Origin of the sequence: Brevundimonas abyssalis TAR-001, from assembly GCF_000466985.1 — a bacterium.
Classification (GTDB): Bacteria; Pseudomonadota; Alphaproteobacteria; order Caulobacterales; family Caulobacteraceae; genus Brevundimonas; species Brevundimonas abyssalis.
Window position 1 is genome coordinate 57,672 of sequence record NZ_BATC01000001.1, and the last position, 56,649, is coordinate 114,320.

The following is a 56,649-nucleotide window of genomic DNA, read 5'->3' on the forward strand; positions in this document are numbered from 1 at the left end:
AGGTCCCGCCGTTGTCGTTGGCGAAGCCCCAGTACTGGGCCGACAGGATGCTCCAGTTCCAGTTGGACTGACGGGTGATGTAGGTCTTGTCTGTGGCGCGATAGCCGAAGGTGAAATTCCGCAGCCAGCCGCCGACGTCGTCGAAGTGATAGGTGGCGTCGCCGCGCCAGGCCAGGGAGTCCGCCTCGTTGGCCTCGATGTGGTCCATGGCGAAGCCCAGTAATAGTCCGAGGCTACGTTCAGGTCGGCGCCCGTCACATTGATGCTGGGCACGCCCCCGCCGATGTTGATCATGGCCTCCAGCGGCGTGGTGCCCAGCATTGACCGCTGGGTGCCCACGGTGAAGCTCAGGATGTCGGCGATGGATTCCACATACTGGATGTCACCGCTGAAATCCCAGTTTCCGGCCGTGTACTCCAGTCTCAGCGAATAGTCCGAGGTCTCCTTGTGGTCCTCGCCATAGCGGGTGTTGCCGTCATAGGTGATGCCCTCCATGGTCCCGCCCTGGGGCCCGCCCACGAAGTTGCCCGTGGGCCAGCAGCCCCAGCCGCCCTCGTGATAGCCGGTCAGGGCGCCGCCGGTCAGCACGCCGTTCTGGTAGGTCAGGCCCGCGCTGGGGCACAGGGTCGTGGCGTCCTGGATTCCGGCCACGCGCTCGATATTGGTGGGGTCGGCCTCGGAGTGGAAACCCTGGAAGGTCAGGGTGAGGTCCGCCGTCGGGCTCCACTGCAGCGCCAGCGCCACGGCGGTGCGCTCCTGCTCCCAGCGGCCGTCACGCCAGCCCAGATATTTCGGATGATACACCGTCGTGCCGTCCAGCCGCGTGACCGGGTCGAAGCGGTCCGTGGTGATGCTGTTGGTGCGGTTGCCGACACTGGAATAGCTGATGTTGGCCAGAAGGCCGATCTCGCCCGCCCCGGTCATCCAGCGGTCGCTGAAGATGCCCGACCCGGACCAGTAGCCCTCCTCCATCATGTCGCCGTAGTTGTAGTCGGTCGTGAAGGCCAGCAGGCGTCCGCCCTGGTCAAACGGCAGGCGCGTGCGCAGATTGACCGTGCCGCCGACGCCGCCCTCGATCTGGTTGGCGGCCGGGTTCTTGTAGACGTCCACGCCCGCCAGCAGGTCGGCCGAGATGTCCTCGAACGACAGGCCCCGTCCGTTGCGGGCCGAGAAGATGTCCCGGCCGTTGGTTTCGGACCGGACCCAGGACAGGCCCCGGATGAAGACCCCCCCGCCCTCTGCGGCCAGACGGGCCGGGTCACGGGCTTCGTTGGTGCGCTGCAGGGTGATGCCCGAGATGCGCTGCAGGGCCTCCGACACCGACCGGTCCGGCAGGGCGCCGATGTCCACGGCGGTGATCGAGTCCACGATCACATCGGAGTTGCGCTTGATGTCCTGGGCGCTCTGAAGACTGGCGCGAAGACCGGTGATGACCACTTCCTCGACTTCGGTGGCCTCATCCGGCTCCTGCGCCGTCTGGGCCAACGCCGGGGCGTTCATGGCGCCCAGAGCGATCAAGGACACGCCCAGAGACAGGGCGAATTTCGAGACGCTTTTACCTTGAGACATCTTGTGCCCCTCCCCGTTTCAAATGCCCCTCGACGCCTGTGGCCGGCGCTTGGAGGGTGCTCTCCCATGTGCACATCCGCGCCGGTGTCTCACCTCACCGGCATTTTCAAATATGCAATAAGTTTCTACTACAGGGTCTGTTTTGTTAGCGCAACCAATTGCTGCTGGTGAAATATTTGACGCCCGCACGCGCATCAGCCGCGCGGGCGAAACCCGCGCGGCTGGAAGCCTCGACTCGGATCGGATCAGGCGGGGGGCAGCGCCGCGGGCTTCAGCTGGGGCGTCAGCAGATGGATGACCCCAAGAGCGATCAGATAGGTCACGCTGGCGAAGGCCAGCAGTGGCACATAGCTGCCGGTCGCCTCCAGCGTCCAGCCGGCCACCTTGGCGATGAACATGCCGCCGATCGCGCCGGCGAAACCGCCCAGACCCACCACCGTCGCCACCGCGTGTTTGGGGAAGGTGTCGGACACCAGGGTGAACAGATTGGCGGACCACCCCTGATGCGCCGCCGCCGCCAGGCCGATCACCGCCACCGCCGCGATCAGGTTGTCCGCGAACACAGCGATCGAGATCGGGGTCACGCACAGGGCGCAGACCAGCATGGCGGTCTTGCGCCCCCGGTTCACCGACCAGCCCCGGTGGATCAGCCGCGACGACAGCCAGCCGCCGCCCACGCTGCCCACGTCGGCCAGCAGATAGACCGCCACCAGCGGCGGCCCGAACGTCAGCAGGTTCAGGTCATAGGTCTTGCCGAAGAAGTCGGGCAGCCAGAACAGGAACAGCCACCACACCGGATCGGTCAGGAATTTGCCGACGATGAAGGCCCAGGCCTCGCGTCGCTTCAGCGCCTGCCCCCAGCTGATCTTTCCCGGCGCGTCCGGCGGGTCGCTCTCGATGTGGGCCAGTTCGGCGTGCGTCACGCGCGGGTGTTCGCGCGGGCGTCGATAGACCAGGAACCACACGGCCATGAGCACCAGCCCCGACAGGCCCGTGACGATGAACGCGGCGCGCCAGCCGAAGGCCAGCACCAGGATCGGCACGAGGATCGGCGTCAGCAGGGCGCCCACATTGGACCCGGCGTTGAAGATGCCGGTGGCCAGCGCCCGCTCGCGCTTGGGGAACCACTCCGACACCGCCTTGACCGCGCCGGGAAAGCCGGCGGATTCCCCGACGCCCAGGGCGAAGCGGGCCATGGCGAACTGGATCACCGAGCTGGCCCCGGCATGGGCGGCCGCCGCCAGGCTCCAGACCCCGATGGCGATGCCCAGCCCCCAGCGCGCGCCGATGCGGTCGATCAGGCGGCCCACCAGCAGCAGGCCGATGGCGTAGGCGCCCTGGAAGGCCACCACGATGTTGGCGTAGTCGCTCTCGCTCCAGCCGAACTCCACCTCCAGCACCGGCTTCAGCACGCCGAAGATCAGCCGGTCCACGTAGTTGATGGTGATGGCGAGGAACAGCAGGGCGCAGATCACCCAGCGGTAGTTGCCCCGAAAGGCGCGCGGACCGCGTTCAACCTGAATCTCGCTCATCTCGTGGTCCTTCCTCGCGGGGCGCGGCGTCTCACCAGTCGGTCATGGACCCGTCGGGCAGGCGCGCGACCGGCAGACAGGCGGGGCTGTACGGATGCTGCGCCGCCAGATCCTCGTCGATGTCCACGCCCAGCCCCGGCGCCTCGCCCGGGTGCATCATCCCGTCCGCGAAGCTGTAGGCGTGGGGAAACACCGCGTCCGTTTCGGGGGTGTGGCGCATGTATTCCTGGATGCCGAAATTCGGGATCGACAGGTCGAAGTGGAGGGCCGCCGCCATGGCCACCGGCGACAGATCCGTCGCCCCGTGACACCCGGTGCGCACCTTGTAGAGATCGGCCAGGGCCGCGATCCGGCGCAGGTGCGTGATCCCGCCGGCGTGCACCACCGTGGCGCGGATGTAGTCGATCAGCTGCTCCTCGATCAGGGTCTTGCAGTCCCAGATGGAGTTGAACACCTCGCCCACCGCCAGCGGGGTGGTGGTGTGCTGGCGGATCAGGCGGAACCCGGCCTGGTTCTCGGCCGCCACCGCGTCCTCCATCCAGAACAGGCGGTAAGGCTCCAGGTCCTTGCCCAGCCGCCCCGCCTCGATGGGCGTCAGCCGGTGGTGCACGTCGTGCAGCAGATGCACGTCCCAGCCCAGCGCCTCGCGCGCCGCGTCGAACAGCTGCGGCGCTGTCCTCAGATAGGGCTCGGTCGCCCACTGCGTCTCCGTCGGCAGGGCCGCGTCGGCGGGCTCGTAGAACATCTTGTCCTTCGAGACGCCGTAGGTCCCCTTCACCCCGGGCACCGCGGTCTGCAGCCGCACCGCCTTGTAGCCCCTGGCCACATAGTCCGCCGCCTGGGCCACGGTCTCGTCCACCGTCTCGCCGTTGGCGTGGCCGTAGACCATCACCCCCTCGCGGCACGCCCCGCCCAGAAGCTGATACAGTGGCAGCCCCGCCACCTTGGCCTTGATGTCCCACAGCGCCATGTCCACCGCCGCGATGGCGGTCATGGTCACCGGCCCGCGCCGCCAGTAGGCGCCCCGGTAGAGGTACTGCCAGATGTCCTCGATGCGGTGCGCGTCCCTGCCGATCAGACAGGGAATGACGTGCTCGGCCAGATAGGCGTCCACCGCCAGTTCGCGCCCGTTCAGGGTGGCGTCGCCCACGCCGCTGATCCCCGCGTCGGTCTCGATCTTCAGGGTGACGAAATTACGCCCGGGACAGGTCACGATGGTGCGGGCGGCGGTGATGACGGGCATGGGAACAGAATGACCTAGCGCGCCGGGGCGGCGATGAAGGCGTCGGCGATGGCCTGGCGCAAGGGCTTGGGCTGGTACGCAGCGTCGTAGGGCGTCGGCCGCTTGGCGATCCCGTCGGGCCGCACCCAGTGGGTCTGCAGCCAAGAGTAGGAATCCACCATGCCCCAGGCCAGCACGTCCTTGGTCTGCGGATAGCTCAGCATCAGGTCCAGATACCGCCGCGCCAGCTCGGCCACCGCCTGGTCCCGCGAGGGAATGTCGGCGGGCAGGTTCTTGTCGTGCACGTCGAACTCGCTGATGACGATGTCCAGGCCCATGCCCGTGACCTCGTCCATGAACCGGCGCCAGTTGCCTTCGCGCGCCGTGTCGAAGCCGACGGAGTCATCGCTGTTGCCCGAGCCGATGTGGCTCTGGATTCCCAGGGCGTCGATGGGCACGCCGCGCGCCTTCATCCCTTCCAGCAGACGCAGGACGCCCGCCTGATGCTGCTCGTGGCCGGCCTCCCAGCTCATGTAGTCATTGTAGACCAGCTGGGCGTTCGGGGCCGCCGCCCGCGCCGTGTGGAAGGACAGGTCGATGATCTCCTGATGACCCAGATGGCGCGACAGGGCCGTCTCGCGCAGGGCTCCGGTGTTCTCGTCCACGGTCTCGTTGACCACGTCCCAGGAATCGATCCGGTCGCCGTATCTGTCGACGATGGCGTTGATGTGCTCCACCACCAGACGCTCGGCCTCGGCCGCCGGACGCGCGCCGTAATCGTGGGTCTCCAGCCATTCGGGAAACCAGCGCGGATGGTGCCAGACCAGGGTGTGGCCCCGCACGCCCATGCCGTGCTGCGCCGCGAAATCCATCACCCGGTCAGCCCGCACATAGTCATAGGTGTTCACGTCGGGCCGCAGCACGTACCACTTGAGTTCATTCTCATGCACCAGCATGCCGCACTCGCGGGCCAGGATTTCGCGATAGCGCGGATCATCCAGGGAGGCTGTCACGGTCCCCGGCTGCCCGGCGCCCACAGCGCTGCCGAAGCGCATGCCCTTTCTCTGGGCCAGCTCATGCAGGGAGGGGGTCGGGGTCCCCTGCCCTCGTGCATTTGCGGACTCGCAGGCGGCCAGCAGGCCGACGGCGGACAGGCTCAGGGCCTGGCGACGGTTCATCATGATGTGTCTCTCACGCTTGCGGCGCCGGGAGGCGCGCCGGGTTCAGGGTCGGCCAACTGGCCAAGTTCGCCCCGCGCCCGGGCCTTGCGGCCATAGACGCGCTCGAACAGGGGCGAGGCCATGAGGGTGGTGACGATGGCCATCAGCACCAGGATCGAGAACAGCGCGGGGCCGATCAGACCGCGCTGCAGGCCGATGTTGATGATGATCAGCTCCATCAGGCCCCGGGCGTTCATCAGGGCGCCGATGCCCAGGGCCGTGGCGTTGTCCTGGCCGGTCAGACGCGCCGCCGCCCAGCAGGCGCCGAACTTGGCCAGCACCGACCCCGCCAGCACCACAAGGGCGATGAGCAGCAGCGGCCAGCTGTCCACCGCCGTCAGCTGGGTGTTCAGGCCCGAATAGGTGAAGAACATCGGCAGCAGCACCACCACCGTGAACGGCTCCAGTTGCTTGCGCACCTGTTCGGCGAACAGCCCCCTGGGCATCACCGCGCCCAGCAGGAAGCCGCCGAACACCGCGTGAATGCCGATGGCGTCCATGGCGAAGGCCGACAGGGCGAACAGCATCAGGGTCACGGCCATCAGCCCGGGCCCGACGCCGCCTTCGCGCTCGGCCATGTCGCCCAGCCGCACCAGCAGCCTGCGACCGATGGTGGTCATGAACACCATGAACAGGGCCGCCCCGCCCACGGCGGTGACCGCCATGCCGGCGCCGGCGCCGAAGCTGGCCAGGACGATGGCAAGGATGATCCAGGCCCCCGCATCGCCGATGGCCCCGGCCGACAGGGACAGGGTTCCCAGCGGCGTGCCCGACAGCCCGCGCTCATGGATGATGCGCGCCAGCATGGGAAAGGCGGTGATGGAGATGGCCGCGCCCATGAACAGCATGGCCTGGGCCAGGGTCGCCCGGTCGCTGAACAGACCCGGCGTATTGAGCAGCCACGGCGTGATCAGCACCGCCAGCAGGAACGGCGCGGCCGTGCCGGCGAAGGACACCGCCGCGGCGCTTTTCGCCTGACTCAGGAAGTGATCCGTACGGAACCCCAGCCCCACCAGGAACATGTAGAGGCCCACGCCAAGCTGGGCGCCGACATAGAGGACGTCCCGGGATTCCGCGGGAAACAGCATGCCCTGGATCTCGGGGGCCAGCAGGCCGAACAGCGACGGCCCGAGGATCACCCCGGCGATCATCTCGCCCACCACCTGCGGCTGGCCCAGCCAGCGCTTCGCGGCCCAGCCGACGATCCGGCAGGCGGCCAGGATCACGGCCAGCTGCAGGAAGAATACGACGCTCAACTCCGCGGCCGTCATGCGGCGCTCCCGTGATCCCCCCGCTCACATCACGCGCGGGGCGGACGAAAAGAAAAAGGGGCGGCCTCCGGCGAACCGGCGATCCGCCCCCAAGTCGACCGACCAGCTCTAGAAGGTCGCGCGCAGCACCACGGTGAAGCGGCGATCGTTCATGAACCAGGACCGTCCGGCCGTCAGGAGATCGTTGTTCAGGACCTGACTGGTGCGGGTGATCTCATTGGTCAGATTGACCCCCTGCACCCCGATCCTGAAGTTGTCGTTGACCGTGTAGAAGAACGAGCCGTCCAGCTGGCCGCCGCCTTCCTGGATGATCGGGGCGAAGGGCACGATCACGTCGCGCACCGTCACCACGAAGTCCGAGCGGTAGGAGTAGGCCAGGCGCATGGACAACGGCCCCTTCTCGTAGAAGGCGGCGAAGTTCGCCGTGTGCTCCGACAGGCCCTGCAGCGGCAGCAGACCGGTGTCCACATTCGCCACCCGGCCCGATCCCACGTCCGGATCCGTGGCCGACAGGGTGCTCTGGCTGACGCCCTCGGAGTCCACATAGGTGTAGTTGGCGTTCACACCCAGGCCGTCCCACGGCGCCGGCAGGAAGTGGTAGACCTGCTGGTAGGCCAGCTCGAAGCCCTGGACCGAACCCGTCTCGTCCGAGTTCACCGGCTGGGTCACCACCGCGTCGAAGGTGGCGCCGTTGTTGGTGAACGAGTCCGGGTGACGCCGTTGGTGATCACATCCTTCAGGCGCTTGTAGAACACCGACAGGGTGATCGACCCCACATCATCGAAGTACCATTCGGCCGAGGCGTCGAAATTCACCGAGTCGATCGGGCGAAGGTAGGCGTTGCCGACGTTGAAGCGTCCGGTCGGCCGGCCGTTGATGATGTCATCCTCCAGAGCCGACAGCGCCACGTTGTAGTAGTTCCGCGTCAGGCCGATGTCCGGCAGCGTGATGGCCCGCGAGACGCCGAAACGGAACTGCAGCCCGTTGTCCAGCCGCGCCAACACATTGACGCTGGGCAGCCAGTAGTCGAACGAGGTTTCCGCATTGTCCTCGAACGTGGCGCCGTTGGCGAAGGCGCGGGCCTCGGCGCGCACCGCCGGGTCCAGACCGCAGAACGCCGACCGCTCCTCACCCGGAGGCAGGGGCGCCGTACATTCGGCTTCGGACGTGAAGTTCTGCTGCGTGAACGCGCGGACACCCTCCGCCGAACGCTCCATGTCCACATAACGGATGCCGACATTGCCGCTCAGCTGGACGCCGTTGTCCAGATCGCCCCGGAAGCGCAGCATGGCGTAGGCCGCGTTGGTGTCTTCCTGAACAGGGTTGATCTCCTGCGGAAGGAACGGCGTGCCGGGATTGACGCCGCAACGCATGGCCAGAGGCACCCAGTTCTGCGGGCAGCCGTCAGCGCCGTTTCGGGCGCGCCACTCGTCGCCCATCAGCAGGGCGTAATCCACATAGTCCTGATAGTTCTGGACGATGTTCGACCCATAGAACAGCCGCGGCTGGCCGCCCGTCGGATTGGGCACCTCGCCCCGCATGAAGTTGTCGAAGTTGAAGGTCCGGTGGAAATCGCTCGGGGTAGCGCCGCCTCCGGTGGCCGGGTCGCCGTTGGCCGCTTCATCCAGCCAGACGGGTCCGCCGCCGCCCCAGATTTCGCTGACCACGCCCCAGTTGTAGGTGCTGAATCGGGTGGTCTGGTCCCGCTCCGAACGCCGCACGCCGAAGCGGACGGATTCCAGGATCGGCATGTCGAAGAACTGATAGTCGACGTCGATGCGCACCGCGTCCAGGGTGCCCTCGCTCTCCTCGATGTGGTCCATCGCTGAGCGGGTGAAGGTGTTGTACGGGTTCGACAGACTGTCGTTCGGGCTGACGCCATACGTCGGACAGTTGTTCGTCGCCGGACCCGTACAGATGCTGCCGTCCGGCGCGCGGCGATCCGGCGTCAGGAAGGTGACGATCGGGATGTCGCTGCCCTGCATCTGAATGTCGGCGTACTGGAACGTGGAGTTCCACAGCCCCGCGTCGATGACATCGACCGTCGAATCCACGTGCTGATAATCGAAGTTGACGCGCAGGCGCTCGGTCGGCGTCCACTTGAAGTTCAGACCATAGTCCGTGGTCACATACTCCTGATGGACATCGCGGCGGATGTTGTTGCTCTGCAGGCCCCAGGCGGGCGTCCGCGGATCGGCCCCGTTCTGATCGTCCCGCCAGCCGGTCTGGCCGGTGATGACGCCGTTGGTGAACAGGCCGTCAGGGCCGAAGTCCAGGGTCGTCCCCTGAAGCGCCTGGGAGTCGCCGTTGTTCGACACATTGTCCGTGGCGATCTCCATGGCGTGCTCGGTCCACGCCTGGGTGGAGTCCGAACGCAGGAACTGCGCGGTCGCCTCCATGGTCCGGTCCGGGCTGCGCCACTGACCGGCGGCCGCATAGCCCGTCCGCTCGCGATCAAAGATCTGGCTGCGGAAGGCCGCGCCGCGCGGGAACCAGACCTGGCCCACCTCGGTGCCGGCCGGGCCCACCACGTCGCCGTTGCTGTACAGGGTGCGCGGCGCGTAGTTGGAGATCTGCTGGCCGTCGCTGCGGGCGGTCAGTTCAGAGCTCACCGCGTTCAGCAGCAGGCCGAATTCGCCCGCTTCGGTGTCCCAGCGGTCGCTGTAGAGCAGCGAGACCGTCGGGGTCCACTCCTCGGCGAAGTCGCCGTAGCTGGCCTCGACCGACCCCGCCAGGACGCGGCCCGGCGAGTCGAACGGCACGCGGGTGCGCAGATTGATGGTTCCGGAGATGCCGCCCTCGACCATGTCGGCGGACGGGTTCTTGAACACGTCCACGCCGCCCATCAGTTCGGCGGGCACGTCCGAGAAGCTCAGCACGCGGCCGTTGGTGGCGCTGAAGGTGTCGCGGCCGTTCAGCTCGCTTCGCACCCAGGTCAGGCCGCGGACGACCACGCCCGAGCCCTCGATGGAGAAGTGGTCCGGATCGACACCGGCGCGGAAGCGGTCGATGGACACGCCCGGCACCCGCTGCAGGGCCTCGGTCACGCTGCGGTCCGGCAGGGCCCCGATGTCCTCGGCGGTGATGGAATCGACGAAGACCTCCGAGTTCCGCTTGATCTCCTGCGAGCTGCGCAGGCTGGCGCGGATGCCGGTGATGACGACCTCCTCGACCTCGACGGCGTCGTCATCCGGCGGCGCGTCCTGCGCCATGGCCGGCGTCGCGGCCATGACCGCGGCGATGACCGCGACGGAGGCGCCGGCCTTCAGGCCGGCTCCGAAGCGGACGGAGTCCGCACGTGTTGTTCTTGAAGTATGCACCCGATTTCCTCCCCAGCATTTTCTTTTGTTAGCGCTACCAAATTGGGGCAGAGCCAAATGTCTGATTAATGAAGTCGTAGCCTAGCTTTTCCGGTTCCGCAAGTCCTCCTTTCCCTGACGTAATGGGTGACGCAATCCCGCCACATCCCGGGACCCGCACTGGGGTTTCAGCCGTTCCTCCCTTGAAAAACAGGGCTTTGGAACGCTTCCCCGACACGATAGACGGCATTGACCGCGCCATTTTTCTGCCTCTAGATGGAAAGAAAGCGCTGTGGGGAGAGCGCAACAGCATGTCGGACAAATGCATCACCAAGGTGCTGATCGTCGGCGGCGGCACCGCCGGCTGGATGACCGCCGCCGCCCTGTCCGAGACCCTGAAAGGGTTGGCGCTGGACATCCGTCTGGTGGAGTCCGAGGCCATCGGCACGGTGGGCGTGGGCGAATCCACCATTCCCCACATCCGCCACTTCAACACCCGGCTGGGGATCAACGAGGCGGATTTCCTGTCCCGCACCCAGGCCACCTTCAAGCTGGGCATCGAGTTCCGGGACTGGGGCCGGCTGGGCGACAGCTACATCCATCCGTTCGGGGCCTACGGCGCCGATCCCGCCGCCCATGAGGTCGAGTTGTTCCACCACCTGTGGACCCGCGCGGGCGCGCCAGAGTCCCTGGAGGCCTGGAGCCTGCCCGTCGCCATGGCGCGGCGCGAGCGTTTCACCCATCCCTCGACCGACCCGGCCTCGCCCCTGTCGGGCTTTTCGTATGCTTACCAGTTCGACGCCTCGCTCTACGCCGCCTATCTGCGTCGCTATTCCGAGGCGCGCGGCGTGGTGCGCACAGAGGGCCGCATCGCCGACGTCGCCCTGCATGGCGAGACCGGTTTCGTCACCCATGTGACGCTGGAAAGCGGCGAGCGCATCGACGCCGATCTGGTCATCGACTGCTCCGGCTTTCGGGGGCTGGTGATCGAGCAGGCCATGAAGACCGGCTATCATGACTGGACCCGCTGGCTGCCCTGCGACCGGGCCGTGGCCCTGCCCTGCGAGCACGGCGGTCTCTTCCCCCCCGCCACCCGCGCCACGGCGCTCAAGGCCGGCTGGGCCTGGCGCATCCCGCTGCAGCACCGCGTCGGCAACGGCCATGTCTATTGCAGCGCCTTCCTCGACGACGACGCGGCCGAGACCGCCCTGATGGACCAGCTGGAGGGCGCCGCCCTGGCCCCGCCCAACCGCCTGCGGTTCCTCACCGGCAAGCGCAAGCTCCAGTGGAACCGCAACTGCGTGGCCATCGGCCTGGCGTCCGGGTTCCTCGAGCCGCTGGAGTCCACCTCGATCCATCTGATCCAGGCCGCCATCGGCTATCTGCTGGACCTGTTCCCAACCGGCGACTGGGACCCGTCCGACGCCGCCGAGTTCAACCAGACCATGGACATGGAGTACGAGCGCATCCGCGATTTCCTGGTGCTGCACTATCACGCCACCACGCGCGACGATTCCGAGTTCTGGAACCACTGCCGCACCATGACCATCCCCGATTCCCTGGCCTGGAAGATGGAGCTGTTCCGCGAGCGTGGGGTCGTGGCCGCCTATGAGCACGGCGTCTTCCTGCATCCCAGCTGGGTCGCGGTCTATGTGGGCCAGCATGTCACCCCCCGCCGCTGGGACCCGCGCCTGGACGATCTCGACCCCGCCGCCGTGCGCGCCGATCTGGAAGGCCAGCGCCGCCGCATCGCCGGCCTGGCCGAGCGCCAGCCTCGCCACGCAGACGTCCTGGGCGCCGCCCGCGCCGCCGTCATGGCCGAGGCCCGGGCATGAGCGACGCCCGCTCCACCGGGACGGTCATCGTCGGCGACGGCCCCGCCGCCTGGATCATGGCCCTGGCGATCAGCCGAGGCGCCCCCGCCCGCGTCACCGTCATCACCCAGCCCTCGCCCGGCGATGTGGATCCCTACGGCCCGGCCCTGACCGCGCCCCCGGCGATCCGCGATCATCACGCCGACCTCGGCCTACACGACGCGGAGGTCATGGCCGCCGCCGTGCCCCTGTTCGGCCTGGCGCTGGAGGGGTGGGGCGACGCCCCCGCCTTCATCCCCTTCGGCCAGACCGGCGCTGACATGGCCTCGGTCACCTTCCACCAGCAGCTGGCCCGGCTGGACCGTCTCGACGCCCTGGCCGACCATTCCCTGTCCGCCCAGGCCGCGCGCCGGCGCCGCTACGCCCCGCCCTCGACGGACCCGGCCTCCTTCCTCTCCACCCTGGACCACGGGCTCAGCCTCGACGCAGGGCCCTACGCCGCCCTGCTGCGCCGCCACGCCCTGAAAGCCGGCGCGACCGTCATCGAGGGCGCGGTCAGGACGGTGGAGCGCGCCCCGTCCGGCGCCGTCGCCGCCGTCTCCCTCGCGGACGGCGCGACCGTGCCCGGCGACCTGTTCATCGACGCCTCAGGCCCGGCCGCGGTCCTGACCGACGCGCCGCTCCAGTCGTGGGCCAGCGACCTCCCCTTCGACCGTCTCCATGTGGAGACACGCCCGACAGCGAACCGCCGCTCCATCTCGTCTTCCGCACCCCCGGCGACGGCCTCGAGCGCGACGCCCCCCTGCCCGGCCGTCGGGTGCAGGCGCGGCTGACCCGGGGCGGCGACGGCGCGCCCTTCCAACCCGGCCGCCGGGACCGCTTCCGGGACCGCAACGTCATCGCCGTCGGCGCCGCCGCCCAGGTCCTGCCGCCGCTGGGCGCCGGGGCCCTGCATCTGATCCACCGCGCCGCCGGGCATCTGGTCCGGCTGTGGCCCGCCACCGCCGACGGGGCGGTCGAGGCGCGCGAGTTCGACCGGCTGATGACCGCCGAGGTGGAGGCCGACCGCGACTTCGCCCTGATGCTGCTGCGCCGTCAGGCGCGACGCTGACCGCGCCCGCCGCCCACCGCCTGGCCCTGTTCGAAGCCCGGGGCCGGGTCAGCCGCCGCGAACAGGAGCCCTTCACCCCCGGCTTCCTCGCCGCCGCCCTGCTGGCCTCAGGCGTCCGGCCGCGCCGCGTCGACCCGATGGCCGAGGCGCTGGACCCCGCCATGCTGGCCGCCCGCGCCGACCGCATCCGCGACCTGGCCTCCCGCACCGCCTCCACCTTGCCGCCCTGGAACCCCGCCCCATGATCCAGCCGGATCTGATCCGAAACGTGGTCATCGTCGGCGGCGGCACAGCCGGTTGGATGGCGGCCGCAGCCCTGTCCCGCCTCATCGCGAACGGCGTCACCAGCGTGACCCTGGTGGAGTCCGACACCATCGGAACCGTGGGCGTGGGCGAGGCGACGATCCCGCCCATCCGAACCTTCAACGAGATGCTGGGCCTGGACGAGCGCGCCTTTCTTCAAGCCACCCGCGGCTCCTACAAGCTGGCCATCGAGTTCGTGGACTGGACCCGCCCCGGCCACACCTATCAGCACCCGTTCGGCCCCTTCGGCGCCGACATCAATGCGGTCAAATTCCATCAGTTCTGGCTCAAGATGCACCGCGAGGGCCGCGCCGCGGAGTTCGGCGACTACAATCTGTGCGGCGTGGCCGCGCGCCTGAACCGCTTCGGCGCCCTGCCCCCGCAGCACCGCTCGCCCCTGACCCCCATGTCCTGGGCCTATCATTTCGACGCCGCCCGCTACGCCCGCTTCCTGCGCGACCATGCCGAGACGCGCGGGGTGGTGCGTCAGGAGGGCAAGGTCGTCTCGGTGGAGCAGCGCCCCGAAGACGGCTTCATCGACGCCATCGTGCTGGACGACGGCCGCCGGGTCGAAGGCGAGCTGTTCATCGACTGCACCGGCTTCCGGGGCCTGCTGATCGAACAGGCCCTCAAGGCCGGGTTCGAGGACTGGAGCCACTGGCTGCCCTGCGACCGGGCCGTGGCGGTCCAGTGCCTCAACGACAACGCCATCTCCCCCTTCACCCGCTCCACCGCCCGCGAGGCCGGCTGGCAATGGCGCATCCCGCTCCAGCACCGGGTCGGCACGGGCTATGTCTATTCCAGCGCCCACATCTCCGACGATCAGGCCGCCGACACCGTCATGGCCAATCTGGACGGCAAGCCCGTCACCGACCCCCGGATCCTCAGCTTCCGGGCCGGGCGCCGCAGGAAGGCCTGGGTCAAGAACTGCGTCGCCCTGGGCCTGGCCTCAGGCTTTCTGGAGCCGCTGGAGTCCACCAGCATTCACCTGATCCAGGCCGGCATCACCAAGCTGCTGGCCCTGTTCCCGCACCGGGGCTTCGACCCGGTGGCCATCGACGAGTACAACCGCCTGACCAATGTCCAGATCGAGCAGATCCGCGACTTCATCATCCTGCACTACCACGCCAACGAGCGCACCGGCCTGGACCTTTGGGACCACGTCCGCACCATGGCCATCCCCGACTCCCTGCAACACAAGCTCGACCTGTTCCGGGGCGCCGGCCGCTTCTTCCGCCACGAGGACGAGTTGTTCGCCGAGTCCAGCTGGATGGCCGTGCTGATCGGCCAGAACGTCATGCCCCAGCGGTACGACCCCCTCGTCGACTCCATCCCCGAGGCTGACGTGGCCCGCGCCATGGAGGAGCTGCGCACCACCATCCGCGCGGCGGCCGAAAGCCTGCCCGATCACGCCGACTTCCTGGCCCGCCACTGCGCCGCGCCCGAACCTGAATCCGTCCCCGCCTGAGGCCCCATGACCGACACCACCGACCACCGCATCCGGAAGATCGTCATCGTCGGCGGCGGCACGGCCGGCTGGATGACCGCCGCCGCCATGGCCAAATTGCTGGGCCGCGACTTCGCCGACATCACCCTGGTGGAATCCGACGACATCGGCATCGTCGGGGTCGGCGAGGCCACCATCCCCCAGATCGGCATCTACAACCGCATGCTGGGCCTGGATGAGGACGAGTTCGTCCGCAAGACCCAGGGCTCCTTCAAGCTGGGCATCCAGTTCGTGGACTGGGGCAGGAAGGGCCACACCTATTTCCACCCCTTCGGCCCGTTCGGCGTGGACATGGAGGGGGTGTCCTTCCACGCCTACTGGCAGCGGCTGCATCTGGCGGGCGACCCGCACCGGCTGGAGGACTATTCGCTGCAGGCCGTGGCGGCGGCCGAGAACCGCTTCATGCGCGCCATCGACGCGGGCCGCTCGCCTTTGTCCAGGATCGCCTACGCCTTCCACTTCGACGCCGGCCTCTACGCCCGCTTCCTGCGCGGCTTCGCCGAGGAGCGGGGCGTCGTGCGCCGCGAGGGCAAGATCGTCGATGTGGAGCAGCGCGCCGAGGACGGCTTCATCCAGGCCGTGAAGCTGGAAAGCGGCGAACGCATCGAGGGCGAGCTGTTCATCGACTGCTCCGGCTTCCGGGGCCTGCTGATCGAACAGACGCTCAAGACCGGCTACGAGGACTGGACCCGGTGGCTGCCCTGCGACCGCGCCGCCGCCGTGCCCTGCGAGAGCGTGCCGACCTTCACCCCCTACACCCGCTCCACCGCCCGCGACGCCGGCTGGCAGTGGCGTATCCCGCTGCAGCACCGCACCGGCAACGGCTACGTCTATTCCAGCGACCACATCAGCGACGATCAGGCCGCCGAGACCCTGCTGGCCAATCTGGACGGCAAGCCCCTGGCCGACCCGCGCTTTCTGCGTTTCGTCACCGGGCGGCGCAAACAGGCCTGGGTCAAGAACGTGGTGGCCATCGGCCTGTCGTCCGGCTTCATCGAGCCGCTGGAGTCCACCAGCATCCACCTGATCCAGAGCGGCGTCGCCAAGCTGATGCAGATGTTCCCGGACAAGCGCTTCGAGCCCGCTGACCGCGAGCGCTTCAACCGCATGACCCAGGTCGAGACCGAACAGGTCCGCGACTTCATCATCCTGCACTATCACCTGACCGAACGGGACGACACGCCGTTCTGGGACCGCTGCCGCACCATGGACGTGCCCGACAGCCTCAAGGAGAAATACCGCCTGTTCGAAGGCTACGGCCGGATCTTCCGCGAGAACGACGAGCTGTTCAACGACACCAGCTGGATGGCCGTCATGGTCGGCCAGGGCCTGAAGGCCCGCGGCTACGACCCCGTCGCCGACGTCCTGAGCCTGGACGAAACCCGCGCCCGCCTTGCCGAAATCCGCCGCGTCATGCGCACCTCCGCCGATTACATGCCCCTGCAGACCGAGTTCATCCGCAACAACTGCGCGGCGGGGTGAGGGTACGCAGACCCTCTGGACACACCGCCCCTCTCCACCCATGATAGCGCTAACAATGACGCCGCCCGGCGGCGCGGGAGGACATCATGAAATACGCCCTGACGGCCCTCGCGGCCGGCCTCGCCCTGACTGCGCCCGCCTTCGCGCAGGACGCCCCCACCGCCCGTTTCGACTGGTTCGCCTATGAGGGCGCCGATCCGGAGCACGCGGTGGTCCAGCCCGGCCCCGGCCAGTTCCGCAACCCGATCCTGTCCGGCTTCTATCCCGACCCGTCCAACACCCGCGCGGGCGAGGACTATTATCTGGTCACCTCGACCTTCGCCTACTTCCCCGGCCTGCCCGTGTTCCACAGCCGCGATCTGGTCAACTGGACCCAGATCGGCAACGCCATCGACAGGCCGGACCAGGTGGACTTCGGAACGCTGGGCCTGTCGCGCGGCCTGTTCGCCCCGACCATCGAGCACCACGAGGGGGTCTTCTACATCCTCAACACCTGCGTGGACTGCGGCGACAATTTCGTCATCACCGCCACCGACCCGGCGGGACCGTGGTCCGACCCGGTCTGGCTGCCGGATCTGGCGGGCGGCATCGACCCGGCCCTGTTCATCGACGAGGACGGCTCGGCCTGGATCCTCAACAACGGCCCGCCGGACCGCGAGCCGGAATACGAGGGCCACCGCGCCATCTGGATCCAGCGTTTCGATCTGGAGACCCTGTCCACCCAGGGCCCGCGCACCCTGCTGGTGGACGGCGGCGTGGACTTCTCGACCCAGCCCATCTGGATCGAGGGGCCGCACATCTACAAGGTCGACGGCCGCTATGTGCTGACCGCGGCCGAGGGCGGCACGGCCGAGGCGCACTCCCAGGTCGCCCTGGTCGCCGACCGGCCCGACGGGCCCTATACGCCCGATCCGGACAACCCCTTCCTGACCCAGCGCGACCTGCCGCGCGACCGGGACTTCCCCATCACCTCGGCGGGCCACGCCGATCTGGTCCAGACGCCGGACGGGGACTGGTGGGCCACCTTCCTGGCCGTGCGTCCCTATGGCGAGGACTTCTACAACACCGGGCGCGAGACCTTCCTGATGCCCGTGACATGGGAGAACGGCTGGCCGCGCATCACCGCGCCGGGCGAGGTCATCCCCCATGTGCTGGACCGCCCCGACCTGCCCGAGCAGCCCGCGCCTGACCTGCCCACCACCGGCCCGTTCAGCGTCACCGAGGACTTCGACGGCGAGGCCCTGCCCATCCACTGGCTGACCGTCCGCAACCCCCGCTCGGACTGGTTCAGCGTCTCAGGCGGCGCCCTGCACCTGACCGCCCGGCCGCAGGGCCTTGGCGACATGGCCAATCCGTCCTTCGCCGCCCGCCGCCAGCAGCACATGACCGCCGCCGCCTCCACCGAGGTGCGCTTCACCCCGGCCCACGACGGCGACCGCGCGGGCCTCGCCGCCTTCCAGAGCGACGACTTCTGGTGGTTCATCGGCGTCGGCCGTCATGAGGGTCAGGACGTGGTGCTGGTCGAGCGCCGGGCCGGGCCGGACGATCCGGCGCGCGGCGTCATCGTCGCCTCCGCCCCCCTGCCCGTCGCCCCCGGCCAACCCCTGCGCCTGCGGGCCAGCGTCGACGTCGGCGAGATCGACCTGGCCTTCGCCACACCGGACGGTCAGTGGACGGCGCTTGTCACCGACGGCGACGCCAGCATCCTCAGCACCCGCACCGCCGGCGGCTTCGTCGGGTCGGTGTTCGGCGCCTACGCCTATTCCCCCGCCGGACCCGCCGATTGATGCAGCCAATCCCGCCGCGCGCGCTATGCTCGCGCCGGTTCAAAGGGAGGCGCTCATGGTCCGTTTCATCGTCCAGTGGCTGGTCACGGCCCTCGGCCTGTGGCTGTCGTCGGTCCTGATCGCGGGCGTCGAGTTCAGCAGCACCACAGTGCTGATCCTGGCCGCCCTTGTGCTGGGCCTGATCAATGCGGTGATCCGGCCCATTCTGGTGATCATCACCTTCCCCATCACGGTCATCACCCTGGGCCTGTTCCTGCTGGTGGTGAACGCCGCCATGATCGGCCTGGCCTCGGCCTTCTTCGACGGCTTCACGGTCAGCGGCTTCTGGCCCGCCATCGGCGCCGCCGTGGTCACCGGCGTGGTCAGCTGGATCGCCGGCGCCTTCATCCGCGACTGATCACTCCGCCAGCGTCCGCCGGAACGAGAACCCGTCGTCGGTGCGGATGTCGTCCACGCGCCAGCCGTCCGCCTCGCGCCGCAGGATGAACAGCGGCGCCCGCGCGCTCTCGGCGTCGTCCGCCTTGCCGAAGTCGAAGCGCGCCCGCACCGCCGCCCGGTCGGCCGAGGCCTCGACCACGCTGACCTCGCGCAGGGTCAGGCCGTGGGGGTCCTGGCACAGGCACACCGGATCGGCCTCCAGCGCCGGGTGCAGGCCTTCGTCGGGCCAGGCCCGCGCCGCCTCCAGCATCCCCGCCACCTCGGCGGTGAACACTTGTCCCGCCACCGCCGGATCCAGCGGCGCGAAATCGGCGTCGTCCATCCGCGTGTAGAGAGTCCGCACAAAGGCCTCCGCCTCGCCCCGCGCCGTCTCCGTCGGGTCGGCCGCCGCCTCCGGCGCGTCCGCCTCCGGCTTGGTCTCTTCCGCCGCTGCAGGCGCCTCGACCCCGGGCGTGGCTTCTGGCTCATCCGCCGCGCCGCACGCCGCCAGCCCCAGGCCCAGAACCGCCGCCATCATCATCCGCCGCATCACGCCCTCCCCTGTCATGCGCCCATCCCGCCGCCGCGTCCCCGTCCTGGCCACTGTCCATAGCTGACGGCCTCTGCTAGACCGGCCGCCATGACGGTTCGTGCGCGCATCATCCTGATTTCCATTCGCCGCCCGGCGTAGCGCTTCAGGGCTTGGCCCCGCGCACGCCGGGGTCCAGAAATCACCCGCAACCGACAAGCATACCAGCCTGAGACACCCATGGCCGACGCCCCCCAGACTCCCGATGGCCGCGACTATCGCGACACCGTCTTCCTGCCCGACACCCCGTTCCCCATGCGCGGCGGTCTGCCGAAAAAGGAGCCGGAGATCCTGGCCGCCTGGGGCGACCTCTACGCCGACCTGCGCAAGCAGCGTCAGGCCGAGGGCGCGCCCCTGTTCGTGCTGCACGACGGCCCGCCCTACGCCAACGGCGACATCCACATCGGCCATGCGCTGAACAAGACCCTGAAGGACTTCGTGGTCCGCTCCCAGTTCCTGCTGGGCAACGACGTGGACTACGTTCCCGGCTGGGACTGCCACGGCCTGCCCATCGAGTGGAAGATCGAGGAGCAGTTCCGGGCCAAGGCCGCCGCAAGGATGAGGTCTCCAAGGCGGAGTTCCGTCAGGCCTGCCGCGACTACGCCGCCGGCTGGATCGACGTGCAGCGCGAACAGTTCAAGCGCCTCGGCATCGTCGGAAACTGGGACGGCCGCTACGCCACCATGGACTTCGCCACCGAGGCGGCCATCGTGAAGGAATTCCACAAGTTCAAGAACAGCGGCCAGCTCTATCGCGGCTCCAAGCCCGTCATGTGGTCGCCGGTGGAGCGCACCGCCCTGGCCGACGCCGAGATCGAGTACCACGAGCACAACAGCCCCACGATCTGGGTAAAATTCCCGGTCACCGGCGCCACGGACGACCATCCCGACGACCTGCTGGCCTTCCGCCACGCCACGCCCGCCATCGTCATCTGGACCACCACCCCGTGGACCATCCCGGCCAACCGCGCCATCAGCTACGGCCCCGAGATCGACTACGGCCTGTACGAGGTCACCGCGCTGGAGGAAGGGCTGGAGTTCGAGCCCTGGGCCAAACCCGGCGACCGCCTGATCCTGGCCGACAAGCTGGCCGAAGAAGTCTTCAAGGCGGCGAAAATCGCCGGCTGGACCCGCGTCGACGCGGTCAATCCGTCCGGTCTGGAATGCGCCCACCCGTTGGCGGCCCTGCACCCCGGCTTCGGCTATTCGGTGCCGCTGCTGGCCGGCGACCATGTGACCGACGAGGCGGGCACCGGCTTCGTGCACACCGCCCCCGGCCACGGCGCGGACGACTACGAGGTCTGGCGCGCCCACGGCCATCACGAGATCCCCGACACCGTCGATCCCGACGGCGCCTACTATGAGCACGTGCCCCTGTTCGGCGGTCTCAAGGTGCTGGAGACCGAGGGCAAGAAGACCGGCAAGTTCGGCCCGGCCAACCCCGCGGTGATGGAAAAGCTGATCGAGGCCGGGACCCTGCTGGCCCGCGGGCGCATGGACCATTCCTACCCGCACAGCTGGCGCTCCAAGGCCCCGGTCATCTTCCGCAACACGCCCCAGTGGTTCGTCCGTCTGGACGGCGAGCACGGCCTGCGGGACAAGGCCCTGGCCGCCATCGACGCCACCACCTTCCACCCGGCGGGCGGGCGCAACCGCATCCGCTCCATGGTCGAGACGCGCCCCGACTGGCTGATCAGCCGCCAGCGCGCCTGGGGCACGCCCCTGGCCATGTTCGTGGACCGGCAGACCGGCCAGCCCCTGCACGACGACGCCGTGGACGCCCGCATTGTCGAGGCCGTCCAGGCCGAGGGCGCCGACGCCTGGTTCACCCGCCCCGACAGCGACTTCCTCGGCGCCGGCCATGACCCGGACCGCTACGAGAAGGTCGAGGACATCCTCGACGTCTGGTTCGATTCCGGCTGCACCCATGCCTTCACCATCGAGGGCCGCGCCGATTCAAAATGGCCCGCCGACCTCTATCTGGAAGGCTCGGACCAGCACCGCGGCTGGTTCCAGTCGTCCCTGCTGGAGGCCTGCGGCACCCGCGGCCGCGCCCCCTATGAGGCGGTTCTCACCCACGGCTTCACCCTGGATGAGAACGGGGAGAAGATGTCCAAGTCCAAGGGCAACACCGTCAATCCCCTGACCGTCATCAACGAGTCCGGCGCCGACATCCTGCGCCTGTGGGTGTCGGTGGTGGACTACGCCGAGGACCAGCGGATCGGAAAGCAGATCCTGCAGACCACGGTGGACGCCTATCGCAAGCTGCGGAACACCGTCCGCTACCTGCTGGGCGCCCTGAACGGCTTCGACGAGGCCGAGCGCCTGACCGATCTGGACCAGTTCCCGCCGCTGGAGCGCTACATCCTGCACCGCCTCTGGGAGCTGGACGGCGAGGTGCGCGCCGCCTACGCCCGCTATGACTTCCAGGACGTGGTGCGCCCGGTGCTGGAGTTCTGCTCCGGCGACCTGTCGGCCCTCTATTTCGACATCCGCAAGGACAGCCTCTACTGCGACCGCCCGGACAGCCTCAAGCGCCGGGCCGTGCGCACCGTCATGGACGAGGTCTTCACCCGCCTCACCGCCTGGCTCGCCCCCCTGACCCCCTTCACCATGGAGGAGGCCTGGACCACCCGCTTCCCCGAGGCGGGCTCCAACTGCGCCCGCGTCATCCCGGCGACGCCCGCCGAATGGGAGAACACGGCCGAGGCGGCGCGGTGGGCCAAGGTCGATACCGTGCTGGAAGAGGTCAATGACGCCCTCGAGGCCGCCCGCCGCGACAAGCTGATCGGCGGCGCCTGGACGCCTGGCCCTCGGTCACGGCCCCCGCAGACGCCATCAGCGCCTTCGACGGTCTGGACCCGGCCGAGGTCTTCCGCACCTCCGGCGCCGAGCTGTCGGCGGGCGAGACGGCGGTGACGGTCAAGGTCGCCGACGCTCCCAAATGCCGCCGCTGCTGGCGCCGCATGCCGGACTTCAGCGAATCCAGCGGCCTCTGCGGTCGCTGCGAGGACGCCGTGGCGGCCATCGACGCCGGGCGCTGATCAGCCCGTCAGTCGACGCACAGGGTCGCTGCGGCCCGGCCGTTCTCCACGCGGGTGAAGCAGCCGAAGGGCGAGGAATTGGCCTGGCACACGCCGGTGACCGCCTCGCCTTCCGGCGGGCGCTTGTCGTCGGCCAGACGGCACTCGCCTGGCACTGCGCCGCGTCGGTGCACGGCTGCCCCGCGTCGGCATAGGCGATCACGCACCGGTAGGCGCCCAGCCGGCCTTCGCGCCGCCAGTCGCCGCCCGCCGCCTCACACCCCGTCTGGTCGCCGGGGATCTGCGAAGCCGCCGCAGACGGCCCGGACTCCGCCAGCTCCGTCGCCGGGGCCGGCTCGGCGGGCATGCAGCTGATGCACAGGAACGCCAGGGCGGCGGCGGGGATCCAGGTCTTCATGGGCGCTCCGTTCAGGTCCGCTGCACTTAGCGCACGCGCCGACGGATCGTTCAACGGCGCCGGCCTTAGAGCCGCGTTAACCCTCGGGGGGCATGGTCGTCAGCAAGTTTCGGGCCACGCGGCCCATGACGGGCAATACGCGACAGGGGCGACGCCGTGATCGGGCAAAGGCTGGAGATCAGACAGGGCCAGGGGCTGGTCATCACGCCCCAGCTGCAGCAGGCCATCAAGCTTCTGCAACTGTCCAACCTTGAGCTGGACGCCTTCGTCGAGGCCGAACTGGAGCGCAATCCCCTTCTGCTGCGCGACGAGGGCGAGACCGACGTCGAGGAACGCCGCGACGCCGACGCGCCGGTCGAGGCCGCCGACGACCGCGACACCTCCGAACGGGACCTGACCGAAGGCTCCGCCCGCGACGCCGAAGGCGCCATGGACGCCCGCGACGATGATCTGTACGGCGACGCCGCCCCGGGCGAGCGCAGCGGCGACCGCGCCGCCGACGAGGCGGGCCAGCCCGGCCTGTCCGAATGGTCGTCCGCGGGCAAGGGCGGTGGCCAGCCTGCGGGCGAAGGCTCCGACGACCGGCCCGACCGGCGCGAACAGACCCTGTGGGAGCATCTGCTGGATCAGGCCGCCGTGGCCGGATTCAGCCCCGCCGACCACGCGGTGGCCCAGGCCCTGATCGACATGACCGACGAGGGCGGCTACCTGCGCGGCGACCTCAACGAGGTGGCTGACCGTCTCGGTTGCGGCATGGACAAGGTGGAGGCCGTGCTGGCCGTCTGCCACGGCTTCGAGCCCACCGGCGTCATGGCCCGCTCCGCCCCCGAATGCCTCCAGCTGCAGCTGGTCGAGCGCAACCGCTTCGATCCGGCCATGGCCTGCCTGCTGGACAATCTGGAGCTTCTGGCCCGCCGCGACATGGCGGCGCTGAAGCGCGCCTGCGGCGTCGATGACGAAGACCTCCGCGAGATGATCACCGAGCTCAAGGCCCTGACGCCCCGCCCCGGCGCGGCCTTCGGCGGCGAACCGGCCCAGACGGTGGTGCCCGACGTCTTCGTGCGCCCCGATCCGGCGGGCGGCTGGCGGGTGGAGCTGAACGGCGACACCCTGCCCCGTCTGCTGGTGGACAAGCGCTACCACGGCCTCGTCTCCGGCGGCGCGCGCGGCGAGGAGGAGAAGACCTTCGTGGCCGACTGCGCGGCCCAGGCCAACTGGCTGGTGAAGAGCCTCGATCAGCGCGCGAAAACCATCCTCAAGGTGTCGTCCGAGATCGTGCGCCAGCAGGACGCCTTCCTGGCCTTCGGTGTCGAGTTCCTGCGCCCCCTGAACCTCAAGACCGTGGCCGACGCCATCGGCATGCACGAATCCACCGTCAGCCGCGTCACCTCCAACAAATACGTGGCTACCCCGCGCGGGTGTTCGAGCTGAAATTCTTCTTCACCGCCTCCATCGCCGCCACCGACGGCGGCGCGGCCCATTCGGCCGAAGCCATCCGCCACCGGATCAAGTCCATGATCGACAACGAGGTCCGGGACGGCGACGTGCTCAGCGACGACCGCATCGTCGACATCCTCAAGGAGGCGGGCGTCGACATCGCCCGCCGCACCGTGGCCAAGTACCGCGAGGCCCTGCGGATTCCCTCCTCGGTGGAGCGCCGCCGGATGCTGAAATCCGCCTGAAACGGCGCCGCTTCACACCCGCGTGAGAAAAGACCGAAAACCCCTGTTCCGCTTGACACCAAACGCCTGCGGGCGCGTTCTTGGGGCATGCAGATTCAAGTCAGTGGCAAGCATGTGGATGTCGGCGACGCGTTAGGCTCGCGCATCTCCCAGGAACTTGAAGACGGGATCGGAAAATACTTCGAACGCGGCGGCGAGAACGCCGAGGTCGTCGTCTCCCGCGACGGACACCAGTTCAAGGTGGATTGCTGGGTCAGGCTCGCTTCGGGCCAGACGCTGGTGACCCATGGCCTCGGCGGCGACGCCCATGCGGCCTTCTCCGAGTCCCTCGGCAAGCTCGAAAAGCGGGTCCGACGCTACAAGCGCCGCCTCAAGGACCACCACGGCGGCCCGCGCGGTCTTTCGCCCGAGCAGCAGGAGAACGCCGCCCGCGAGGTGGCCTCCCTGACGGTCTTCCGCGACCCCGACACGGTCGAGGATGAAGAGTTCGGCGAGGCCGGCGCCCCCGGTGACGCCCCGGCCGCCATGGTCATCGCCGAAAGCCAGTCCGAAATCCGCACCCTCACCGTGGGGCGCGCGGTGCTGGAGCTGGACCTCACCGGCTATCCCGTCCTTCTGTTCCGCAACGCGGGCCACGGCGGCATTTCCGTGGTCTACCGCCGGCCGGACGGCAACATCGGCTGGATCGATCCGGAACGGACCGTGGCTTCACGGAACGGTCAGGGTTCCTGAGTTATAGCTTCCCCATGAGGGCGTAAGCGTCTAAAGGGGCGCCGCCTTCCGGCAAGAGTTAACAGTGTTTCGGGGTTATGATGGACATCGGTGAAATGCTCGCGCGTGACGGCATCGTCACGCGCAGCGGGGCGTCGTCCAAGCGGCAGGCCCTGAACATGGTCGCCGATGCGGCCGCCCCAATTCTGGGAATCGATCATGCCCGGGTTCTCGAGGCGTTGATGGAGCGCGAGGCCCTCGGCTCCACCGGCCTGGGCGGCGGCGTGGCCGCCCCCCACGCGCGGCTGGCCGGCCTCGACCGGGTCGTGGGCGTCTTCGTGCGCCTGGATCACCCGGTGGCGTTCGACTCGGTGGATGACCGGCCCGTGGACCTGCTGTTCGGCCTGTTCGCCCCGCCGGAATCCGGCGCCGAGCACCTGCGCGCCCTGGCGGCGGTGTCGCGCCTCCTGCGCTCGTCGGAAATGCGCGAACAGCTGCGCCAGGCCCGCACCACGGACGCCATCAACGCCCTGTTCGTGCGCGAAACGCCCGTTCAGGCGGCCTGATAGACTTAAGCCTGATCGCTTGAGATGGAATCGCTGCGCGATTTCCGACGAGGCCGTGAATCAGGCTTTCGCATCATGCTGGACCGAAATCTGAGCCCGGTTGGGCGGACGCCAACCGAACCGTTTTCGGTCCACGGTCTGTCCCTGTAAATCCGTCATCCTCGGGCTTGTCCCGAGGACCCATTGTGGCCTCAAGCGCGATTTTGAGGCGCTTTGACTGTCCGGGGCGACCCGGCGACCTGTCGAGACTGTTTTCACCATTGGCCCTCGGGACAAGCCCGAGGGTGACAGAATATTGAAATCACTGAACTATTTTAGCGCGACTTACAGGTACACGACCTAGGGCGTGTGCTCATAGAATCGCCGAAGCCACGGGTCGGCTCATAAGCAGCACATCAAAGTGTGCTCACGACCCGTTGCGGACCTCCCCGGCTCCGCTACGGTCGACCGATGCGCGCCGCCTACGACAAGCTGCTGGAAGATGTCTGCGTCCGCCTCGGGTTCTGCGGCTCCGTTGTCGATGGCCAATCGCTGCACGTTGACCAGTTCCTCCCGGAGTCTGGAGTCCTGACCAATGACGAGTTCGCCGATGCCCTGTTCAAGGCGGAAGGCTGGGACCCGGATGGCTCAGAGGCCAGAACTTTCCGCCCCAGCGTGCGGGAGGCGTTCGTTCGGCACATGGGCGCGTCCGAAGTGGACGCAGGTCAGCGCTAGAAGCCGCGTCCGCTTATCGCCCGCAGGCCCAAGTCTTCTGTCGACCCGTTGCGGACGTTCGAGTTGGCCTGAACGTCGACACGTGTTCTCATGCCGGCATGATCGAGGCCGTCATCGCCGTCAGCGTGCTCATCACGCAGTCCCGAAATGACTTCTGGGTCGTCACCCACGTCGACGCGCATGAAGCCAGCGCGATCAATGTCGGGTTCGCCTTCGTTCCTGAAGGTGAGGATTTCATCGTGACGTCTGCATACACGGTTCATCGCAACGGGACGGCGGCTACCCGGTGGACCACCCCGGCTTATACTCTTGAAATCCTCGCATTCAGGTGCGCCGACCGAACCTTTCAGTTGCGTCGCTCATGGAGCTATAGCGGCGTTGCTGACCCCACCGGTCCCCATGAACCTGATGCACCGTTCTCGAGGGTTGAGGACGCCAAGCGCGCATCGCAGGCTGATGCCGTATGCCAACCTCGGTCAAACTACACGGACGGCTTCCGTAGCTATTTCGACTTCATGCGAGCTTACGGCCTGTAGGACCAACAGTGTCCGCTTTCCACCCATTGCGACGCTTCGGGGCGCCTGCTGTCCGGCAGGCCGCCCTGCGCCATTTATGAGGACATGGCCTAGTGGACTGAAACCGGCGCCAGCTCGTGGGCCACGGCGGCCGCGAAGGCCGTTTCGCGGTCGATCATGACCGCCAGCCGCTCGCCGTCCGCGCCATGCACGGCGTACAGGGTCTGGTCGGGCTCCAGGTCCAGGCCCCGGATGTCGTCCACGCGCGCGTCGGCCAGCACGTCGGCGGCCTTGATTTCGCGCACATAGACCAGGTCCGGCGCGCCCAGGGCGGTGAAGTCGTCTTTGGTCATGACCGGGGTCATGGGAGTATCTCCTTCAGAGAGGAAACGCCTGGACGGGCGCGCGGTTCGACGCGCGGCGGCCGCCAGACGAAAAGAAAGCGGGTCAGCCCGAGGTGATCGGGATCCGCTTGATGGTTTCGGCCCGCTCGGGGCGCTTCAGGTCCACGTGCAGAAGGCCGTGCTCCAGCGCCGCGCCGGTGACCTCGAGCCCGTCGGCCAGGACGTAGCTGCGCACGAACCCGCGCGCCGCGATGCCCCGGTGCAGATAGGCGTTGTCGGTCTTGCCGGCGTCCTCGCGCTTTCCGGCGATGGTCAGCTGGCGGCCTTCCAGGGTCACGGTCAGGTCGTCCGGGGTGAACCCGGCCACCGCCAGGCTGATTCGCACGCCGTCCGGGCCGCGATCCTCGACATTGTAGGGCGGATAGCCTTCCGCCGCCGCCTTGGCGGCCCGGTCGATCAGGGCCCGGGTCTGGTCGAAGCCCAGCAGAAAGGGGCTGTCGAACAACAGGGTTCGCGTCGTCATTCCAGTCCTCGCAACAAGCGACTGTCTCGCCGGTCCGCGTCCCCCCGTGATCGGCGAGGACGCCCGGCGTCTCCGTTCAGATAGGAAACCCGCTCGTCGCGATCAATAAGCCGCCCGCCCGATCAGCTGGCCGCGAACTCGCTCAGGGCGTCCATGACGGCCCGGTTCTGGTCCTCGGTCCCCACGGTGATGCGCAGGGAGTCGTGCAAACCATAGCCGCCGACGGGCCGAACGATGATGCCCTTGGTGTTCAGATAGTCGCTGGCCGCCTTGGCCCGGTCCGCGTCCTTGAACCGCACCAGCACGAAATTGCCGGCGCTGGGCGGCACATCGAAGCCGAAGCCCTTGATGGCCTGGGTCAGGCGCGGCCGCCAGGTCTGGACCAGCTCGCGCGACGCCTTCACGTGCGCCTCGTCCGACAGGGCCGCCACCGCCGCCTCGATGCCGGGCACCGAGACGTTGAACGGCAGGCGGATGCGGTCCACCGCCTCGGCCACATGCAGCGGCGCATAGCCGAAGCCGACCCGCAGGCCCGCCAGACCGTGAATCTTCGAGAAGGTGCGCGTCACCACGATGTTGGCGCTGTCCTTGGCCAGCGGAAAGGCGGTGGCCCAGTCGGGCTCGGTCACGAATTCCGCATAGGCCTCGTCCACCACCAGCAGCACCGACGACGGCAGTTCCGCGTGCAGGCGCTCGATCTCCTCGGCCGCGTTCCACGATCCGGTGGGGTTCGACGGGTTCGACACATAGACGATGCGCGTGCGCTCATCGACCTGCGCCAGCAGGGCGTCCACCTCGGCCTTGAGTTTGGGCTCGGGCGCCGACTTCACCTCGGCCTGGTTGGCCAGGGCCGAGATGCGGTAGGCCAGGAAGCCGTACTGGCCGGTGACGATGTTGTCGCCCGGCGTCAGATAGGTCTGGTTCAGAAGGGCGAACACCTCGTCCGAGCCGTTGCCGAAGATCAGGCGCTCGGGCTCCAGCCCGTGGTGGTTCGCCACCGCCTCACGCAGCTTCGCGGCCCGGCCGTCGGGATAAAGCGCCAGGTTCTTGATGGCCGCCTCATAGGCCTCACGGGCCAGCGATCCGGCCCCCAGGGCGTTTTCGTTGGAGGACAGCTTCATGGGCTCGGCCACCCCGTCCACCTTGGACTTGCCGCCCACATAGGGGGCGATGTCCAGAATCCCGCTCTTGGGGGCGGGTCCAGTCGGCGCGGCGCCCTTGTCGGTGTCGGTCATCAGCGTCATCCCTGTCGTATCTTCAGAACACCGGGGCGGCGCCGATCACGCCGCTCAGCCGTCCGGTGGGGGCGATCAGGCGCCCGTCGTCGGGCTGCACATAGCCCGCCAGCATGAACAGCTTCAAGCCGCCCGCGGTCTCCAGCGGTGTTCCCGCCAGACCCCGCTGGGCCAGAAGGTCCGTGATCTTCGCCTCATCGCCCGGCGCCTCCACCACCCAGAAGGTGCGGTCGTCGCCCGTGGGCCCGATCTCTTCGCCCGACACCACCAGCGCCAGCGGACGGCCCGAGGCGTCGTCGGGCAGGGCCGCCGTCACCCTCAGATCCGGCTGGGCCAGCAGCCGCGCCCACCAGGGCGTCGTCCGTCCCAGATCCAGCACCGCCCGGCCGCCCTCGCGCGCGGCCTTCAGCGCGGTCTCCGCGTCATGGGCCGAGCGCACCCCGTGGCCGAACCGGTCCGCCGCCAGCAGAGCCGCCAGCGGCCCCCAGACGCTGACCGGCCCGGCGTTCGTCGCCTCGATGCGGCTCCACAGGGTCCGCACCAGCGCCGGCGACACGCCCCCGGCCCCGGCCAGCACGGCGCGCAGGGCGATCACCGACTCGTCCCGCGATCGGGCCCGTCCGCCGCCCACGCGCGCGGCCAGCGCCGTGATCAGCGCCCGGTCCAGCTCGGCGGGGTCGGTCATCAGAACAGCTCGGGCGCGGGCGCCAGGTTGAACGGCCCCATCCAGGCCCGACCGTCGCGGAACTCCACCTCCAGCTCCACGTCGCCGGTCAGCACCTCGCTGGCCCCGGCCGCCGCCGCCGCGCCGACGGTGGCCGTGCGGTTCACCGTGTCGGAGCGGGACAGCCCCGTCAGGGCCGTGGCCGCCCGGTCAGCGGACAGGCGCAGCGTCCCCACCAGCCGCCCGTCCGCGTCGGCGCGCAGTTCGTCCGCCGTCAGCCGCGCGGCGCTGTCGCCCGCCTGCATCTCGCCGCGCACGTCCAGGAACCGCCCGCCCGAGGCGGTCCACGCCGCCAGCAGGCTGGAGGCGTCCGGCCCGTTCAGGCCCTGGAAATTCTCCACCACCGTCTCGGCCTGCAGGCTGAACAGCCCGCCCCGGCTCATGAAGTCCACGGGCCCGCCGTCGCGCCCGGTGGCGTCGATCAGGCGGAACAGCACGTCCACATTGCGCCGCGACGCCGGCAGGGCCGTCTGCACCGCCTCGCCCCCCGTCACGCCTTCAGCCTCGCGCGCCTGGCCCGGCCGCAGGTACAGCTCGATGCGCTCGGCCCGCGCCAGCGGGAAGGGCTCGGCCCCCGGGTGGGCCGTGAACACCGGCTCCAGCACCTCCAGCGCCAGATTGGGGAACGGCTGGGTCAGGCCGCTAGCCGAGGCGCGGATCACCGGCGCGGCCACCGCCACCTTGCCCTTGTCGCCCCGCGTCAGCACCAGCCCCTCGTCCGCCACCACCACCCAGCGGTCGGGCCGATAGGCGTTGGCCTCGGCGGTCAGGCCGGGCGCGGCGATCTCGTGGCCCGAGGGCGCGGTCAGCCGCACATGCTCGCTCTCCAGCCGCGTGCGGAACGGCCAGCCGCTCAGGGTCGGCTCGGAATAGACCACCGCCCAGCCCTGGGTGCGCAGCCCCTCGGCGGCCAGATCCAGCCGGTCGCGCACCTGCTGCGACAGCCAGAACCACCACGCGGTCCAGGCGACCAGAACGATCAGGACCAGGGCGAACGGAATGATCAGGGGCGCATAGCGCGCGCGGGCTTGGGTCATGGGGTCTCCGTTAGCTCGGCTTGAGGAACGCGCCAACCGTCTCGATGGCTTCCACCAGTCCCATTCTCTGCACCTCGGCCCCCGGCGGCAGGCCCGCGAACAGCCGAGTGGGGCTGGCGGCGTCCAGCATCACGAACACCCCCTTGTCGTCGGCCCGGCGGATCAGGCGGCCGAACGCCTGACTGACCCGGCCCCGGGCGATGGCGTCGTCATAGCCGCGCCCGCCGAAGGTCTCGCGCCGCGCCTTGTGCAGCAGGTCCGGCCGCGGCCACGGGGCCCGGTCGAACACTAGGATGCGCAGCGACCGCCCCGGCACGTCGACCCCGTCCCTGACAGCATCCGTCCCCAGCAGGCACGAGTCCTCCTCGGCCCGGAACACGTCCACCAGCCCGCCCACCTCCAGCGGGTCCATGTGCTGGGCGTAGAGCGGGATCCCCGCCCGCGCCAGATCCGGCCCCAGCCGCTCATAGACCGCCTTCAGCCGCCGGATGGCGGTGAACAGGCCCAGCCCCCCGCCGCCCGCCGCCAGGAACAGCTCGCGCATGGCCGCCGCGATCTGGCGCGGATCGTCCCGGGCCACATCGTTCACGACAATCACCCGGCTGTTGGCGGCATAGTCGAACGGGCTCTCCACCTTCAGGGTCCGGGGCCGCTCCACCAGCCGGGACGAGCCGGTGCGCATCCGCGCCATGTCGAACGGATCGTCGGCCATGGGGTCCGACAGGGTGGCCGAGGTCACCAGCACCCCGTGCGCCGGGGCGATCACCGCCGCCTCCAGCGGAATGGTGGGATCGATCCAGTGCCGCCGCAGGGCCACGTCATGGATGCGGCCGAAGGCGACCTCCGCCGACAGCCAGTCCACGAAGTCCGGGTCCGGCGCCGCGTCCCCGTCCTCCAGCGCCGCCAGCATGGCGCGCCAGCCGGGCAGGGTCATGCGCGCGCGCCGCTCCAGGCCCCGCAGCGCCCCCTCGATGCGCGCCCGCGCCCCGCCGTCCAGCTCGGCCGCCTCGTCGTCCAGAATGTCCTCAAGGTGCCGGGCCAGCGCCAGCAGGGGCGCCTCCACCGCCGCCAGCGCCCGCGCCGCCCCGCGCGCCGCCTCCACCACCGGCTCGGCGGACGGGCGCACCGCGCACTCCATGCCGAACTCGCCGCCGCCGTATGTCGCCGTCTCCGACGTGCGCGCCCGCAGCTGCACCAGCGCCGCGGCCAGGAAGCTCTCGATGGGGCCGATGGGGTTCACCTCGCCGGACGGCGGCGCGATCCGGCCCGAGGCGCCTTCCCCCGGCAGTTGCGCCGCCGCCCTGACGGCGTCCGTCAGCGCCTGCCGCGCAGACTCCGAGTCCGCCACCAGATCGCCCAGCCGCTGCTCCAGCCCGCGCCCGCGCCGCCCGCGCCCTTCCGGCCCCCGGATCCAGCGCCGCAGCTCCGCCGCCTCCTGGCCCGACAGACAGGCGGAAAAGGCGCTGTCCGCCGCGTCGAACAGATGGTGCCCCTCGTCGAACACCACCCGCTTCAGGGCGGCGGTCTCGCTGTCGCCCTTGATCCCCCGCGCCGCCCGCGCCCCGTCGAAGGCCGCCTGGCTCATCACCAGCGCATGGTTGGCCACCACCAGATCGGCCCGGCGGCTGGCGCGGATGGTCTTCTCCACGAAACACATGCGGTAGTGGGGACAGGCGGCGTGCACGCACTCGCCGCGCCGGTCCACCAGATTGGCCGCCCCCGCCTGCTGCGCCGGGGCCACGGCGAACAGCCCGGGCAGCCAGCCGGGGAAATCCCCGCCGGTCATGTCCCCGTCGCGGCTGTGCATCACCCAGCGCGCGGTCAGGGCGACCCCGATCAGGTCGCCGTTGCCCAGCTGCGCCCCCTGCACCATCTCCTGCAGGTTCAGCAGGCACAGGTAATTCTCGCGTCCCTTGCGCACCACCGCCTTGACCCGCCGCACCTCCGGATCGGGCCAGATGGCGTGGCTCTCCCGGTCGATCTGGCGCTGCAGGGCGCGGGTGTAGGTGGACACCCACGCCGCCCCCTGATTGCGCTCGGCCCACAGGCTGGCGGCGGCCAGATAGCCCAGGGTCTTGCCCGTCCCCGTCCCCGCCTCGGCCAGCAGCACCCGGGGCCGCCCCTCCTCGTTGCGGGGCGAAAAGGCGAAGGCCGCCTCGGCCGCATAGTCCGACTGGGTCGGCCGGGTCTCGTCCAGCCCGGACGCCTCCAGCAGCTTGGCCAGACGGATGCGCGCGGACTCCGAATCCACCGGCGCCGAGCCCGCCTCCCCGCGCGGCGCCTCGTCCTCCCATTCGGTCAGGCGCGACCAGACGTCGAGGCCCGAGCCCCGGTACTGCCGGTCCCGGATCGGCTGCGACCGCAGCGCCGTCAGCACCCGCGGCGCCCAGGCCCAGCCCGCCCGCTCCAGCGTCTCGGCCAGGCCCACCGCCGCCTCGCGCCCCGGCCAGGCCGGATCGGCCATTTCCTTCAGCAGGCTCTCCGCCGCCTCGCGCAGGGCCGCCGCCTGCTCCGGCGCGGTCTTCGGCGCCTCGCGCCTGAGCGCCAGCGCCAGCCCCGTGGGCGACGGCGCGCAGAATTCCGCCGGCCGCACAAAGGCGAACAGCTCCAGCGCATCCATCAACTGCGGCGACCGCCCCGGCGGCGTCAGACCCAGCCGCCGCGCCGTCAGGCTGGCGTGAGCCACCAGCACCGCCCCGCCGGTGAACAGCCCCTCGGCCGCTCCCCGCCCGACGGCCCGCGCCCCCGCCTCATCCGCCACGGCCCCCGCCCCCGGCGGAACCGCCAGCGCCGGCGGCAGATCCCGCCACGCGGCGGCCGCGTCAGCGATGTCCACCTGCGCGTCAGCGATCACGGGATCGCTTTTTATCTTTCAGGGTTTTTGCGAGTTGGCGAGCTGGTCTTCACCTGCGCTCTCTGCTTCAACCCGCTTCCGTTGTTTGAAGGCTTTGATTTCTTTGGATGCATGAGCCGCTGCTTGCGCGTGGCTCACAGATGTGGCGGCTCCCCAAGGCTTTAATGGCCGTCCATCCAGCTTGATAAGCTCGCGGAGTTTTATCTGGAACTCCCCCAATGTCGTCGCTCGACGTTGCTCGGCCTGACTGTCAAAGAATTCCAGCATCAAACTTGTGATGTGATTCAACGCTTTGATCTCAGGTTCCAGCAACAGGTTTTTCGCAGTTTTGGCTTCATCGACTGTGGGCAGGTTTCCTTTGAACGTGATGACCCCAGCCCGTTCTTTTTGGTGGTCAACGCGCTCCACAACGAGTTCGCTGGCGGTTTTCTGGACCACCGCCCAGTGAAGCGTATTTTGTATCTCCGCGAAAAACTCCGTGTGCTGTGTCTTGTCGCGCGGGTCGTAATCAACGCAGAAGGAAGCAAGCTCGAGAATGCGGGTCCACATCCGCTTTTCAGACGAGCGGATGTCCCTGACGCGCTCGAGAAGCTCGTCGAAAAAGTCGGGCCTGCCATCTGGGTTCTTCAGGCGATCGTCATCAATGACGAACCCCTTCGTCAGATAGGCCATTAGCACCTGGGTGGCCCAGATGCGGAACATGGTTCCAAGTCGCGAACTGACCCGATAGCCAACCGCTATGATGACATCGAGGCTGTAGAGGTTGGTTCGATAGGTTCTGCCGTCGGCGGCAGTTATCCAAGATTCTTGGATAACCGAATCAGCGACCAATTCGCCCTCGGTAAATATGTTCTTAATATGCTGGCTGACGCTGCGGACGTTCACCCCAAACATGTGAGCCATCTGAGCTTGTGTGGCCCAGAAGGTGTCGCCGATCACCCGCAACTCCGCGCGCACCCCATCTTTGGAGACGTAGACGAGAAACCGATCGCCCGTGTCGCCGTCCTCGCGGATGGTGACCGGACCGCTTTCTTCGGGGTTGCGGGGATCGTTCATGCCGCCAAGCTAGCATTCTCTAAATCGAAACGAAACCGGAACATGTCCCTCAAATCGCGTTCAACGGCGTCTTCAGAAACCGCTTCCCCGACGCCTCCGCGGGCGGCAGGGCGCCGGCGCGGATGTTCATCTGCAGGGACGGCAGGATCAGCTTCGGGACCGCCAACGTCGCGTCGCGGGCCTCGCGCATGGCGACGAACTCGTCCTCGCTGACCCCGCCCCCCACATGGATGTTGCCCGCCTTCTGGGCGCCCACGGTGGTCTCCCAGCGATAGTCGGTACGCCCCTCGGGCAGATAGTCGTGGCCCACGAACATGCGGGTCGCCTCCGGCAGGGCCAGCAGTTTGTGGATCGAGCGGTACAGGGTCCGGGCGTCGCCGCCGGGGAAGTCGGCCCGGGCGGTGCCGAAGTCGGGCATGAACAGGGTGTCGCCCACGAACACCGCATCGCCGACGTGATAGCTGACGCAAGCGGGGGTGTGGCCGGGCGTGTGGAGCACCTCCACCTCCAGCGACCCCAGCATGAAGCGCTCGCCGTCGGTGAACAGGCGGTCGAACACCACCCCGTCCGGCGTCACGTCATGGGCCTCGAACAGGGCGCCGAAGACCTTCTGCACCTTGGTGATGTGGCCGCCGATGCCGATGGGCGCGCCGGTGCGATGGCGGATCTCGTCGGCGCCCGACAGGTGGTCGGCGTGGGCGTGGGTGTCCAGGATCAGCGTCAGGTCCAGCCCCTGATCGCGCACCGCGTCTAGCACCTGAATGATCGAGGCGTCGTCCGTGCGGGCGGCCGCCGGATCATAATCCAGCACCGGGTCGATGATGGCCGCCGCGCCCGTGGCCGGGTCGCTGACCAGATAGGTGATGGTGTTGGTGGGGCCGTGAAAGAAGCCCTGCACGCGGGGGGAGGTCGTGTCGTCGGAACGGGTCATGGCGTTCTCCTTCTGACGGACAACATATTAGCTATTGCTAAATTAGCAAGACCGAATATATAGGGCTCCATGAACAGCCCGACCGACATCGCCGTCGCCATCGACCCCGCCGCCTTTCAGGCCGCCGCCGGACAGGCGGCGCGCCTGCTCCGGGCGCTGGGCAATGAGAAGCGCCTGATGATCCTGTGCCGTCTGGGCGGGGAGGAACTGCCCGTGTCCGCCCTGGTCCAGGCCTCCGGCCTGTCCCAGTCGGCCCTGTCGCAACACCTGGCCCTGCTGCGCGAGGAGGGCCTCGTGGCCACCCGGCGCGAGGGCCAGTCCATCTACTACCGTATCCACGATCCCGCCGTGCTTCAGGTCATCGCGACCCTGGCGGCGATCTTCTGTCCCCCCGAGATGATGCCCCCCCAACTTGATGAAAGCCTGACCATGACCGCCATACTCACCCCCCTCTCCGCCGCCGAGGTGCAGGCCCGGATCACATCCGGCCGCGCCCGTCTGGTGGACATCCGCGAGCCCGACGAGTTCGCCCGCGAACACATCCCCGGCGTCGCCCACACCCCCCTGTCCGCCTTCGAGGACGCCCATCTGGGCATCCGGGCCGATCAGGACGTGATCTTCATGTGCCGCTCGGGCATGCGCACCCAGACCAACTGCGTCCGCCTCGCCGCCCGCGTCGAAGGCGAGGCCTTCGTGCTGGACGGCGGGCTGCAGGGCTGGAAGGACGCCGGGCTTCCCACCTCGGTGGACAAGAAGGCCCCGCTGGAGCTGATGCGTCAGGTCCAGATCATCGCCGGGTCGCTGGTGGTGATCGGCGCCCTGCTGTCCTGGCTGGTCCATCCCGCCTGGATCGCCCTGTCGGCCTTCGTCGGCGCGGGCCTGTTCATGGCCGGCGCCACCGGGATCTGCGGCATGGCCCGGATGCTGATGCTGGCCCCCTGGAACCGGACACGCGCGGCCTGATCATGGACGTCTCCCTCGCCACCCTGCTGCTCAGCGCGGCCAGCGGGGTGGTGGTCGGCCTGTTCCTCGCCGTCTTCGGCGGGGGCGGGTCGGTGCTGGCCGCGCCCCTGCTGATCTATGTGGTGGGCATCCGTGACCCCCACGTGGCCATCGGCACCTCGGCCGCCGGGGTGGCGCTGAACGCCCTGGCGGGCCTGTCCGGCCACGCCCGCGCCGGACGGGTCAAATGGCCCTGCGCCGCCCTGTTCGCCGTCGCCGGGATCACCGGCTCCATCGCCGGCTCCACCCTGGCGAAGATGGTGGATGGTGACAGCCTGCTGCTGTTCTTCGCCCTGGCCATGGCCCTGATCGCCCTGTCCATGCTGCGCCCGGCCAAGTCCGAGGGCGACCCCGCCGTGCGGCTGGACCGCGCCCTGACCCTGAAGCTGGCGCCCATGGGTCTGGCCGCCGGTTTCGCGGCGGGCTTCTTCGGCATCGGCGGCGGCTTTCTCATCGTACCCGGCCTGATGGCCGCCACAGGCATGACCCTGGCCCACGCCCAGGCCTCGTCCCTGCTCAGCGTCGCCGTGTTCGGCTCGGCCACCTCGGCCAACTACGCCGTCTCGGGTCTGGTCAACTGGCCGGTGGTGGCCGCCCTGACCGTGGGCGGCGCGGCCGGAACCCTGATCGGCCTGCCCATCGCCCGCCGCCTGGGCGAGCGCGCCGCCCTGGGACGCCGCCTGTTCGCCGGCCTCATCCTGATCGTCGCCGCCTGGGTCGCCGCCAACGCCTCGGGACTGGTCTGAAAAAAAAAGTCCCCTGATTTTGCGCCCACCCCTTTTCAGCGCCCTTATGATGGTTCGTCGACCATCGGCACGGAGAAGCGCTTTCATACCATTGATACGATTCAGACCCTGTTTTCCCCGGCCCCGGAGTCCGAAATCAGGGGGCGATTTCAGACGATTTCAGACTCTGTTTCGAAACGGCTTTTCGAGATTTCGGACAATTCGCACTGTCTTTTTTTTCGGGCGCGGAGTCCGAAATCAGGTCCGCCGGAACCAGGCCGACGCCGCCCATCCCGTGAAGGCCGCCAGCACCACGGCGAGGATGCCGTACAGCCATGAGCGCTGGTGGGCGAAGTCGAAGATGGCCCGCTCCACGCCCACCTTGTCCACGGTCAGGTCCATGCGGCTGACCGAGATCGCCTCGCCCTCCTGGAACAGCCACACCTCGGCCTCATAGGTCCCGGTGGGCGCCTCGGTGGGCAGCTCCACCTCGGCGCGGAACAGGCCCTGGTCCACGAAGCGCACCCCGTCCGGGTCCGTGGCGTACAGGGCCGCGTCCTCCTTCAGGCGGATCACCGCCCGGCGCCAGTCCAGATAGTCCTCGCCCAGCCGGTTGATGACCACGTCCCTCACCCCGAACCGGGTCACCGTGGTCTCCTGCTCCGGGGCGTTGATGCGCAGGTGGTCCACGCCCACGCCCAGCCGGCGCAACACGCTGAAGCTGGCAATGTCGCTGAGCGGCCGGGTCGAGGCGGTCATGTAGAAGCCGGGCGCGCCCTCGAACACCACCGGGCGGCTGTTCAGCCACAGCCCCGCCACGCGCACCTTGCGCACCAAGCGCACCGGCTGGTCCGGCCCGCGCACCACCACCACCACGTCGGCGGGGGTGTCGGTCGGGTTGAACACGGCCCCGTACAGCACCATCGAGGCGCCGGCGAAGCCCGTGTCGATGTCCACCGTGGCCTCGGTCAGGGCCGCCGCAACCCGTGCCTGGGTCACGGGCGTCAGGGTCTGCAGGCTCTGGGCCGGGGCCTCGGCCACGACGGCGGGCGGCTCGGGCGGGAGATCCTGGAACATCAGTCCACCCCCGGCGCCAGCACGAACATCTCGGCGGGCCGCACGAACAGCTCCAGCCCCATCTGGATGCCCACCAGCAGCACCAGCAGCCCCAGCACCGCCCGCAGCTCCTCGGCCCGGAACTTGCCCGACATGCGCGCCCCGTACTGGGCCCCCACCACCCCGCCGAACAGCAGCAGGGAAGACAGCACGATGTCCACGGTCTGGTTGCGCCCGGACTGCAGCACCGTGGTGATGGCCGTGGTGATGATGATCTGGAACAGGCTGGTGCCCACCACCACGCTGGCCTTCATGCGCAGCACATACAGCATGGCCGGCACCAGGATGAAGCCGCCGCCCACCCCCATGATGGCCGACAGCACCCCGGCGAACACGCCCAGACCCAGCGGCGGAATGGCGCTGATGTACAGGCCCGAGCGCGGGAACTTCATCCGCCACGGCAGGCCGTACAGCCACAGGGGCCGGCGGTTCTGGGGCCGCGGCGCGGGCAGGCCCTTCTTGCGGCGGATGATGGCCTCGAGGCTCTCCTTCAGCATCAGCCCGCCGATGGCGCCCAAGAAGATCAGATAGGACAGGGCCACCACCAGATCCGCCTGGCCCAGCAGGCGCATCATGCGGAACAGCTCGACCCCGCCGATGGCGCCCACGGCGCCGCCCAGGGCCATGATCCCGCCCATGCGGTAATCCACGCCCTTCTTGGCCGTATAGGTAATGACCCCGGAGGTGGAGGAGGCGACCACGTGGCTGGCCTGGCTGGCCACGGCCACCGACGGCGGAATGCCCATGAAGATCAGCACCGGCGCCATCAGGAAGCCGCCGCCGATCCCGAACAGGCCCGAGATGAAGCCCACCGCCGCGCCCAGCAGGATCAGCAGGGGTGCGTTCACCGACACTTCGGCGATCGGCAGGTAGATGTCCAAGGCGCTCGCCTTCGGCTCAGGAACTCGAAACAACCTCCGAAGGGGAGGCGTGAAAGTCTGGTCTACCGAGCCATCCGGTGATGCGCCAGCACGGACACCCGAAAAGGGCGCCTCAGGCCAGCGGGGGCGCCTCGAAGGCGTCGGCGGCCTGGCGCGCGGTGCGACGCACGCCCGCCGACAGCGCGCCCGCCATGCGGTCCGCGTCCACCTGCGCCTGCTCGTCGCCGGCCCGGCCCGCGATCAGATACCACTTGTAGGCCTCGCCCGCATTGGCGGCCACGCCGTCGGCGCCCTGCTCATAGATGCGGCCCAGATTGTACTGGCTGTCGGTCAGCCCCCGCTCCGCCGCCTGACGGAACCAGCGCACAGCCTGCACCTGGCTGCGGTCGCCGCCGACCCCGTCGAACAGATAGAGGCCCAGGTTGTGCATGGCCCGCACCTCGCCGCCCTGGGCCGCGCGTTCGGTCCAGACACGGGCTTCCGCCGCGTTCTGGGTCACCCCGTTGTCGCCGCCTTCATAGAGCCGCGCCAGATGGAACTGCGCCGTCACATGGCCCAGATTCGCCGCGCGGGTGAGGGTCTCGATCGCTGCCCCGTCGCCAGCTTCCAGCTGGGCTTCGGCCTGCTGGTACAGGGCTTCCGCCTCGGTCTCACCGGCGGGACGTGCGGCGGCGGCGGGATCCGGCAGCATGGCGGCGGCCAGTAGAGTGCTCTCGCCGTCATCGCCCGCCGTGCGCGGGCCCAGGCTCGAGGCGTCCGTCAGGCGGGTGTAGCCGAACACGGCCCCGGCCAGGGCCGCCACCGCCACCGAGGCGAGGAACGCCTTCTTGACCGTGCCGCCGTCGCGCCGCGACTGGCGGTCCATGCGCTCCTGAAGCCGCGACTTGCCGCCGCGTTTGAGACCGAAGCCCTCTCTCGCAGGCTGTTCCGGTTCGCTCGCCGCCATGGCCGCTCGCGCCGCGCTGATGGCGTCGCGGGTCGAACTGAGGCGTTGCGTCGCCCCGGAGGCCACGAACTCGGTCTCGGCCGCGAAATCGTCCTCGCTCGCCAGTGCGTCGCTGACGTCCACGCCGCCGAAGCCGCCGAAGGTTTGAGGTGCGGGGGCCGCAGCAGGCTGGGGAGCGGTCTCCGCCACCGGCGTGTCCAGAGCGGGCGCGGCGGGAGCCTCAGGCTCCGGCGCCCGTTGCGCGAACACCGGCTCGTCCATGGACAGGCGCGCGAACGGTTCGGCCGCGGCCGCCGTGGGCTGCGCGGCGCCCTCCGTTTCGCCCAGATCCTCGCCGGGCCAGCTCATGGGGTCCTCTTCGCCAAAGGCGTCGGGGAAGGCGGAGGCGCGCCAGTCGGGCTCGGGCCCCGTCGCGGGCGCCGCGGCTTCGGCGGGCCGGTCTCCAACCCGCTTCTCGATGCTCTCGCGAGCCTCGGCCAGCAGCTTCGCCGTGCGCTCCTCGCTCTGGCGCATGCGTTCGGCCAGTTCGCCCGAAGCGCGGTCGTACTGCTGCTCGATCTTGTCCGACGACCGCTTCAGCCGCTCGCCGATGTCGTCCAGCGCCTGTGTCGAGCGCCGTTCGGACTCAGTGATCCGTTCGGCCAGGCGTTCGGAGATGCGCGTGATCTCGCCGCCCAGCTTCTCGATGGCCAGGGCATGGCGGTCCTCGGAGCGGATCAGGCGCTGCTCGACGCCTTGCGCCAGCTTGACCATGTCCTGCTCGACCCGGCGGGTCATGTCCTGACCCAGGGCGTCGAAGCGGCGTCCGCCGTCGTCCTCGGCCTTGATCATGCGCTGGTTCAGGTTCTGGGCGATGCGCAGAACTTCCTTGCCCATGGTCTCGACCGCCTGGGCCGAGCGCCGCTCGGACGCCTGCACCTGCTCTCCGATGGCCAGAACCGCACGCTCGATCTTGTCGATGCGCCCTTCCGCCGCCGCCGAGTCCAGCCGCCGCATCATCTCGGCGCGGTTGGTCTCCACCTGGCGACTCAGGGTCTCGGCCAGCTTCTCGAAGCGCGCGGCGTCGCTGGGCCCATCGGTCCGGGGCTTGCTCTCGGCGGCGCGCATGCGCTGGTCCAGCCCGGCGAAGGACTGCTCCAGCGCGCGCAGGGCGTCGGTGGTGCGCGACTGGGCCGCATCCAGCCGGGCGCCCACCTGGCTGAGAATCTCGGAGCCGGACACGCGCGACACCGCGTCCTCGGCCTTGTCCGCCCGCCCGCGCAGCTCGATGAAGCCTGTGCGCTGGCGCTCTTCCAGGTCATAGAAGCGGCCCGCCAGGGTTCCCAGCGCCGTCTCGACCTTCTTGAAGGCCTCTGTGGTCTGGGGGCCGGTGTCGGTCTCGAAGCGGCGCAAGCGGCGATGGCCCTCGCGCAGCTCCTCGGCGATGTCGTCGATGCGGCGACCGTGCGTCCTGAACTGCTCGTCGACGTTGTCCAGGCGATGGACCAGACCACTGACCGCCTGATCCACTCCGGTGATGGCGGTTGTCGAGCGCCGCTCGGAGGCTTCCAGCCGCTCGGCGATCATTTCAACAGAGGCGGCGACGCGGTCCAGGGTCTCGTCCCGGCCATAGGCGTCGTCGAGCCGCCGCAGACGTGAACGCCTGTCATCGCGCGGCGCGGCCTGATGCCGGCGCGGAAGGGGCGTCACCCCGTCGTCTTCGTCATCCAGGATCATCTGGTTGAGCCACTCGCCCAGGGTCATCCCCGAGCGGCGCGCCAGATCCTTGGCGATCTCACGCGCCTTGGGTTCAATCCCTTTGACGCTCCAAGGCGCCGCTGCGCTCACTGATTCGTCTCCCGACCCGTTTCCACGACGCTACTCGCCCAAATCCGGGGTGTAAACGCATGGTTAACCCCAATATCTAGCGGCGCCGCGTTGTTCCTGTGGACAGTCACTCCGCCCGATTCATACCTGCGGTGATACGGTTAATGAGGCGTAAAGGGTTAACGGCCGTCGTAATCTTTCAGCAGCACTTGTCGCCAGACGCGGCGCACGCCATCTGGCCGTCGTCATGAGCACCCCCGCCACCCTCATCATCCTAGCCCTTGTGCTGGGGCTGACCATATTCAGCGGCTGGCGTGGAGCGCGTCCGCCCGACCTGATGCGGGGACCGCGCATGATCCCCTGGCGCGCCTGATGCTGCTGGGGATCGTGGTCTGCATCTTCCTGATCGTCCATCTGGTGAACCTGGCCGGGTTCGACACCAGCGCCGCCGGGCCCCGCTTCTGACCGGAACATCGGCCGCCGCCGCCGGTTATCAGGGCTCCACCTGCAAGAGGAGCCGACCATGACCGAACACCTTGACCGCAAGGATGCCGAGGACCGCCTGTTCAAGGCGATCGAGGACACCCGTGTGGGCATGCTGGGCGTCTCGGGCGGCGAGCCCCGGCACATGCAGCCCATGACCGCCTTTGTCGAACGCGACGCTGGCGAGTTGTGGTTCTTCACCTACCGCGACACCGATCTGACGCGCGATGTAAACGGCTCCGGCGGCCACCATGCCATGTTCTGCCTGATCTCGAAGGACCGCGAAATCTACGCCTGTCTGGGCGGCGAACTCGAGGAGCATTTCGACCGCGAGCGCATGGAGCGCTACTGGAACCCGGTCGTGGCCGCCTGGTACCCCGAGGGCAAGGACGATCCCCGCCTGACCCTCATGCGCATGCGGCTCGATGACGCCCAGATCTGGATCAGCGAGGCCGGTCCCGTCCGCTTTGCCTTCGAAATCGCCAAGGCGAACATGACCCACGAGCAGCCCGATCTGGGTGATCGCGCCAATATCCAGTTCTGACCCGACTCAGCGCGGATCCAGCAACAGGCCCGACACGGTGGCGGCAAGGAGACGCGGCGCAATCGGCAGTCCCGCCGCACGCCCCAGCACATGGTCGCGCACCCAGGGCAGCATCCATCCGTCCGCCTGATAGAAGGGCGTAAAGGCCCAGCTCAGCGTTTGATACAGCCGCACGTGCCACCGCCGTGTGGCGGCGTAGGCGGACAGGGCTGTGTCCAGATTGTCGGTCCGCGCCAGCGCCTTGGCCAGGGCGCTGGCGTCCAGCAGGCCCATGTTCACGCCCTGCCCCAGTTGCGGGCTAGTGGCGTGGGCCGCGTCGCCGATCACCGCCAGCCGATCACCGCAGGGCCGTTTCATGGTGCGGTGGGCGTAGCGCGCGAGGGTCAAATCCTCCGGCGTTTTGATGGCGTCCAGCAGGGGATACATCTCGGGCCAGAATCCCAGAACGGTCGCCTTCCAGGCATCCAGCCCCTCAGCGCGCCAGGCGTCGTAATCCTGCCCCTTCAGGCTCCAGAACACCGTGGCCAGCCGCTGATCCGATCCGGGGCCGCGGCCGCTGGGCAGAACCCCGATCATGGTGTCGGCCCGACGGTAGACCTGCTCCAGCGCGCCTTCATCGAATCCCGCCCCATCGGCCCAGGGCACGGTCGCCCACAGGGCCCCGAAGCTCAGCGGCCGACGCGGCCCCTCCAGACCTTCGGCGATGCGGGACCGGGCGCCCGAGGCGTCGATGATCAGATCAAATTGCGGCGTTGTCCGACCCCCCGCGTCGGTCAGACGGCCGTCATCCGCAACGACCGCGTCAAATCCGGTCTCGAAACCGACGCCTTCGTCCAGACAGGCCCGGTGCAGCACCTCGAACAGCGCCGCCCGGTGCACCCCCAGCGCCGCGCGCGGGCACTTCAGGTCGGCATAGCGCACGTCCAGAACAGTGCGGTAGGTCGGCGCCGCGCGGCCGAACAGCCGCGTCACCGGTTGGCCCAGAGCTTCCACCGCGCCGGTCAGGCCCAGATGGTCCAGGACATGCAGGCCCGTGGGCTGCAGCAGGAACCCCGCGCCCACCGGGCGCGGCGCGTCAAAGCGCTCATGGACGACCACCCGTCGTCCCTGCCGCGCCAGCATCAGGGCGACGGCCAGGCCCGAGGGCCCGGCGCCGACGACGGCGATGTCGCGTGGGCCCCGACTCACTGGTTCAGGCCGGGACCAGATCCAGCAGGTCCAGATTGGATTCGTACTGCGGCCACGGGATCACCAGCCGCCAGCGCCTATGCTCGATCCGCTCCAGCACCGCCACCATGTCCCGCTCGGGCCGCTGGCCATAGGAGTTGGCGGGCGGCTCGCTGGCCAGGGCCATGGAGCCAAGGAACACCATGCGCCGATCGCTCTCGGGAAACAGCAGGCCCGCCGGACGCTGCGACCCCGTCAGCTTGATGAATTTCAGCCCGTTGGGCGTCTCCTCGACCCGGCAGGCGAACCAGCCGTAGACCACATAGCCCAGGCCCTGCTCGCCGCCCTGCGATCCCAGCTTGACGGTGCGGCAGCGATAGTCGCCCACCGGCGGCGCCACATTGCTGAGCGCGGCGTTCGGGTCGATCAGCCGCCCTGTGGAGGCCAGATCGCCTGACCCCTCCTGACGGCGCGCCTGCTCCAGCGCCAGGCTCCAGGCCGCGTCGATGCGGTTCAGCCGGTCGCGGTCCTGGCCGGTGATGGAGGCGCGCCAGTCCGGCAGGATGCGTCCCCCGCCGCCCGATGCATCCGGCAGCGGCGGCGGCGGCGGAAGCGCCGGGGTGCAGGCGGCCAGGGCGATGGCGGACGCCATGAGGCTGAGGCGATGCGCATGAACGGTTTCCGCTGTTGAAAGCTTCACCATCCTTATGCCCCGTCCGGGCCGGGGCGCGTCAACCCTGGACCCGGCTGTTCCGCCATCACGCCAGGCGCTATGCAGGGCGTCCTGCACCAGGGAACACGCCATGAAGCTCTACATCTCCACGCCCTCGCCCTTCGCCCGCAAGTGCCGCATCGTGGCGCGGGAGAAGGGGCTTTCGGATCGCATCGAGGAGATCATCGCCGATCCCTATGGAGACGCGCCCGCCCTGCTGGCGGCTAATCCGCTGGTGCAGGTCCCGGCGCTGATCGCCGGGGACGGCGAGCCGATCACCGACAGCCCGGTGATCTGCGAATATCTGGACGCGCTCGGCTCCGGGCCGCACCTGTTGCCGACCGACGGGCCGGAGCGCTGGCAGGTCAAGCGGCTGGAGACCCTGGCCAACGGGGTGCTGGAGATGGGCGTCAAGCTGCTGCTGGAGAAGCGCCGGCCTGAACATGAGCGTTCGCCGTCTTGGCTCCAGCGCTGGGGCCGCAACATGGCCCTGGGTCTGGACGCCCTTGAGGCCGTGGCGCCCCGGGCCGAACCCCTGGACATGGGCGTCATCACCACGGGGGTGGCGGTGACCTGGATCGGTTTCCGGCACCCGGAGGTTGACTGGCGAACGGGCCGACCGAACCTGGTCGCGCTGCAGGCGGCGCTCGAGGCCCGGGACAGCTTCCGCGAGACCCGGCCGGACGCCTGACCCCCGCATCGACAGGCGCCGTCCGAACGGCGTAAACACCGCCCTTCCCGATCCGACGGAGACGTATCCTTGCGACTGCCCCAGGCCCGCCTCGACCAGGTGCTCGACCGCTTCCATGAAGTGGAGGCCCGCATGGGCGCGGCCGCGGACGGCGCCGAAATCGTGCGCCTGTCCAAGGAGCACGCCGAGATCAAGCCGGTGGCCGACGCGGTCCAGGCCCTTTCGAAGGCACGCCAGGAACTGGCCGACCTGGAGATCATGGCCCGCGATCCCGAGATGGCGGCCATGGCGGGCGAAGAGCTGGAGACCCTGAAGGACACCCTGCCCGAACTGGAGCGGCAGGTGGCCCTGTTGCTGGCGCCCCGCGACGCCGACGAGAACGCCTCGGCCGTGCTGGAAGTGCGCGCCGGCACCGGCGGCGACGAGGCGGCCCTGTTCGCCGGCGACCTGTTCCGCATGTACTCCCGCTACGCCCAGACGCGCGGATGGCGCGTCGAGGTGGACTCCGCCTCCGAGGGCGAGGCCGGCGGCTACAAGGAAATCGTGGCCACCATCTCCGGCGACGGCGTGTTCGGGCGGCTGAAGTTCGAATCCGGCGTGCACCGGGTCCAGCGGGTGCCCGCCACGGAGGCCGGGGGCCGCATCCACACCTCGGCCGCCACCGTCGCCGTGCTGCCCGAGGTGGAGGACGTGGAGATCGAGATCCACGACAAGGACATCCGCATCGACACCTACCGGGCCTCGGGCTCGGGCGGCCAGCACGTCAACAAGACGGACTCCGCCGTGCGCATCACCCACCTGCCCACCGGCATCGTGGTCACCTCGTCGGAAAAGTCCCAGCACGTGAACCGGGACAAGGCCATGAAGAACCTGCGCGTGCGCCTGTACGACATGCAGCGACAGGCCAAGGACACGGCCCGGTCGGACGCCCGCAAATCGCAGGTCGGCTCCGGCGACCGCTCCGAGCGCATCCGCACCTACAATTTCCCGCAGGCCGCGTGACAGACCACCGCATCGGCCTGACGCTGCACAGCCTGCCCCAGATCCTGGAGGGCGACATCGACGCGATCCTGGACGCCCTGATCGGCGAGGACCAGGCCGCGCGTCTGGCCGATCTGGAGGCTGAGTTCTCCTAATCCCGCTGATGCCTCCGTCGACGCATCAGTCGATCGGATAAGGCTTCGGCGTGTTTCAGGGTGAAGGCCAGGGCGGCCGGATGGCCACGGCGGGCGCCGATGGTGTCGGCCATGACGGCGCCCCGTTCACCCAGCGGAACCGGATCGCCGGTGGTCGTGTCCAGCGCGGTCTGGTGCTCGATCTCGGCGTTGAGTTCGGCGCCCATCAGGATGATCTGAACGGTCACCCAGGTCCACAAGAGGAACGCCATCATGGCCGCCAGCGGACCATAGGTGTCGGTGCGCACGAAGTTGCCCAGGAACCAGCTGAACACGAAGGACGTCAGGACGCTGAGGGTCGCGGCTGTCAGGGCTCCCGGCGTCAGCCAGCGCCAGCGCGCCCGCGACCGGCAGGGCCCCAGGCGATAGATCAGGGCCAAGGCGGACACATAGCCCGCGAACAACAACGGCCACCGCAAGGGCGCGAGATAGGCCCATTCCTCCCGCAGGCCGAACAGGTCCAGCACCACGGGCACGCCGATCACCATGGCGGCGGTCATCAGCACGAAGACCAGCGCCGATACGGTGAAGCCCATGCAGATCAGATTGTAGCGGATGAAGTTGCGCTTCTCGGTCTCGCTGTAAGCGACGTTGAGGCCATAGAAGAGATGCTTGACCCCGTTGTTGGCGGTCCACAGGGACAGGGCCAAGGTCCAGATCAAGGTGAAGGTCAGTTGGCCCGTCGAATTCTCCGCCAGCCGCTGCATCTGGGCGCCGATGAACTCCGCGACGTTGGCCGGCAGGACGGAATACAGAAACTGCAAACGCCCCCAGGCGTCGCTGGGATCGGCGAACAGGCCGTAGATGGTCACAAAGGCCGCCAGCATGGGAAACAGGGACAGGATCATGAAGAAGGTCACCCCGCCGGCCACGAATCCGACCCGGTCGCCCAGATAGGCGGCGCCCACCCGCCAGATGATGTCGGTCCAGCCTTGCGGGGGATATGCGCCGGATGGGCGGCGAGACGGCCCCGGCCCGGCTCCTTCGCCTCGTAGTCATGGGGACCGGGATCGGGCTCATCAGGCTCAAACGGCCGCGTGCCGGGCTCCACACCCAGATTGCGCACCAGCTTGTTGCCGCGCGTGTGCAGCAGGTGCGCGCCCGCTGCGCCCGCCGCCAGGCCGCCGGCGCCTGCGGCGATCCAGCGCCATAGCCCGCCTTCGCCGCCGGAGCGGGACAGGGCGGACAGAAGACGGGTGTCGGGACGAGGGAGGCGCGCCATCAGCGGGGAACGGCCAAGCCTGATCACCGTTCCCGCTTGCCCCGTCCGGCGTGCGAGGCCATCTAGCGCCCATGACCGAGACCCCCACCCTGTTGACCGCCTGGAAGAGCGCGCAAGGCCGCCTGAAGGCCGCGCGCATCGACAGCCCGTCCATTGACGCGCGCCTCTTGCTGGAAGCCGCCGCCGAGGTGTCGCGCACCGACATCCTGACCGACCCGTACCGGCCGCTGGAGCCGGACGCCTTGGCGCGGATGGAGGACTATGTTGAGCGGCGCCTGAAGCGCGAGCCGGTGTCACGCATCCTCGGCCGCAAGGGGTTCTGGAAGATCATGCTGTCGGTCACCCCCGACGTGCTCTCGCCCCGCCCCGACACCGAGGCGGTGCTGGACGTGTGCCTGAAGGCGTTTCCCGAAGGCCGGGCCTTCGAAATGGCCGATCTGGGCGTGGGGTCCGGAGCCATCCTGCTGGCGGTGCTGGCGGAGCGGCCTGCGGCCAGGGGGCTGGGCACCGAGGTATCCGAGGAGGCCCTGGCCGTGGCCCGCGAGAACGCCGCCAACCTGGATCTGAACACTCGCGCCGTCTTCCTGCGCACCGACTGGACTGCGGGCCTGTCCGACGCAGCGTTTGATCTGGTGGTGTCCAATCCGCCCTATATCCCCAGCAAGGACATCGAGACCCTGGACCCTGAGGTGCGCGACCACGACCCGCGTCTGGCCCTGGACGGCGGCGAGGACGGACTGGACGCCTATCGCCTGCTGGCGCCCGAGATTCGTCGCATTCTCAAGGCCGACGGAATCTTCGCCGTGGAGATCGGCTGGGACCAGGCGGCGGCGGTCAAGGCGCTGTTCGAGACCGCCGGTTTCGAGGACGTGAAGGTGGTCAAGGATCTGGCCGGCCGCGACCGCGTCATCACCAACGGGCCGGACCCGCACGAGGGCACGGCGCTGAACTGACCGCTTTTGCGCGAAAGCCTCTTGGAAAGCGGCGCGGCGCGCGCTAAGTCTTGGTTTGTCTCCCACCAATCCGCATCGCTTCGGGACCGGCCCGACGATTGACGACTGGATTTCGTGACGGCTCACGGGTTTTCCCGCGCGTCGTGACACGAAGGGCGGCGAACGGTTTTCCGAGCATCGGACGCCGGGGATCGGCCCCGGCCGGCAGGATCAGACCCATTTCCGGCGAACGTCCCACCGCCCCAGGCGGCGACTCGCCCCAAGCACGGTAACGTCTATGAGAGATTTCAAGGGCATGAAGCGCCAACGCGGGCGCAACAGAAAGCCCGGCGGCAATCAGGGCAACAGCGCCAACCCGAACCGTTCCTGGGACTCGCAAGGGCCCGAGAACATCAAGGTGCGCGGCAACGCCCAGACCGTCTATGAGCGGTATCAGCAACTCGCCCGCGACGCGTCCTCGTCCAGCGACCGGGTGCTGGCGGAGAACTATCTCCAGCACGCCGAGCACTATTTCCGCGTCCTGCGCGCGCTTCAGCCTCAGCGCTCCTTCCAGGAGATCGCCCAGCGAGAGCAGATCGGCCAAGGGTTCGACATCGACTTCGAGGATGAATCCGGCGCCCAGGCCGCGGCTTTCGCCGCCGCCCAGCAGGCCGCCGACCGCCAGGCTCAGCCGCAGCAGAACGCCCAGCAGGCCCCGCAGCAGCCGAATCAAGGGCAGGACGCCGCCCAGAATCAGGCTGACAGCGACGGTGACGCGAACGGTCGCCGGGAAACCCGCCGTGAGCGCTGGGAGCGCCGTCGCGACGGCCGCCGCGGTCCGTATGAGCGTGACGAATCCGAAGGCGGCGCCGCCCAGGCCGACCAGGCCCGCGACGAGAATGCGGCCTCCAGCCAGGAGACACCCGCCTCGGGCGGCGACACCTCCGAGCCGCAGGATCGCCCGCGCCGTGCGCGTCGTCCGCGCAGCGGCGGGGACGAGAACGAGGGTTCGTCCGAAATCGAATCCAGCCTGCCGGGCTTCCTGACCCGCGCCACGCCGCAGCCTGCGGGCGACTCGGCCTCCGAGACTTCGGCCGAGGACAAGCCGGCCCCGCGCCGTCGCGCCCCGCGCCGCAAGGCCGCCGACACGCCCCTCGGCGAAGACGTCTAGGCAGCCCCGGAGCATCTCGCCGAACGCGCCCAGGCGCGCCTGACGGGATCAGTTTTTCGCTCGTCCCGGGCTGAACCCGCTCAGGGGGTCAGCCGCGCGCACACCGCCCGCGCGAAGCCCGCGCCGCGCTCGGGATCGAACCCCAGGTAGAAGTCGGGCTCGATCAGTTCGGCCTCGATCAGCACGGGCGACCCGTCCGGCCCGGGCACCAGATCGATGCGGGCGTACAGCAGATCCTCACCGATGATGGACAGCACCCGTTCGGCCACGGCCAGGGCGGCGTCCGGCGGGGTGACGGCCGTCACATGGCCGCCGAAGTCCGGCTGGCTGCGGAAGTCGCCCGCCGCCGGCACCTTGCGGATGGCGTGGCTGAAGCGGCCGCCGAAGAACAGCAGCGACAATTCGCCCTCGGTCTCCAGTCCCGTCAGATAGGGCTGGATCATGGCCGTGCCGTGGGGCGTCTCGGTCAGGGTCTCGCCCCGGCGCAGGCGGGTGGTGCGGTAGGCCCCGCCTGACACCGCAGGCTTCACGATCAGGGCCTCGGCGTCGAAGTCGGCGAAGGCGGCCTCAATGTGATCCTGGGTCACGCCCTCGGCGTAGACGGTCGGCACGATGGGCGCCCCGGCCTCGGCCAACCGCCCCAGATACCGCTTGTCCGAGTTCCAGATCAGCACCCCGGCGGGATTGGCCACGGGAACCCCCGCCGCGCGCCAGGTCTCGCACGCCGCCAGCCAGCGTGGGTGATCCCGGTGATAGCCCCAGGCGATCAGCGGCAGCACCAGATCAAACCCGGCCAGAGCCGCCGCATCCCGCTCATGCTCGGTCCACGCCGTCGGAACCGGCTCCAGGCCCGCCTCCCGCAGGGACGGCGCCAGACGGTCGAACACCGCGCGCCAGCGGCCCGCATAGGACGGATCGTTCGGCGCGGGGGTCAGGATGGCGATGCGGCTCATGAAAGCTCCTTCAGCGCGGCCAGGTGATGTCGTCGGCGCCCAACACCTCGCCGGCCAGATACAGTGATCCGCAGATCACCACACGGCCGGCCCCGAAGCGCACGGCCCGATCCAGCGCCGCGTCCAGCCCCTCGCAGGGGGTCGCGCCCAGGCCGTGCCCGTGGGCTACGGCGGCCAGGGCGGCGGGATCGGCCGCCGCACCCTCGAACGGCACGGTGAAGACATGGGCGCCGGTGTCGCCCAGCGCTTCGAAGAAGCCGCCCGCGTCCTTGTTGGCCAGCATGCCGCAGATCAGAGCCAGCGGCCGGGGCGCGCGGGCCTGCATGCGCGACAGCGCGTCGGCGAGGGCGGCGGCGGCATGGGGATTGTGCCCCCCGTCCAGCCACAGCTCGGCGTCAGCTTCGCGCGCGACTTCGGCGTACCGCCCCTCAGTCAGCCGCTGCATGCGGGCGGGCCATTGGGCTGTCTCCACGCCCCGCACGATGGCGGCTTCGGGCAGATCCAGCTCCAGCGCCACGGCGACGGCCAGCGCTGCATTGTCGATCTGGTGCGCGCCGTAAAGGGCCGGGGCGGGCAGGTCCAGCAACCGGTCCTCGCCCTGCCAGGCCATGGCGCCCCGCTCGGGCCAGGCGTCGAAGTCTCGGCCCATGACCGTCAGGCGCGCGCCCACCCGGGCGGCCTCGGCCTCGATCACGGCCATGGCGTCCTCGGCCTGTCGGGCGATGACGGCGGGGACGCCGGGCTTGAGGATGCCCGCCTTCTCGCCTGCGATCACGGCCCGGTCGGTCCCCAGAAACTCGGCGTGGTCCAGATCCACCGGGGCGATGACGCTGACCAGCGGCCGATCAATCACATTGGTGGCGTCCAGCCGCCCGCCCAGCCCCACCTCGATCAGGGTCAGATCGGCGGGGGTCTCGGCCATGGCCAGAAGCGCCGCCGCCGTGGTCGCCTCGAACACCGTCACGGGCACGCCCGTGCCTCCACCCGGTCCAGAAGGGCATTCAGCGCATCGGTTTCGATCAGGTCGCCCGCCAGCCGGATGCGCTCATTGAACCGCACCAGGTGGGGCGAGGTGTAGACATGGACCCTCAGCCCCGCCGCCTCGGCCATGGCGCGCAGGAAGGCCACGGTCGATCCCTTGCCGTTGGTCCCGGCCACATGCACCACGGCTGGCAGCCGATCCTGCGGATCGCACAGCGCTGCGCACAGGGCCCTCATGCGGTCCAGCGACAGGTCGATCTTCTGGGGCAGTCGCTCGAGAAGGCGTCGGGAAATGGGATCCATGGGCCGGGCTTTTACGCCGCGCGCCGCCGTCCGCCCATCAGCATCGACAGGATGGCGCCCAACTCCTTTGGCAGGTCGGCGCGTTTGACCACCCGGTCCACCATGCCCTTTTCCTGCAGATATTCGGAGCGCTGGAAGCCTGGGGGCAGCTTCTCGCGGATGGTGGTCTCGATCACGCGCGGTCCGGCGAAACCGATCAGGGCCCCCGGCTCGGCCAGATGCACGTCGCCAAGCATGGCGTAGGACGCCGTCACCCCGCCCGTGGTCGGATCGGTCAGCACCACCGCATAGGGCAGTTGCGCGGCCTTCAGCTCCTGGATCGCCAGGGTGGTGCGCGCCATCTGCATCAGGCTCAGCGCGCCTTCCTGCATGCGCGCCCCGCCCGCGGCGGTGAAACAGACCATGGGGCAGCCGCGCTTCACGGCTTCGCGCGCCGCGGCGATGAAGGCCTCACCCGCCGCCATGCCCAGCGACCCGCCCATGAAGGCGAAGTCCTGCACGATGACCACGGCGGGGGTCCCGTCGATCTCGCCGAAGCCGATGGCCATGGCGTCCTTGGCCCCGGCTTTCTTGCGCGCGGCGTTCAACCGTTCGCGGTACGGCTTGCCGTCCGAGAATTTCAGCGGATCCTCAGGCACGTCCGGGGTGTCGATCGTTTCCCAGGCGCCGTCGTCGAAGGTGTAGCGCAGGCGCGCCTCGGCCCCGATGCGCATGTGCCGGCCCGAGGGCGTGACCCACAGCGCCGTCTCCAGGTCCGGGCGATACAGCATCTCGCCGGAATCGGGATCCTTGACCCACAGATTGTCAGGGGTGTCGCGGCGGCCCACGATCTTGCGTACGCCCGGCGCGAAACGGGACAGCCAGCCTTGGCGAGGGGGATTGGTCTTGTCGATCATGCGGGGGCCTTTAGACGGTTTCCGCGACGCGCGCACCCCGGACCGCGTCCGACAGCGCCTTCACCTTGGCCAGAACGCGCGACGCAGTCGGTTCGTTCGCGTCCAGCGCGGCGGCCACCTCGTCCACCAGCACCGACCCGGCCACCACAGCATCGGCTACCCTGGCGATCTCGGCGGCGCGCTCGGGCGTCTTGACCCCGAAGCCCACGGCCACGGGCAGGCCCGAGGCCTTGCGCACTCGCTCCACCGCCGGGGCCACGGAAGCGGTCTGCGCCTCCTTCACCCCGGTCACGCCCGCCACCGAAACGTAATAGACAAAACCCGAGGTGCGCGAGACCACGATCTTCAGCCGTTCGTCGTCGGACGTCGGCGTGGCCAGGCGGATCAGCGACAGGCCTTCGGCGTCCAGGGCGTCGGTCAGGGGACCGGCTTCCTCGGGCGGGCAGTCCACCACGATCAGGCCGTCGATGCCCGCCGCATTGGCGGCGCGGGCGAAGGCCTCATGGCCCATGCTCTCGATGGGGTTCAGATAGCCCATCAGGATCACCGGGGTGGCGTCGTCGCCCTTGCGGAAGTCCGCCGCCAGATCCAGCGTGCCCTGAAGCGTCAGCCCGGCCTTCAGGCCCCGCTGCGCCGCGCGCTGGATCGGCGGTCCCTCAGCCATGGGATCGGAAAACGGAAAGCCCAGTTCGATGATGTCCGCGCCCGCGCCGGGCAGGCCGCGCAGAATCTCCAGCGCCTGATCCCGCGTGGGATCACCCGCCATCACATAGGCCACGAACCCGGCCCGGCCCTCGGTCTTCAGCGCCGCGAAACGGGCGTCGATACGCGCGGTGGTCATTGCGGAGGCGTCTCGCCCTCGGCCGGAATCGGCAGGCAGTCGCCGCCCGTGTGAAGCGCGAAGCCCAGATAACCCGGCGCCGTGGCCAAGGCCTCCTCCGCCAGCTCCACATCGTAGAAGGTGATCATCTCCAGGATGTCGCAGCCGCCGCTCGAGCGCACGCGCTGGAACAGAACCTGGTTCGGCCCGCCTCCCGAGGTGCGCCAGCCGGTCTGGGACAGAGCCCCGACATACAGCTCCGCCAGCGCTCCGATCTCGGTCAGAGGCGCGGTCATGCACTGGGCCCGGCCGGCCAGGCCGTACAGGCCGCCGCAATCCGGAGCGGCGCGGGCGCCCTCGACCACCGGCAGGATCAGACTGATGGTCTCGTCGCCGACGGCCGCATCCTGGCGGGCGTGGGCAGGCAGGGCGACGAGGGCCGCCATACCAGCGATCAGGGCCAGACGCATTACAGATTCACTCCCAGGTGCTTGGCGACGGTGAAGATGTCCTTGTCGCCCCTTCCCGACATCAGCAACACGATATCGCCGTCCTTGCCAACCGCCTTCGCCACTTCGGCGACCCGGGCCAGTGCGTGCGAAGGTTCCAGCGCAGGGATGATGCCTTCCAGCTTGGAGCACAGCTGGAACGCCTCCAGCGCCTCCTCATCGGTGGCCGATAGATACTCGGCCCGCCCGATATCGTGCAGCCAGGCATGCTCGGGTCCGATGCCGGGATAGTCCAACCCTGCCGAGATGGAGTGCCCCTCGACGATCTGGCCGTCCGGGTCCTGCAGCAGATAGGTGCGGTTGCCGTGCAGCACCCCGGGGCGTCCGCCCTTCAGGCTGGCGGCGTGGTCCGGCGTGTCCAGGCCGTGGCCCGCGGCCTCGACCCCGATCAGGCGCACGCCCTCGTCATCGACGAACGGATGGAACGCGCCGATGGCGTTGGAGCCCCCGCCGATGCAGGCCACCACGGCGTCGGGCAGACGGCCGATCTGGTCCATGGACTGGACCTTGATCTCGCGCCCGATCACGCTCTGGAAATCGCGCACCATGGCCGGATAGGGGTGCGGCCCCGCCGCCGTCCCGATGATGTAATAGGTGTCCTCGACGTTGGTCACCCAGTCGCGCATGGCCTCGTTCATGGCGTCCTTCAGGGTCGCCGCGCCCGCCGTCACCGGCGTGACCTCGGCCCCCATCAGCTTCATGCGGAACACGTTGGGCTGCTGCCGCTCCACGTCCACCGCGCCCATATAGACCGTGCAGGGCAGGCCGAAGCGTGCGCACACGGTGGCCGAGGCGACCCCGTGCTGGCCCGCGCCGGTCTCGGCGATGATGCGGGTCTTGCCCATGCGTCGGGCCAGCAGGATCTGGCCCATGCAGTTGTTGATCTTGTGCGCGCCGGTGTGATTCAGGTCCTCGCGCTTCAGCCAGACCCGGGCCCCGCCGAAATGGTCGGTTAGCCGCTCGGCGAAATACAGGGGGCTGGCCCGGCCCACATAGTGGGTCAGGAACCCGTCCAGCTCCGCCTGGAATGTGGGATCGGCCTTAGTCGCCGTATAGGCGGCGTCCAGCTCGTGGATCAGCGGCATCAGGGTCTCGGCCACGAACTGCCCGCCGTAGGGACCGAAGCGGCCCTTGTCGTCGGGCCATGCGTAAGCGTTCGTCAGGGGGGCGTTCGAGAGAGGAGCATTCATCAGGGCCACCAGCGTCAACGTGGGGAGGTTGCGCGCACGGCCTCCACGAAGGCCGCGATCAGGGCGGGTTCCTTAACACCGGGCGCGCTTTCCACGCCAGAAGATACGTCGACCATGGGCGCGCCGGATGCGCCCAGAGCCTGCGCCACATTGTCCGGGTTCAGACCGCCCGCCAGGAACCACGGCCGGGCGAACGCGCGCCCTTTCAGCATCGTCCAGTCGAACGACAGGCCCATGCCGCCGGGCAAGCTGGAGCCCTCCGGCGTGCGCGCGTCGAACATCAGATGGTCCGCCGCCTCGCTCCAGACGGAGGCCGCCTCCAGATCGGCCGGGCCGGACACCGGAATGCATTTGATGATCCCGGCGCCGGTGATGGCCCGCACCTGCTGGGCCCGCTCGGGCGTCTCCGATCCATGCAGCTGGATGAAATTCGGCGCGATCCAGTCGGCGATGCCCTTCAGCAGGGCGTCGTCCGGATTAACGGTGACGACCACCACCTTCACGGGTCGTTCGCGCGCCATGCCCGCCTCTTCCAGAAGCGCCGCCGCCCGCAAGGGCGACACCGCGCGCGGACTGCGCGGATAGGCCACCAGCCCCACGAAGTCCGCACCGGCGTCCACCGCCGCCCGCAGGGTCTCTGGCGTCGTCAGGCCGCAGATCTTCACGCGAGTGTTCATGGTTCGCAGGTGAAGCTCGCGAGCCATCAGGTCAAGGCGTAGAGATCCGCGTCGGGATCCGATCCTCCCCGCACCGCCGCGGCCACCACCTGCGAGGCGATGACGGAATAGGTGATGCCGTTGCCGCCGAAACCCATGACCACGTGGGTATGCGGCATGCCGGGCGCAGGTCCGATCAAGGGCAGGCCGGTGGCGCTTTCCCCGAAGGCCCCGCCCCAAGCGTAGTCGATATCGAATTCCACGCCTGGCAAAAGGTCGTGCAGCTTTCGGGCGATGCGTTCGCATTTGCGCC

48 protein-coding genes and 7 pseudogenes (2 of these 55 running past the window's edge) are annotated in these 56,649 nt (G+C 69.1%); 23 read left to right on the forward strand and 32 right to left on the reverse strand.

Going from position 1 to position 56,649, the window contains the following annotated elements:
• The 7 genes from MBEBAB_RS15955 to MBEBAB_RS00210 all read right to left on the reverse strand — a co-directional run.
• Window positions 1-1,569, reverse strand: the 5' portion of a protein-coding gene (locus MBEBAB_RS15955) for a TonB-dependent receptor plug domain-containing protein (RefSeq protein WP_021695889.1). Its footprint begins 24 nt before the window's first position; only the first 1,569 of its 1,593 coding nucleotides appear in the window; its start codon is at window positions 1,567-1,569; the stop codon falls past the left edge of the window.
• A 245-nt stretch (window positions 1,570-1,814) separates the two neighbouring features.
• Window positions 1,815-3,101, reverse strand: coding sequence for an MFS transporter (locus MBEBAB_RS00190; RefSeq protein ID WP_021695890.1), 1,287 nt, complete (start codon window positions 3,099-3,101; stop codon window positions 1,815-1,817).
• A gap of 31 nt (window positions 3,102-3,132) precedes the next feature.
• Window positions 3,133-4,344, reverse strand: a complete 1,212-nt coding sequence (gene manD / locus MBEBAB_RS00195) for a D-mannonate dehydratase ManD (RefSeq protein WP_021695891.1) — start codon at window positions 4,342-4,344, stop codon at window positions 3,133-3,135.
• A gap of 14 nt (window positions 4,345-4,358) precedes the next feature.
• A complete protein-coding gene (locus tag MBEBAB_RS00200; protein WP_021695892.1) occupies window positions 4,359-5,504 on the reverse strand; it encodes an endo-1,4-beta-xylanase in 1,146 nt (381 codons plus the stop codon).
• Window positions 5,501-6,814 carry a cation:proton antiporter gene (locus tag MBEBAB_RS00205; RefSeq protein ID WP_021695893.1) on the reverse strand — a complete coding sequence of 438 codons (1,314 nt, stop codon included), beginning with the start codon at window positions 6,812-6,814 and terminating at the stop codon, window positions 5,501-5,503. The genes MBEBAB_RS00200 and MBEBAB_RS00205 overlap by 4 nt, the downstream gene beginning before the upstream one ends.
• A gap of 108 nt (window positions 6,815-6,922) precedes the next feature.
• Window positions 6,923-7,483 (reverse strand): TonB-dependent receptor, encoded by a 561-nt coding sequence (locus MBEBAB_RS16950; protein WP_242396993.1) that lies wholly within the window; start codon window positions 7,481-7,483, stop codon window positions 6,923-6,925.
• Window positions 7,480-10,134, reverse strand: coding sequence for a TonB-dependent receptor (locus MBEBAB_RS00210; protein ID WP_242396994.1), 2,655 nt, complete (start codon window positions 10,132-10,134; stop codon window positions 7,480-7,482). The genes MBEBAB_RS16950 and MBEBAB_RS00210 overlap by 4 nt, the downstream gene beginning before the upstream one ends.
• A gap of 290 nt (window positions 10,135-10,424) precedes the next feature.
• Here MBEBAB_RS00210 and MBEBAB_RS00215 point away from each other — a divergent pair, with 290 nt between their 5' ends.
• The 7 genes from MBEBAB_RS00215 (at window position 10,425) to MBEBAB_RS00245 (ending at window position 18,514) form a co-directional block, all read left to right on the forward strand.
• Window positions 10,425-11,948, forward strand: a complete 1,524-nt coding sequence (locus MBEBAB_RS00215) for a tryptophan halogenase family protein (RefSeq protein ID WP_021695895.1) — start codon at window positions 10,425-10,427, stop codon at window positions 11,946-11,948.
• Window positions 11,945-12,760, forward strand: coding sequence for a tryptophan 7-halogenase (locus MBEBAB_RS14850; protein ID WP_021695896.1), 816 nt, complete (start codon window positions 11,945-11,947; stop codon window positions 12,758-12,760). Before MBEBAB_RS00215 ends, MBEBAB_RS14850 begins: the two co-directional genes overlap by 4 nt.
• Entirely contained in the window at window positions 12,745-13,038 is a 294-nt protein-coding gene (locus MBEBAB_RS00225; RefSeq protein ID WP_021695897.1) for a tryptophan 7-halogenase, read from the forward strand. Before MBEBAB_RS14850 ends, MBEBAB_RS00225 begins: the two co-directional genes overlap by 16 nt.
• A gap of 241 nt (window positions 13,039-13,279) precedes the next feature.
• Window positions 13,280-14,809 (forward strand): tryptophan halogenase family protein, encoded by a 1,530-nt coding sequence (locus tag MBEBAB_RS00230; RefSeq protein WP_021695898.1) that lies wholly within the window; start codon window positions 13,280-13,282, stop codon window positions 14,807-14,809.
• A 6-nt stretch (window positions 14,810-14,815) separates the two neighbouring features.
• Window positions 14,816-16,330 (forward strand): tryptophan halogenase family protein, encoded by a 1,515-nt coding sequence (locus MBEBAB_RS00235; protein ID WP_021695899.1) that lies wholly within the window; start codon window positions 14,816-14,818, stop codon window positions 16,328-16,330.
• 86 nt (window positions 16,331-16,416) lie between these two features.
• Window positions 16,417-18,117, forward strand: coding sequence for a glycoside hydrolase family 43 protein (locus MBEBAB_RS00240; RefSeq protein ID WP_021695900.1), 1,701 nt, complete (start codon window positions 16,417-16,419; stop codon window positions 18,115-18,117).
• 55 nt (window positions 18,118-18,172) lie between these two features.
• Entirely contained in the window at window positions 18,173-18,514 is a 342-nt protein-coding gene (locus MBEBAB_RS00245; protein ID WP_021695901.1) for a phage holin family protein, read from the forward strand.
• Here MBEBAB_RS00245 and MBEBAB_RS00250 read toward each other — a convergent pair whose 3' ends face one another.
• Window positions 18,515-19,102, reverse strand: a complete 588-nt coding sequence (locus MBEBAB_RS00250; RefSeq protein WP_081703357.1) for a DUF3828 domain-containing protein — start codon at window positions 19,100-19,102, stop codon at window positions 18,515-18,517.
• Window positions 19,103-19,303: 201 nt separating this feature from the next.
• Between MBEBAB_RS00250 and ileS the strand changes: the two are divergent.
• Window positions 19,304-22,166 (forward strand): annotated as a pseudogene (gene ileS, locus MBEBAB_RS00255) (isoleucine--tRNA ligase).
• 8 nt (window positions 22,167-22,174) lie between these two features.
• Here ileS and MBEBAB_RS16385 read toward each other — a convergent pair.
• Entirely contained in the window at window positions 22,175-22,321 is a 147-nt protein-coding gene (locus tag MBEBAB_RS16385) for a hypothetical protein (protein ID WP_021695904.1), read from the reverse strand.
• A 398-nt stretch (window positions 22,322-22,719) separates the two neighbouring features.
• Here MBEBAB_RS16385 and rpoN point away from each other — a divergent pair.
• The 5 genes and pseudogenes from rpoN (at window position 22,720) to MBEBAB_RS00285 (ending at window position 26,772) form a co-directional block, all read left to right on the forward strand.
• Window positions 22,720-24,245: pseudogene (gene rpoN, locus MBEBAB_RS00265) on the forward strand (RNA polymerase factor sigma-54).
• 87 nt (window positions 24,246-24,332) lie between these two features.
• Entirely contained in the window at window positions 24,333-24,977 is a 645-nt protein-coding gene (hpf, locus tag MBEBAB_RS00270) for a ribosome hibernation-promoting factor, HPF/YfiA family (RefSeq protein WP_021695906.1), read from the forward strand.
• A gap of 80 nt (window positions 24,978-25,057) precedes the next feature.
• Entirely contained in the window at window positions 25,058-25,522 is a 465-nt protein-coding gene (locus MBEBAB_RS00275; RefSeq protein ID WP_045318598.1) for a PTS sugar transporter subunit IIA, read from the forward strand.
• 450 nt (window positions 25,523-25,972) lie between these two features.
• Window positions 25,973-26,236, forward strand: a complete 264-nt coding sequence (locus MBEBAB_RS00280; RefSeq protein WP_021695908.1) for a hypothetical protein — start codon at window positions 25,973-25,975, stop codon at window positions 26,234-26,236.
• Between the two features lie 98 nt (window positions 26,237-26,334).
• A complete protein-coding gene (locus MBEBAB_RS00285; protein WP_045318584.1) occupies window positions 26,335-26,772 on the forward strand; it encodes a hypothetical protein in 438 nt (145 codons plus the stop codon).
• 89 nt (window positions 26,773-26,861) lie between these two features.
• Here MBEBAB_RS00285 and MBEBAB_RS00290 read toward each other — a convergent pair whose 3' ends face one another.
• From MBEBAB_RS00290 to MBEBAB_RS00325, 8 genes are all read right to left on the reverse strand, one after another.
• Entirely contained in the window at window positions 26,862-27,116 is a 255-nt protein-coding gene (locus tag MBEBAB_RS00290; RefSeq protein ID WP_021695910.1) for a DUF1150 family protein, read from the reverse strand.
• Between the two features lie 82 nt (window positions 27,117-27,198).
• The gene (locus MBEBAB_RS00295; RefSeq protein WP_021695911.1) at window positions 27,199-27,618 is read right to left on the reverse strand and encodes an Hsp20 family protein; all 420 of its coding nucleotides are present in this window, start codon (window positions 27,616-27,618) and stop codon (window positions 27,199-27,201) included.
• A 122-nt stretch (window positions 27,619-27,740) separates the two neighbouring features.
• The gene (hisC, locus tag MBEBAB_RS00300) at window positions 27,741-28,853 is read right to left on the reverse strand and encodes a histidinol-phosphate transaminase (RefSeq protein ID WP_045318599.1); all 1,113 of its coding nucleotides are present in this window, start codon (window positions 28,851-28,853) and stop codon (window positions 27,741-27,743) included.
• 22 nt (window positions 28,854-28,875) lie between these two features.
• A complete protein-coding gene (locus MBEBAB_RS00305; RefSeq protein ID WP_021695913.1) occupies window positions 28,876-29,538 on the reverse strand; it encodes a chorismate mutase in 663 nt (220 codons plus the stop codon).
• Window positions 29,538-30,614, reverse strand: a complete 1,077-nt coding sequence (locus tag MBEBAB_RS00310) for a DUF2125 domain-containing protein (protein ID WP_021695914.1) — start codon at window positions 30,612-30,614, stop codon at window positions 29,538-29,540. Before MBEBAB_RS00310 ends, MBEBAB_RS00305 begins: the two co-directional genes overlap by 1 nt.
• Window positions 30,615-30,624: 10 nt before the next feature.
• Window positions 30,625-33,468: an ATP-dependent DNA helicase gene (locus tag MBEBAB_RS00315; protein WP_021695915.1), complete on the reverse strand. Its 2,844-nt coding sequence runs from the start codon at window positions 33,466-33,468 to the stop codon at window positions 30,625-30,627.
• An 18-nt stretch (window positions 33,469-33,486) separates the two neighbouring features.
• A complete protein-coding gene (rhuM, locus tag MBEBAB_RS00320) occupies window positions 33,487-34,524 on the reverse strand; it encodes a RhuM family protein (protein WP_021695916.1) in 1,038 nt (345 codons plus the stop codon).
• A 49-nt stretch (window positions 34,525-34,573) separates the two neighbouring features.
• Window positions 34,574-35,455, reverse strand: coding sequence for an MBL fold metallo-hydrolase (locus MBEBAB_RS00325; RefSeq protein ID WP_021695917.1), 882 nt, complete (start codon window positions 35,453-35,455; stop codon window positions 34,574-34,576).
• Window positions 35,456-35,524: 69 nt separating this feature from the next.
• Between MBEBAB_RS00325 and MBEBAB_RS15960 the strand changes: the two are divergent.
• From MBEBAB_RS15960 to MBEBAB_RS00335, 4 genes and pseudogenes are all read left to right on the forward strand, one after another.
• Window positions 35,525-35,848, forward strand: a pseudogene (locus MBEBAB_RS15960) (ArsR/SmtB family transcription factor); the annotation flags it as partial.
• A 72-nt stretch (window positions 35,849-35,920) separates the two neighbouring features.
• Window positions 35,921-36,169 (forward strand): annotated as a pseudogene (locus MBEBAB_RS18495) (rhodanese-like domain-containing protein); the annotation flags it as partial.
• A 57-nt stretch (window positions 36,170-36,226) separates the two neighbouring features.
• A complete protein-coding gene (locus MBEBAB_RS18500) occupies window positions 36,227-36,418 on the forward strand; it encodes a YgaP family membrane protein (protein ID WP_373852808.1) in 192 nt (63 codons plus the stop codon).
• A 2-nt stretch (window positions 36,419-36,420) separates the two neighbouring features.
• Window positions 36,421-37,203, forward strand: a complete 783-nt coding sequence (locus tag MBEBAB_RS00335; protein ID WP_021695919.1) for a sulfite exporter TauE/SafE family protein — start codon at window positions 36,421-36,423, stop codon at window positions 37,201-37,203.
• Between the two features lie 237 nt (window positions 37,204-37,440).
• Here the strand turns inward: MBEBAB_RS00335 and MBEBAB_RS00340 are convergent, their stop codons facing one another.
• The 3 genes from MBEBAB_RS00340 to MBEBAB_RS00350 form a co-directional block, all read right to left on the reverse strand.
• Entirely contained in the window at window positions 37,441-38,259 is an 819-nt protein-coding gene (locus tag MBEBAB_RS00340; protein ID WP_021695921.1) for a TIGR02186 family protein, read from the reverse strand.
• The gene (locus tag MBEBAB_RS00345; protein WP_021695922.1) at window positions 38,259-39,179 is read right to left on the reverse strand and encodes a sulfite exporter TauE/SafE family protein; all 921 of its coding nucleotides are present in this window, start codon (window positions 39,177-39,179) and stop codon (window positions 38,259-38,261) included. The genes MBEBAB_RS00340 and MBEBAB_RS00345 overlap by 1 nt, the downstream gene beginning before the upstream one ends.
• A 112-nt stretch (window positions 39,180-39,291) precedes the next feature.
• Window positions 39,292-41,952: a tetratricopeptide repeat protein gene (locus MBEBAB_RS00350; RefSeq protein ID WP_021695923.1), complete on the reverse strand. Its 2,661-nt coding sequence runs from the start codon at window positions 41,950-41,952 to the stop codon at window positions 39,292-39,294.
• Window positions 41,953-42,178: 226 nt separating this feature from the next.
• Here MBEBAB_RS00350 and MBEBAB_RS18205 point away from each other — a divergent pair, with 226 nt between their 5' ends.
• Window positions 42,179-42,304: a hypothetical protein gene (locus tag MBEBAB_RS18205; RefSeq protein ID WP_021695924.1), complete on the forward strand. Its 126-nt coding sequence runs from the start codon at window positions 42,179-42,181 to the stop codon at window positions 42,302-42,304.
• Window positions 42,305-42,454: 150 nt separating this feature from the next.
• Window positions 42,455-42,958: a pyridoxamine 5'-phosphate oxidase family protein gene (locus MBEBAB_RS00360; RefSeq protein WP_021695925.1), complete on the forward strand. Its 504-nt coding sequence runs from the start codon at window positions 42,455-42,457 to the stop codon at window positions 42,956-42,958.
• A 6-nt stretch (window positions 42,959-42,964) separates the two neighbouring features.
• Here MBEBAB_RS00360 and MBEBAB_RS00365 read toward each other — a convergent pair whose 3' ends face one another.
• Window positions 42,965-44,146 (reverse strand): FAD-dependent oxidoreductase, encoded by a 1,182-nt coding sequence (locus MBEBAB_RS00365; RefSeq protein WP_021695926.1) that lies wholly within the window; start codon window positions 44,144-44,146, stop codon window positions 42,965-42,967.
• 4 nt (window positions 44,147-44,150) lie between these two features.
• Entirely contained in the window at window positions 44,151-44,777 is a 627-nt protein-coding gene (locus MBEBAB_RS00370) for a DUF4893 domain-containing protein (RefSeq protein ID WP_242396995.1), read from the reverse strand.
• A gap of 151 nt (window positions 44,778-44,928) precedes the next feature.
• Here MBEBAB_RS00370 and MBEBAB_RS00375 point away from each other — a divergent pair, with 151 nt between their 5' ends.
• Together MBEBAB_RS00375 and prfA are read left to right on the forward strand one after the other, a co-directional pair.
• Window positions 44,929-45,528, forward strand: coding sequence for a glutathione S-transferase N-terminal domain-containing protein (locus MBEBAB_RS00375; protein WP_021695928.1), 600 nt, complete (start codon window positions 44,929-44,931; stop codon window positions 45,526-45,528).
• A gap of 69 nt (window positions 45,529-45,597) precedes the next feature.
• A pseudogene (gene prfA, locus MBEBAB_RS00380) lies at window positions 45,598-46,664 on the forward strand (peptide chain release factor 1).
• Here prfA and MBEBAB_RS00385 read toward each other — a convergent pair.
• Both MBEBAB_RS00385 and MBEBAB_RS16960 read right to left on the reverse strand, forming a co-directional pair.
• Window positions 46,661-47,611, reverse strand: coding sequence for a YihY/virulence factor BrkB family protein (locus MBEBAB_RS00385; protein ID WP_242396996.1), 951 nt, complete (start codon window positions 47,609-47,611; stop codon window positions 46,661-46,663). The pseudogene prfA and the gene MBEBAB_RS00385 sit on opposite strands and share 4 nt — an antisense overlap.
• Entirely contained in the window at window positions 47,560-47,925 is a 366-nt protein-coding gene (locus MBEBAB_RS16960; RefSeq protein ID WP_242396997.1) for a hypothetical protein, read from the reverse strand. Before MBEBAB_RS16960 ends, MBEBAB_RS00385 begins: the two co-directional genes overlap by 52 nt.
• A 71-nt stretch (window positions 47,926-47,996) precedes the next feature.
• On the opposite strand from MBEBAB_RS16960, the gene prmC reads away from it, so the two are divergent.
• Both prmC and MBEBAB_RS00395 read left to right on the forward strand, forming a co-directional pair.
• Window positions 47,997-48,878, forward strand: coding sequence for a peptide chain release factor N(5)-glutamine methyltransferase (gene prmC / locus MBEBAB_RS00390; RefSeq protein WP_021695931.1), 882 nt, complete (start codon window positions 47,997-47,999; stop codon window positions 48,876-48,878).
• Between the two features lie 295 nt (window positions 48,879-49,173).
• Window positions 49,174-50,028: a DUF4167 domain-containing protein gene (locus MBEBAB_RS00395; protein WP_231378991.1), complete on the forward strand. Its 855-nt coding sequence runs from the start codon at window positions 49,174-49,176 to the stop codon at window positions 50,026-50,028.
• A gap of 80 nt (window positions 50,029-50,108) precedes the next feature.
• Here the strand turns inward: MBEBAB_RS00395 and MBEBAB_RS00400 are convergent, their stop codons facing one another.
• The 8 genes and pseudogenes from MBEBAB_RS00400 to MBEBAB_RS16965 form a co-directional block, all read right to left on the reverse strand.
• Window positions 50,109-50,981 (reverse strand): ATP-grasp domain-containing protein, encoded by an 873-nt coding sequence (locus MBEBAB_RS00400; protein WP_021695933.1) that lies wholly within the window; start codon window positions 50,979-50,981, stop codon window positions 50,109-50,111.
• A gap of 10 nt (window positions 50,982-50,991) precedes the next feature.
• Window positions 50,992-52,265 (reverse strand): annotated as a pseudogene (locus MBEBAB_RS00405) (bifunctional folylpolyglutamate synthase/dihydrofolate synthase).
• 11 nt (window positions 52,266-52,276) lie between these two features.
• Window positions 52,277-53,161, reverse strand: coding sequence for an acetyl-CoA carboxylase, carboxyltransferase subunit beta (gene accD / locus MBEBAB_RS00410; RefSeq protein WP_021695935.1), 885 nt, complete (start codon window positions 53,159-53,161; stop codon window positions 52,277-52,279).
• 10 nt (window positions 53,162-53,171) lie between these two features.
• Entirely contained in the window at window positions 53,172-54,002 is an 831-nt protein-coding gene (gene trpA, locus MBEBAB_RS00415) for a tryptophan synthase subunit alpha (protein ID WP_021695936.1), read from the reverse strand.
• Window positions 53,999-54,451, reverse strand: a complete 453-nt coding sequence (locus MBEBAB_RS00420) for a hypothetical protein (RefSeq protein WP_021695937.1) — start codon at window positions 54,449-54,451, stop codon at window positions 53,999-54,001. Before MBEBAB_RS00420 ends, trpA begins: the two co-directional genes overlap by 4 nt.
• Window positions 54,451-55,680, reverse strand: coding sequence for a tryptophan synthase subunit beta (trpB, locus tag MBEBAB_RS00425; RefSeq protein ID WP_045318603.1), 1,230 nt, complete (start codon window positions 55,678-55,680; stop codon window positions 54,451-54,453). Before trpB ends, MBEBAB_RS00420 begins: the two co-directional genes overlap by 1 nt.
• Before the next feature lie 14 nt (window positions 55,681-55,694).
• On the reverse strand, window positions 55,695-56,357 hold the full coding sequence (locus MBEBAB_RS00430; protein WP_045318604.1) for a phosphoribosylanthranilate isomerase: 663 nt from the start codon (window positions 56,355-56,357) through the stop codon (window positions 55,695-55,697).
• Between the two features lie 26 nt (window positions 56,358-56,383).
• A pseudogene (locus tag MBEBAB_RS16965) lies at window positions 56,384-56,649 on the reverse strand (NAD(P)/FAD-dependent oxidoreductase); it runs 951 nt beyond the window's last position.

Excerpts from the sequence above, each read along its gene's own strand:
- MBEBAB_RS00325 (WP_021695917.1), bottom strand. The coding sequence starts at position 35,455 with ATGACCCGTTCCGACGACACGACCTCCCCCCGCGTGCAGGGCTTCTTT.
- MBEBAB_RS00400 (WP_021695933.1), bottom strand. The coding sequence starts at position 50,981 with ATGAGCCGCATCGCCATCCTGACCCCCGCGCCGAACGATCCGTCCTAT.
- MBEBAB_RS00420 (WP_021695937.1), bottom strand. The coding sequence starts at position 54,451 with ATGCGTCTGGCCCTGATCGCTGGTATGGCGGCCCTCGTCGCCCTGCCT.
- MBEBAB_RS00430 (WP_045318604.1), bottom strand. The coding sequence starts at position 56,357 with ATGAACACTCGCGTGAAGATCTGCGGCCTGACGACGCCAGAGACCCTG.
- MBEBAB_RS00310 (WP_021695914.1), bottom strand. The coding sequence starts at position 30,614 with ATGACCCAAGCCCGCGCGCGCTATGCGCCCCTGATCATTCCGTTCGCC.
- accD (WP_021695935.1), bottom strand. The coding sequence starts at position 53,161 with ATGATCGACAAGACCAATCCCCCTCGCCAAGGCTGGCTGTCCCGTTTC.
- MBEBAB_RS00335 (WP_021695919.1), top strand. The coding sequence starts at position 36,421 with ATGGACGTCTCCCTCGCCACCCTGCTGCTCAGCGCGGCCAGCGGGGTG.
- prmC (WP_021695931.1), top strand. The coding sequence starts at position 47,997 with ATGACCGAGACCCCCACCCTGTTGACCGCCTGGAAGAGCGCGCAAGGC.
- MBEBAB_RS00250 (WP_081703357.1), bottom strand. The coding sequence starts at position 19,102 with ATGACAGGGGAGGGCGTGATGCGGCGGATGATGATGGCGGCGGTTCTG.
- MBEBAB_RS00235 (WP_021695899.1), top strand. The coding sequence starts at position 14,816 with ATGACCGACACCACCGACCACCGCATCCGGAAGATCGTCATCGTCGGC.
- MBEBAB_RS00360 (WP_021695925.1), top strand. The coding sequence starts at position 42,455 with ATGACCGAACACCTTGACCGCAAGGATGCCGAGGACCGCCTGTTCAAG.
- MBEBAB_RS00305 (WP_021695913.1), bottom strand. The coding sequence starts at position 29,538 with ATGACCGACCCCGCCGAGCTGGACCGGGCGCTGATCACGGCGCTGGCC.
- MBEBAB_RS14850 (WP_021695896.1), top strand. The coding sequence starts at position 11,945 with ATGAGCGACGCCCGCTCCACCGGGACGGTCATCGTCGGCGACGGCCCC.
- trpA (WP_021695936.1), bottom strand. The coding sequence starts at position 54,002 with ATGACCACCGCGCGTATCGACGCCCGTTTCGCGGCGCTGAAGACCGAG.
- MBEBAB_RS00190 (WP_021695890.1), bottom strand. The coding sequence starts at position 3,101 with ATGAGCGAGATTCAGGTTGAACGCGGTCCGCGCGCCTTTCGGGGCAAC.
- MBEBAB_RS00275 (WP_045318598.1), top strand. The coding sequence starts at position 25,058 with ATGGACATCGGTGAAATGCTCGCGCGTGACGGCATCGTCACGCGCAGC.
- MBEBAB_RS00295 (WP_021695911.1), bottom strand. The coding sequence starts at position 27,618 with ATGACGACGCGAACCCTGTTGTTCGACAGCCCCTTTCTGCTGGGCTTC.
- rhuM (WP_021695916.1), bottom strand. The coding sequence starts at position 34,524 with ATGAACGATCCCCGCAACCCCGAAGAAAGCGGTCCGGTCACCATCCGC.
- MBEBAB_RS00395 (WP_231378991.1), top strand. The coding sequence starts at position 49,174 with ATGAAGCGCCAACGCGGGCGCAACAGAAAGCCCGGCGGCAATCAGGGC.
- MBEBAB_RS00230 (WP_021695898.1), top strand. The coding sequence starts at position 13,280 with ATGATCCAGCCGGATCTGATCCGAAACGTGGTCATCGTCGGCGGCGGC.
- MBEBAB_RS00375 (WP_021695928.1), top strand. The coding sequence starts at position 44,929 with ATGAAGCTCTACATCTCCACGCCCTCGCCCTTCGCCCGCAAGTGCCGC.
- trpB (WP_045318603.1), bottom strand. The coding sequence starts at position 55,680 with ATGAATGCTCCTCTCTCGAACGCCCCCCTGACGAACGCTTACGCATGG.
- hisC (WP_045318599.1), bottom strand. The coding sequence starts at position 28,853 with ATGACCGACACCGACAAGGGCGCCGCGCCGACTGGACCCGCCCCCAAG.
- MBEBAB_RS18500 (WP_373852808.1), top strand. The coding sequence starts at position 36,227 with ATGCGTCAGGTCCAGATCATCGCCGGGTCGCTGGTGGTGATCGGCGCC.
- MBEBAB_RS00245 (WP_021695901.1), top strand. The coding sequence starts at position 18,173 with ATGGTCCGTTTCATCGTCCAGTGGCTGGTCACGGCCCTCGGCCTGTGG.
- MBEBAB_RS00290 (WP_021695910.1), bottom strand. The coding sequence starts at position 27,116 with ATGACCCCGGTCATGACCAAAGACGACTTCACCGCCCTGGGCGCGCCG.
- MBEBAB_RS00200 (WP_021695892.1), bottom strand. The coding sequence starts at position 5,504 with ATGATGAACCGTCGCCAGGCCCTGAGCCTGTCCGCCGTCGGCCTGCTG.
- MBEBAB_RS00340 (WP_021695921.1), bottom strand. The coding sequence starts at position 38,259 with ATGTTCCAGGATCTCCCGCCCGAGCCGCCCGCCGTCGTGGCCGAGGCC.
- hpf (WP_021695906.1), top strand. The coding sequence starts at position 24,333 with ATGCAGATTCAAGTCAGTGGCAAGCATGTGGATGTCGGCGACGCGTTA.
- MBEBAB_RS00240 (WP_021695900.1), top strand. The coding sequence starts at position 16,417 with ATGAAATACGCCCTGACGGCCCTCGCGGCCGGCCTCGCCCTGACTGCG.
- MBEBAB_RS00215 (WP_021695895.1), top strand. The coding sequence starts at position 10,425 with ATGTCGGACAAATGCATCACCAAGGTGCTGATCGTCGGCGGCGGCACC.
- manD (WP_021695891.1), bottom strand. The coding sequence starts at position 4,344 with ATGCCCGTCATCACCGCCGCCCGCACCATCGTGACCTGTCCCGGGCGT.
- MBEBAB_RS00370 (WP_242396995.1), bottom strand. The coding sequence starts at position 44,777 with ATGGCGTCCGCCATCGCCCTGGCCGCCTGCACCCCGGCGCTTCCGCCG.
- MBEBAB_RS16960 (WP_242396997.1), bottom strand. The coding sequence starts at position 47,925 with ATGGCGCGCCTCCCTCGTCCCGACACCCGTCTTCTGTCCGCCCTGTCC.
- MBEBAB_RS00280 (WP_021695908.1), top strand. The coding sequence starts at position 25,973 with ATGCGCGCCGCCTACGACAAGCTGCTGGAAGATGTCTGCGTCCGCCTC.
- MBEBAB_RS00205 (WP_021695893.1), bottom strand. The coding sequence starts at position 6,814 with ATGACGGCCGCGGAGTTGAGCGTCGTATTCTTCCTGCAGCTGGCCGTG.
- MBEBAB_RS00285 (WP_045318584.1), top strand. The coding sequence starts at position 26,335 with ATGATCGAGGCCGTCATCGCCGTCAGCGTGCTCATCACGCAGTCCCGA.
- MBEBAB_RS18205 (WP_021695924.1), top strand. The coding sequence starts at position 42,179 with ATGAGCACCCCCGCCACCCTCATCATCCTAGCCCTTGTGCTGGGGCTG.